Annotated in this window: 30 protein-coding genes and 4 pseudogenes; 7 read left to right on the forward strand and 27 right to left on the reverse strand. The window is 42.4% G+C overall.

Annotated elements, in window-relative coordinates; translation table 11 throughout:
• The first annotated feature begins 622 nt into the window (after positions 1 to 622).
• Positions 623 to 1,420 (forward strand): dihydrodipicolinate synthase family protein, encoded by a 798-nt coding sequence (locus tag C0638_RS20525; RefSeq protein ID WP_102163732.1) that lies wholly within the window; start codon positions 623 to 625, stop codon positions 1,418 to 1,420.
• A gap of 200 nt (positions 1,421 to 1,620) precedes the next feature.
• On the forward strand, positions 1,621 to 2,841 hold the full coding sequence (locus tag C0638_RS20530; RefSeq protein ID WP_058712577.1) for a CynX/NimT family MFS transporter: 1,221 nt from the start codon (positions 1,621 to 1,623) through the stop codon (positions 2,839 to 2,841).
• Between the two features lie 1,071 nt (positions 2,842 to 3,912).
• Here C0638_RS20530 and C0638_RS20540 read toward each other — a convergent pair.
• The 5 genes and pseudogenes from C0638_RS20540 to C0638_RS20555 all read right to left on the reverse strand — a co-directional run.
• Positions 3,913 to 4,656 (reverse strand): hypothetical protein, encoded by a 744-nt coding sequence (locus tag C0638_RS20540; protein WP_233902238.1) that lies wholly within the window; start codon positions 4,654 to 4,656, stop codon positions 3,913 to 3,915.
• A 930-nt stretch (positions 4,657 to 5,586) separates the two neighbouring features.
• On the reverse strand, positions 5,587 to 6,393 hold the full coding sequence (locus C0638_RS20545; RefSeq protein ID WP_058710634.1) for a Cof-type HAD-IIB family hydrolase: 807 nt from the start codon (positions 6,391 to 6,393) through the stop codon (positions 5,587 to 5,589).
• Between the two features lie 26 nt (positions 6,394 to 6,419).
• The gene (locus tag C0638_RS20550) at positions 6,420 to 7,226 is read right to left on the reverse strand and encodes a DeoR/GlpR family DNA-binding transcription regulator (protein ID WP_324912065.1); all 807 of its coding nucleotides are present in this window, start codon (positions 7,224 to 7,226) and stop codon (positions 6,420 to 6,422) included.
• 288 nt (positions 7,227 to 7,514) lie between these two features.
• On the reverse strand, positions 7,515 to 7,661 hold the full coding sequence (locus C0638_RS25225; RefSeq protein ID WP_158657705.1) for a hypothetical protein: 147 nt from the start codon (positions 7,659 to 7,661) through the stop codon (positions 7,515 to 7,517).
• A 167-nt stretch (positions 7,662 to 7,828) separates the two neighbouring features.
• A pseudogene (locus tag C0638_RS20555) lies at positions 7,829 to 8,488 on the reverse strand (MBL fold metallo-hydrolase); the annotation flags it as partial.
• 276 nt (positions 8,489 to 8,764) lie between these two features.
• On the opposite strand from C0638_RS20555, the gene C0638_RS20560 reads away from it, so the two are divergent.
• Positions 8,765 to 9,316, forward strand: coding sequence for a GNAT family acetyltransferase (locus C0638_RS20560; protein WP_058710630.1), 552 nt, complete (start codon positions 8,765 to 8,767; stop codon positions 9,314 to 9,316).
• Between the two features lie 157 nt (positions 9,317 to 9,473).
• On the opposite strand, the pseudogene C0638_RS20565 reads toward C0638_RS20560, so the two are convergent.
• Positions 9,474 to 9,800, reverse strand: a pseudogene (locus C0638_RS20565) (tautomerase family protein); the annotation flags it as partial.
• Positions 9,801 to 9,816: 16 nt separating this feature from the next.
• Here C0638_RS20565 and C0638_RS20570 point away from each other — a divergent pair.
• Positions 9,817 to 10,007: pseudogene (locus C0638_RS20570) on the forward strand (TetR/AcrR family transcriptional regulator); the annotation flags it as partial.
• 182 nt (positions 10,008 to 10,189) lie between these two features.
• Here C0638_RS20570 and C0638_RS20575 read toward each other — a convergent pair.
• From C0638_RS20575 to C0638_RS20630, 11 genes and pseudogenes are all read right to left on the reverse strand, one after another.
• On the reverse strand, positions 10,190 to 11,356 hold the full coding sequence (locus C0638_RS20575; RefSeq protein WP_025677727.1) for an alpha/beta hydrolase family protein: 1,167 nt from the start codon (positions 11,354 to 11,356) through the stop codon (positions 10,190 to 10,192).
• 325 nt (positions 11,357 to 11,681) lie between these two features.
• Complete coding sequence (locus C0638_RS20585) at positions 11,682 to 12,734, reverse strand: HAMP domain-containing sensor histidine kinase (protein WP_058710629.1); 1,053 nt, start codon at positions 12,732 to 12,734, stop codon at positions 11,682 to 11,684.
• A 4-nt stretch (positions 12,735 to 12,738) separates the two neighbouring features.
• Complete coding sequence (locus C0638_RS20590) at positions 12,739 to 13,431, reverse strand: response regulator transcription factor (protein WP_058710628.1); 693 nt, start codon at positions 13,429 to 13,431, stop codon at positions 12,739 to 12,741.
• A 39-nt stretch (positions 13,432 to 13,470) separates the two neighbouring features.
• Positions 13,471 to 13,821: an MFS transporter gene (locus C0638_RS20595; RefSeq protein ID WP_058710627.1), complete on the reverse strand. Its 351-nt coding sequence runs from the start codon at positions 13,819 to 13,821 to the stop codon at positions 13,471 to 13,473.
• A gap of 12 nt (positions 13,822 to 13,833) precedes the next feature.
• Positions 13,834 to 23,193: a non-ribosomal peptide synthetase gene (locus C0638_RS20600; RefSeq protein ID WP_102163736.1), complete on the reverse strand. Its 9,360-nt coding sequence runs from the start codon at positions 23,191 to 23,193 to the stop codon at positions 13,834 to 13,836.
• Positions 23,194 to 23,216: 23 nt separating this feature from the next.
• Positions 23,217 to 35,870 (reverse strand): non-ribosomal peptide synthetase/type I polyketide synthase, encoded by a 12,654-nt coding sequence (locus C0638_RS20605; RefSeq protein WP_058710625.1) that lies wholly within the window; start codon positions 35,868 to 35,870, stop codon positions 23,217 to 23,219.
• Positions 35,845 to 37,068, reverse strand: coding sequence for an ACP S-malonyltransferase (gene fabD, locus C0638_RS20610; protein ID WP_058710632.1), 1,224 nt, complete (start codon positions 37,066 to 37,068; stop codon positions 35,845 to 35,847). The genes C0638_RS20605 and fabD overlap by 26 nt, the downstream gene beginning before the upstream one ends.
• 628 nt (positions 37,069 to 37,696) lie before the next feature.
• Positions 37,697 to 37,888 carry a GNAT family acetyltransferase gene (locus C0638_RS20615; protein WP_225683762.1) on the reverse strand — a complete coding sequence of 64 codons (192 nt, stop codon included), beginning with the start codon at positions 37,886 to 37,888 and terminating at the stop codon, positions 37,697 to 37,699.
• A 1,316-nt stretch (positions 37,889 to 39,204) separates the two neighbouring features.
• Positions 39,205 to 40,140, reverse strand: a pseudogene (locus tag C0638_RS20620) (glycosyl hydrolase); the annotation flags it as partial.
• Entirely contained in the window at positions 40,116 to 40,358 is a 243-nt protein-coding gene (locus C0638_RS25855; RefSeq protein ID WP_058711891.1) for a hypothetical protein, read from the reverse strand. The pseudogene C0638_RS20620 and the gene C0638_RS25855, both read right to left, overlap by 25 nt.
• Before the next feature lie 845 nt (positions 40,359 to 41,203).
• Positions 41,204 to 41,446 carry a BlaI/MecI/CopY family transcriptional regulator gene (locus tag C0638_RS20630; protein WP_052452911.1) on the reverse strand — a complete coding sequence of 81 codons (243 nt, stop codon included), beginning with the start codon at positions 41,444 to 41,446 and terminating at the stop codon, positions 41,204 to 41,206.
• A gap of 129 nt (positions 41,447 to 41,575) precedes the next feature.
• Between C0638_RS20630 and C0638_RS20635 the strand changes: the two genes are divergently transcribed.
• Entirely contained in the window at positions 41,576 to 42,031 is a 456-nt protein-coding gene (locus C0638_RS20635; RefSeq protein WP_040103717.1) for a hypothetical protein, read from the forward strand.
• 115 nt (positions 42,032 to 42,146) lie between these two features.
• On the opposite strand, the gene C0638_RS20640 is transcribed toward C0638_RS20635, so the two are convergent.
• A protein-coding gene (locus C0638_RS20640) for an IS3 family transposase (RefSeq protein ID WP_442792738.1) occupies positions 42,147 to 43,309 on the reverse strand; the annotation gives its coding sequence in 2 pieces (ribosomal slippage) (positions 42,147 to 43,045 and positions 43,045 to 43,309; 1,164 coding nt in all).
• A gap of 219 nt (positions 43,310 to 43,528) precedes the next feature.
• Entirely contained in the window at positions 43,529 to 44,917 is a 1,389-nt protein-coding gene (locus C0638_RS20645; RefSeq protein ID WP_013371222.1) for an MFS transporter, read from the reverse strand.
• Between the two features lie 347 nt (positions 44,918 to 45,264).
• On the opposite strand from C0638_RS20645, the gene C0638_RS20650 reads away from it, so the two are divergent.
• Positions 45,265 to 46,248, forward strand: a complete 984-nt coding sequence (locus C0638_RS20650; RefSeq protein WP_040103720.1) for a LacI family DNA-binding transcriptional regulator — start codon at positions 45,265 to 45,267, stop codon at positions 46,246 to 46,248.
• A gap of 249 nt (positions 46,249 to 46,497) precedes the next feature.
• Here C0638_RS20650 and C0638_RS20655 read toward each other — a convergent pair whose 3' ends face one another.
• The 6 genes from C0638_RS20655 to C0638_RS20680 all read right to left on the reverse strand — a co-directional run bounded on the left by C0638_RS20655 (position 46,498) and on the right by C0638_RS20680 (position 54,927).
• Complete coding sequence (locus C0638_RS20655) at positions 46,498 to 47,967, reverse strand: glycoside hydrolase family 32 protein (protein ID WP_058712388.1); 1,470 nt, start codon at positions 47,965 to 47,967, stop codon at positions 46,498 to 46,500.
• 26 nt (positions 47,968 to 47,993) lie between these two features.
• Positions 47,994 to 49,229 (reverse strand): MFS transporter, encoded by a 1,236-nt coding sequence (locus C0638_RS20660; RefSeq protein ID WP_058712386.1) that lies wholly within the window; start codon positions 49,227 to 49,229, stop codon positions 47,994 to 47,996.
• A gap of 199 nt (positions 49,230 to 49,428) precedes the next feature.
• Complete coding sequence (locus tag C0638_RS20665) at positions 49,429 to 50,412, reverse strand: LacI family DNA-binding transcriptional regulator (RefSeq protein ID WP_058712387.1); 984 nt, start codon at positions 50,410 to 50,412, stop codon at positions 49,429 to 49,431.
• A 305-nt stretch (positions 50,413 to 50,717) separates the two neighbouring features.
• Entirely contained in the window at positions 50,718 to 52,760 is a 2,043-nt protein-coding gene (locus C0638_RS20670) for a serine hydrolase domain-containing protein (RefSeq protein ID WP_102163738.1), read from the reverse strand.
• Between the two features lie 123 nt (positions 52,761 to 52,883).
• The gene (locus C0638_RS20675) at positions 52,884 to 54,185 is read right to left on the reverse strand and encodes an ATP-binding protein (RefSeq protein WP_058712422.1); all 1,302 of its coding nucleotides are present in this window, start codon (positions 54,183 to 54,185) and stop codon (positions 52,884 to 52,886) included.
• Position 54,186: 1 nt separating this feature from the next.
• Positions 54,187 to 54,927: a LytR/AlgR family response regulator transcription factor gene (locus C0638_RS20680; protein WP_058712423.1), complete on the reverse strand. Its 741-nt coding sequence runs from the start codon at positions 54,925 to 54,927 to the stop codon at positions 54,187 to 54,189.
• 222 nt (positions 54,928 to 55,149) lie between these two features.
• Here C0638_RS20680 and C0638_RS26090 point away from each other — a divergent pair, with 222 nt between their 5' ends.
• Positions 55,150 to 55,449 (forward strand): MerR family DNA-binding transcriptional regulator, encoded by a 300-nt coding sequence (locus C0638_RS26090; protein ID WP_324911114.1) that lies wholly within the window; start codon positions 55,150 to 55,152, stop codon positions 55,447 to 55,449.
• Positions 55,450 to 55,601: 152 nt separating this feature from the next.
• Here C0638_RS26090 and C0638_RS20690 read toward each other — a convergent pair whose 3' ends face one another.
• Positions 55,602 to 56,099 (reverse strand): GNAT family N-acetyltransferase, encoded by a 498-nt coding sequence (locus tag C0638_RS20690; RefSeq protein ID WP_102163740.1) that lies wholly within the window; start codon positions 56,097 to 56,099, stop codon positions 55,602 to 55,604.
• Between the two features lie 726 nt (positions 56,100 to 56,825).
• A complete protein-coding gene (gene bglS, locus C0638_RS20700; RefSeq protein WP_058712554.1) occupies positions 56,826 to 57,539 on the reverse strand; it encodes a beta-glucanase in 714 nt (237 codons plus the stop codon).
• Positions 57,540 to 57,671 lie beyond the last annotated feature (132 nt).

The following is a 57,671-nucleotide window of genomic DNA, read 5'->3' on the forward strand; positions in this document are numbered from 1 at the left end:
ATGGAAAGACATTTATCCATTACTCAATTAATCTGTATCGGAAGGCTTTCTTTAAAGTGGCCGTGGAACATTGTCACTCATTCATAATCATACAGGGGATACGCATGGAACTTCATCAACTATGAAAGTAGTCGTCCAAATTTTTAAACCTGGTGGGCATAATAAAGCTCATCGTCATACTAATGTAGCTCTCAATCTAGTATTTCAGGGCGAGGGTTAAAGTATCGTGGATGGAGAAAAGATTGAATTGAAAAAAGGTGACCTATTCTTAGCTCCTCCTTGCTCTGCTCATGAGCATTGCAACACTTAGCAAACAGAGGATGCTATTATTTACACGTTTCAAAATGTACCGGTTCTTACTTCAATGGGCACTTGGTTTTTAGAGAAACCGGTGGGTAGTACACCTCGTCACATAGTCAAACCAGATACACAAACAAAGAATAACTAGAAAAGATTAGTTAATACTTTTGGCCTGAAGAATGTAACCAAACTTTAAACAACATGAACATAGAACAATTTAGTCATTCAAATATACCTTTTAAAAATTATCTGAAAGGATTTAGTATTTGACCTTATGTACAAATTAGTTCTTGTAATGTATATACACTGGAGGATATAACTGATGAAAAATTTTAATGTTGCTATTCCAACTCCCTTTCGTGATGATGAAAGCTTATATTTAGAAGGATTCAATCCTATTGTTAAACATTTAACAGATAACGGGATAGATTCACTACTTGTGTCTGCTACGACAGGCGAACAAAATTCAATGAGCATTGAAGAGCGTATCCATATTATTGATTATTTTAATCAACAAAAATTTGAAAATGTTGAACTGATGTTTGGCGTATCAGCTACAACAACAAGAAATGCAATAAAACTGGTTAAAAAGCTTGAGGAATCTGTTTTTGATTCTATTCTAATTCAGTTTCCACCTTACATTCAGCCGACACAACAACAAGCTATTTCTTATATCAATGAGCTGCTACAACATACCACCAAAAACGTTGTCCTTTATAATAATCCTTTCCGAACAGGATTTGAGCTAAGTGCTGAATCATTAAAGACTGTTATTAACCAAAAGTACTCTAACCTTGTAGGACTTAAAGAAGAGAGTGATGCCAAACGTCACCATAATACTGACTTACCAGATGATTTCATTATGTTCGCTGGTGGAGATGTAAATCTTACAGAAAAGATAATGAATGGATGTAATGGACTTTCTAGTATGGTAGGAAATGTTTACCCACAAGAAATCAAACAAATTTTTAATGACTTATTAATGAATAAACCAGTAGACCTTTGGAAGATAAAACAATTAATTAATAAAGTTACAAGTGGTCAAGCCATCATAAACATAAAAAATCACTATAATTCTTTAGGTATAAAAGTAGGGGCTTGTCGTTCTCCTATTAACTAACGGGAGAAGTCCAAAAATTCGCTTAATTTAATTAAAATGTTTAAAAGTAACCGTCAAGTAGAAAACAACATTTTATTATGTTCTCTGCTTTACGGTTACTATTGTGGAACAATATAGAAGTGTGGCAATCCAAACAATAAATGAATTGATTACTAATTTAGAAAAGCTTTAGTATTAAATACGGAGGATCTATAGCGATCATGGGTATTTCACAAAAAACCAATCAACTAGGACAACCGAAACCGGATCTAAAGCCTAGAATAGGATTACTTATTATAGGTATCATCCTAATGGGAGCCAATCTCAGAGCCCCACTAACTTCAGTGGGTCCACTAATAAATTCTATACGTGACAGTTTAGGCATATCTAATATACTAGCAGGGACAATAACTACAGTACCTTTACTTACTTTTGCATTCTTATCCCCTTTTGCCCCTAAGTTAGCTCAACGTTTTAGTACGGAGTTTATCCTATTTATTTCTTTAATCTTATTAACCATTGGATTTGGAATACGTTCTTTTGGTGGTGTAATAACCTTATTTATAGGAACAATCTTAATTGGTTCATGTATTGCCATTGGTAATGTATTACTTCCCAGTCTCATTAAACATAACTTTGCACAAAATGTAGGAATGATAACAGGGATTTATATAGTCTCTATGAATTTATGTGGAGCTATTGGATCCGGTATAAGTATCCCCATCTCCTCATTATCAGGGTTAGGATGGTCAGGAGGTCTCGGATGCTGGGGAATCTTATCTCTTCTTACACTTTTCTTTTGGTTACCACTAATACAAAATCAACATAAATCTATTAGATTTGTACAAACTAAAAAGAAAGTTAAATCTATAAACTTATGGCATTCTAAACTAGCATGGAATGTCACGTTATTTATGGGTTTTCAATCCTTAATCTTCTATACCATGATAACGTGGCTTCCTGAAATTCTTGAACAAAAAGGGCTGAACACTCATGAAGCTGGCTGGATGTTGTCTTTAATGCAATTTGCTATGCTTCCTACTACGTTTATTGTCTCTATTTTAGCTGGACGTTTAAAGAAGCAGCATTCATTAGTACTGGTTTCAGTCGTCTTGCTTATTGGAGGGGTATTCGGTATCTTACACGGAAGCACGATCCTTATTCCAATATGGATAATTATGGTTGGAATTGGAGTGGGATTTGCCTTTAGTTTAGCTATGATGTTTTTTAGTTTACGTACTCAAGATACGAATGAGGCAGCAGAATTATCCGGTATGGCTCAATCATTAGGTTATCTTTTGTCTGCTATCGGCCCTGTCTTATTTGGATGGTTGCATGATGTGACACATAATTGGAATACTTCCTTACTGATGTTAGTTTTAACTTCTGTTATTATCTTTATCACGGGTATAGGCGCAGGAAAAAATGAATATGTAGCATAGGATACCAGTCAGTAAACAAGAATACTTGGTTTTTAACCCAGTCTCAAAAACATTTGTTTTTGAGACTTTTTTGTAATTGGTATTAATATATAAAGGGGAATGGATAGTTGAAAACAAGAGAACTTCTTACCGACTGTCGCTATTTTATTGAACTAACGTTTCCCGTGAGTTGGACAAGATTATTAGAACTGAATGCTAATCCGTTGAATTTATGAATCCCAGTTCCAAATTTGGCGAGATCATTTCTTTATTTCCTGGGATCTTTCGAATTGATCCACTTAATCATTAAGCTCCCTGGAAATGATTTAGTTTCCTCACTCAAGCTCATGGAAGCGCTGCATGCTATTGTGCCGAACGGTACGACATATTTCTTGCAAATTACAATTAATATCTATTTTACACAACTAAGATAAGCCGTCCCCGACCCTCAGCCTCCAGTCATTACATCGTATGGTAGTACCAACAGGGTATTCAAAATCACATTCACCAATAAGAAGAAGCCAAGCTTGCGACAAATGACATTAGAAGCAGGATTGCAAAAGCATGAATGAATTCATGTTTCTTTTCAGAATGGATAGAAGCTATGGCTTTCGCTGTTGCTTCTGTGGCTATCCCTCTGCCGATGTGTCTATGGCTTAAACCTATACTTACAATCAAATATATAAAATCCTTATTAAATAAAGACTAAATAATAATTTAATCAAACTAAAAGAAATACGGGTTTTGTGAAGATGTCTTAGGAAACCCTCATAGCAATGTGGATTCTTCATGATATAAATCAGGTAAAATTCATCAATCTCACTGTATTTAGCCCTGAGGCTAGACTTAGGGAAGATTTGTGTCACTACAATTACTTAGTCCATATTCTCCCCATTTTTATCCAATGACAAAAATGTTCCTACATTAATGACGCAAAGTTACCTAAATAGGTTCACCGATTTCACATTGATCCTTGAAGTCCATTTGTTCATTTTAATTGCCTTGTAGCTGGCTGCCAGGATATTGTTAAGTATCTTTTGAAACAAAAAAGAACGACTACCTACTGGAAGCCGTATAAACCGTGCCAAACAGTTATTCTATTATTAACTCACCCTTAATTCTATACTTCACCTTATTATTAGAATGCTCTTCTTCCCTCTTCGCCATATGTATCTCAGGTTCAATCAAAAACTCTTCTGTACATAATTTACTTTCATTATTCGGATCTTTGTACACCAATATGATATTCAAACTGAATAAATCCAAGTTTTCATTAAATGCCTTTATGTTCAATAAGTATATGTACCATCTAGGAAGATGTATTTTTATACCGTGTTTTTCTGCGCCAACAGGACGAATCGTTCCCAATTCCTCAAGATGAAAACTGATTTCATGTTTGATATTTTCTACTTTATTAAATGAAATAACGACTTTTTCTTCTTCCTCAGAAAGATAAAATGAATGATTATCTTCATCATTGAAAGCGGTATGATCTTTCATAAAATCATTTAATTCATCAAAATCAACCGCAATCTCAACCATGACATTTTCTGCTGGGATATTTCCATGATTATAAACTTCTAGATAAACACTAGATTTATCGTCTTGAAACGATGATTCCTCCACACCACTTCCCCAGTCCTGAAAGAGTGATTGATGGAGTTCAACTTCAAATGTTTTAGACGGTATGGCTAAGTTTACTTTTCTGCTATTCTTCTGTTCGTCACTCGCCGTTTGATGACTCTTTTTCAATCGAAGCACAGCAAACACAGAAATGAATGTCGCTAATACTACTCCACCAATAGAAATGATTAGTACCAATAGTTGTATCTTCACCGATTTGTCCTCCGTTCCTATTTTCTTCATTATACACTATCCACTTATTCACTATATCTATGAATGGTGTCTAACTGCTAAAGCCCTATGTTTGATCACACAAAGATAACGTTAATGTTGCATAAAAAAGAACCCACGTTTTCATGGGTTTTAATCAGTCCATTATAAGAAAATCCGTCATAAGGCAAGCAGGCTCTCCTTGTTCACCTAGCACCCAAAAGCTTACATCACTTTTCTCATAACCTCTTATCTACGAATTTCGCAAATTTCTTTCAAATGTAAAGTATTCGTGAAAAATTGACTATCCTGCCCTTTAGTTTAATAAAAGGGCCTCTGTCGCCGTCGATGAAATCCTATCGGGAATGTAACAATGTTCTTGTCACCCGACAAATGATAAATTGTCAATTAGCTGGAGAACATTATTTAAAAACACACCTAATACAAAATGCAACTCACCTCCATCTAGAAGTAAATGAACTTTGCCAAATTATTTTCTGATCTTGCTGTTGAAAAATGGATATTTAGGGACCTTTTCGTATGATTTCCTATGTGAATGTGATATTTAGTATACTTATATATTCATTAAACTTGACTTTTGATGCCCATAATAAGAACGTGCCTTTCTGCTCTTCTGCATTACAGGTAAATAAGCTCTTCACTACAAATCCAGACAACCAAACTCCCAACCTAACTTTCCTCATCTCTTTTGTAATCTGTCGTGCTGATTGAGCACAACAAAAAGAGATCAACGGTCGGAACACGTTGATCTCTTTTTGTCGTCTCACTCTGCTTTTCTTTTTCTACCGTTCTCGTCACTCGCAGACCGAGAAGATACAAACTCAGTATCCTCAGGGTTATGTGTCCCCCTCTGTTCTATTTCTAATGCCTACAGTTTTTTGGTGTTTGGATATCCAATGTCACTGGATCATTTCAAACGGACAAAATGTATTTCTCCAAGCCTATTTTCAAACCGTCTTCATCATTACTCGATGTGACCCAGTCGGCAATTTTCTTAACTTCCTCTGGCGCATTCCCCATTGCAATTCCTAGGCCTGCGTACAAAATCATATCCATGTCATTATAGTTGTCTCCAATGGCCATCGATTCACGATAAGTAATATTAAATATCCCCTCGAGTTCCTGAATGGCATACGATTTGGACACCATCTCATCCATAATTTCCAGATAGGTTCCCTTGGATTTATAGACACTGATACCAGTAACTTCATTTTTGATTTGTTGTACAAGCCGCTCAACGTCTTCGGGAGGTCCCATGCATAAAATTTTGTGAGTTTCATGATCTTCTTCTATATATGAGGAAAGCACCCTCTGTATGGGAGAGCCATTAATAATTCCCGCTTCCTGAATTACCCAAGGATTTTGAGTGTTATCAACGATCCACTGGTCATAGCCATATAAGTTAAAACTAATAGAAGGATAATGATCCGATACAATATCGTATATTTGTTTAATGCTCTTTTTCGATAAACAGATGCTATGGAGGATTTCCCTATTACAGCCCAATATTAGACCACCGCTATAACAAATGACGGGAGCGTTAATATTGAGCTCTTGCTGAAGAGGAAAAATGCTGCTTGGCATTCTCGCTGAAACGAGTACAAAAGGGATATTTCCTCCTCCCACAACCTTTTGGATTGTATTTTTGGTGTCGAATGTAATTTGATGTTTTGAATTTAACAACGTCCCGTCAATATCGCTAAAGATTGCTTGTATCATGGCCCATGCTCCCTTGCGATTTTTTATCACTTTTCTTCCTCAAGCACCTTGATAACTTCTACTCCGCTATCCTGCAACATCAGCAATGAATGCTTCGGGGCATCCTGATTTGTAATTAGAATATCAATTTCGGAAAAATTCAGACCTTTAAACGGGCTTGTTAAATTAAATTTTTTGAAATCGGCAAGTAAAAATACTTCTCTGGCACGCCTCGATACCAGCTTTTTAACTAAAGCATCATCACGGTTCGCAAAATACACTCCGTCTTCCATAATGGCGGCAGCTCCTAAAAAAGCTTTGTCAAAAAAAACTTCGTTCAACTGCATAGCCGTGTCGTAGTCATAAAAAAAACGGTTTTCATGATTAAATTTGCCCCCGAGCAAATTTATGTTAATTTCACTTTTTGCTGATAAAGCTTCTGCATTATCCAACGAGTGTGTGTAAACCGTCAGATTCTTGTCCAATTGCCCACAGAGCAGTTGAATGGTAGTCGATACATCCATGAAGCATACATCTCCGTCAGCGATATACTCAGAAGCTGCTTTTGCAATAAGCATCTTTTGCTTTGTTGCTGAGGTTACACGTTCCTTGTAGGCTCTTATTTCTTCTTTTAATAAGGGTAAGGCAATACCTCCATGGGTTCTGATAACCCCCCCTTCATGAACAAGCTTAATAATATCCCTTCTTGCCGTATCTCTCGAGATGTTCAATAAATCGCAGATTTCCGAATTTGATAATTGGTTACGGCTTTGGAGATACTCCAAAATTTTTAAAAGTCGTTCCTCTTGGTGAATATAATCCCTCCCCCTTTCCCTATATTCATCATAAGCAATTTAACGCTTTTTGTTAAGTGTTTTTAAGTGTTTTTCGAAAATTAAGCAAACCGCTTATATTGAGTATTTCACATGATAAGTCCCCGATCCGCATGCACATCGCATTAAGAGTCCAGGGACTTTATTCATTTTGCCTATTTATTGATAAATTCAATCTTTTGACATCTGCAGTGTCGGTTTTTACTTTTCGCAGTTGCGTGTTTCTCGCACGTTTAGTTTGAAGTGGATTGATTATAAAATGCTTGCACTCCTCGCGTATTAAAATAGGAAACTAATCCACATCTAATCCTACAACCGGCTCCAGAACACACTCCCTAATATTAAAGTTGCGGCCACTCCCACGATGGTTCCCCCATAGCTTCGCTTGTGATACGAGATCCCTGTCTCAACCAGCTCAAACATGGTCATTGAGGGCAGTGAGAGAACTGTTTTCACGACGGGCCCGCCTCAATAAAGTCAACGTTCTCTCGGCTACCGCCATCATATGATGCCTAAGAAAAAAGGCCAACCAGAAATCTCTGATTGACCTAATAACACGAAATAAAGTCCTAGACTGTCGCTATTTTATTGAGCTAACGTTTCCCGTTAGTTTGACAAGATTATTAGAACTGAACACTAAATCCGTTGAATTTATGAATCCCAGTTCCAAATTTGACGAGATCATGTTCCCTCAGAAATTTAACTGCAATTTTTACTTCAACTAAAATTATTGGATTAAGTCCTAATGTATTGTGAGAACCGTATACCATTTTGACGTTGGGTATTCTTGCAATCTTTTCTAATGAATTCACTAAATCAACAGGGTTCGTTGAAGGATAAAAGGCATATATTGGCGCTTCATCATAGAGCAGATCGCCAGTAAATAAATACCCTTTTGTTTCATCGAAAACTGAAATATGACCAGGAGAATGTCCTGGAGTGTGATATATAATTAATCTTCTGTCCCCTAGATCGAATATATCACCATCCTTCAACAAACCTGTCGGCTTTCCTTTAAAGGGTTGGTATGTATCCGGATTAAACCTTTCTGGAGTAGGCAAGGTTATATCTCTTCTAATATTCTTCCTGATTTGCTATATTGTTAAGCCTTGAATCCCGTTAATTAGCCAGTCTTCATCTCCTTTATGGACAAAGATCCGTTCAAATTCGCCATGGTTACCTATGTGGTCAGTGTGGACATGCGTCGTAATAACTTTTAGAGGTAAAGATGTCAACTGCTCTGTTATTCTTTTGATACTATCAATCCCAAGCCCTGTATCAATTCTAACTCCATTTGCTTATTCGTCAGGGGCTACACTAATCTGCAGTGGGTCGATCTGAAAATCCTCTCCCTCTTGGGAAAATTGTTAAAAAACTTTTCCAATGTTCCCTTGTAAGACAGGTAGGATAATAGAAATTCCAGTCGCTCTCCCCCTGTTAACGCTCTCCTGATCATAGTGTAGCCTTCCTCTCGCAAAAACCTATAACTTAAAATGGTTGCAATATGTCGAATGCTGAAGTAAAGTTTTTTTAAGCTCATTTCATATAGGAGGATAACAATGATTTATAGAAACGCTACTGTTGATGATATATCTGCTATAGTGGAATTACAAAAAAAATATCACATTACAACCATTAGTGAAAAAGACAAACCCGATGGCTTCGTAACAACCTTATTTACAGAAGAACAATTTAAGGAATTAATTGAAAAAGAAAATGGAATTACAATTGCATGTCATGGCCAGAAGATTATTGCTTATGTGATGGCTGCCTCATGGAAGTATTGGGCTAAGTGGCCTCTTTTTCAATTTATGATTGACGATTTGAAAGATACAGAATATAAGGGAATTACGCTTTCTACTGAAAACACTTATCAGTATGGGCCAATTTGCATTGATATGGATTACAGGGGGACGGTAGTACTCCGAAAGGTTTTTGATTTTTCCAGAATGCAAATGAGTAAAAAATATCCGATATTGATAACTTTTATAAACCACATCAATCATAGATCTTACGCTGCCCATACCAAAAAGCTTGGTCTTGACGTGATTAAAAGCTTTGATTTCAACAATAATACTTACTATCAATTGGGTTGTTATACATCAGAATGATTGGATGTAATTGTAATTTTGGACCATCCATAAGCCTATTTTACTATCTCAATACCAAACCTCATGGAAATCGCCCTTCAACTAGCCTACCAGGCCAGTTGAAGGGCGATTAGAATTAGAGATATTACCGATTAAGATCGAAATGACTAGCATTGAATCAGCTTAACTTACCGGTCAAAAATTGTGCCTCCCCCAGTCCAAAACTCCAATCATCATCATTATTTTCAACAATAGATACCATTAAATCGGTTGGTGCGATGCCGCATTCAGCTTCTAACCTTTCAGCCAGCAAGGAATAGAGCTTTTGTTTCTTCTCTTTTGGCCGGGCTTTGCTTATTATGGAGAGAATAACTAGACTATCGGTACGGTTAAATCCTAGCCCAGTATCCTCAATAATCATATGGTCCGCCGGGTGTTCGTGAACGATTTGGTAACGATCTCGCTCAGGAACGTCAAAAGCTTCCACAACAACTTGGTGGGCAACAAAACAAAGAAAGCAGCTGATCACATTGGTCGGCTGCTTTCTTGTTGTTATAGAGCTAACGGCTGCAAAAAACTTCGATAACATTGCCATTCAAGACATTGCAGACCAAGCAAACGTAAACCGTGGTACGATTTATCTTCATTATGAGAACAAATATGATTTATTGAATCAAATCATGAGACACACATTAATGAATTAAAAGAAATAATTTGCAGCCAAAAATGCATGTCCGCTAATGCTAAGCGTATAGAACGGTTAAAATGTTGGCGAGACCCCTTATATTAAACTTCATGATCCTTAAATTATAATATCTCGCTACATGCTTTCTAACAAACACATTTCCACCTGTAACTAAAGTATGTTCACCTTCTAATTAACTTAAAAATGTCCTAGCAATCACTTGGTCTAGGTGCAGAAGGGCCAAGACCAATGGAACAAAGCCAATTCAGTACTACCTCATGCAGCACGTTGATGTTGTCTACCTGGCAGTGTTCTAATCCGCCAAGTCTTCTATCCTCTATGGCGAAGAACGTCTTGTTTTTCGAACCAGCCTGCTCGTAATTTTTAAGAGCTTGCGTTAGTGGATTGGGCTGAACTAATATCTCTTCCGCACCGTGCATCACAAGAAGCGGGCATTCTATCTGATGAAGCACGCCCTCGAGATTGTAGGCAAAACGAGGATTTTCCGCAAAGTCATCCAAGCTTTTTGCACCCAGGATTCTCATGCCGTGAGCAGCCAAACTCGGCGGCATCCATTTTAGCATTGCTTCCCAGTCGAATGCGTGGGTGCCTCCGTCAGAGATGACGGCAGCAATCCTGTGGTCGAAGGAAGCAAATCTAAGGGAGTCGTATGCCGCAAAGCTCTCACCATGGACAATAATCTTGCTAGGATCCACTTCCGGTCTAGTCAGAAGAAAGTCGATTGCTCTTGAATGAAAAGCCTCGCTGTCAGCTCGTCTGCCCTTTCCCTTTTCGTACATTGAGAGACCGGTCCCAGGCTGGTCATAGACCATAAAGTTATATCCACACGAAATAAAGGCAGGCCCTAACCAGAAATAGTTCTCAATTGACCACTCATCACCACCATTGAGAGCCAAAATTGTGGGCTTCGGACCTTTTATCCAAGAAGGTGAGAAAAAGTACCCATCCAACTTGACATCCTCATAATCTACTTGGATTTTCTCGGGTTTGACATCGAAGTACTTTCCGGCAGCTTCGAAGAGTTCATTTACCTTCCTAAATATACGGATTTTCTCGGTGTCATTATCCATCACAGCATATTCAGCGATTCGGTGGTAATTGCAAGCACGAATGTAGCAGTTACGTGCTGTATACCAGTTTCCAAAAGCTTCTGCCTCCTTGCCATGTCTTTCCAAGGCCTCTGCTGTTATGAGCCATTCCCTATGCCATGTTTCCTTATCATTGGGATCTATTTTTTTGCATGCTTCATAAATTTCGGTGACATCAGTAGCACCAAGACTTGCCATGCCTAGAGCTTTAGTTACTTGATATGACATCATATAGTTGTTTGGCCAACGACTGAATTCAATTGACATTGCAGTATCCCCCTTTTCTAGTTCTATTGATTACTCCCGTCCTTCTCTGATTAAGCAAGGGTGTATGTTTCGAAATGGTAGCACCTATCTATGTCGGTGCCGCAAACTTGATTTTCTACCATATCATTTCCTCCTATCAATTTACTTGTAGTGTTTAAGCTACAAGTAAATTTTAAGATATAAAAATAAAGCTTCTCTAAAAGGAAAATAAATCTTTATAAAGAGAATATAAAAAATCATAAAGTACTAAAAAGCAAAAAGGCCACTGCCTATATTCTGTACTTTCAACCAGCAGCGGCCTTTAATTTATTGTAAAAAAATAAAATTAGTGTTTTGCAAGTGGAAGGCTGAACTTTATGCCCAGACCGCCATACTCAGAAGAATATGCATAGATTTCTCCACCATGATGTTCAATAATTGATTTACAGCTTGCAAGTCCAAGCCCTATCCCGCCATTTTCAATTTGCCGGGATTTATCCACAGTGAAAAATTTAAAAAATAGTGAAGAGATATCCTTATCCGGCACTCCAGTCCCATTATCCTCAATTTCAAAATAGGCATAAGAACCTTGTGAGTATCCAGTCATATACACTTTCAACTCATTTTTTCCTCCATATCTTACGACATTACTAAAGAGATTACCAAAGACCCGACCTATCATAATTTCATTGACCATAAGCATTACATTTCCCGTGAATAAATGTTTGTAAACAAGCTCACAGTCAAGTCCTGATAGCTCATATTCATATTCTAGGGCAATGTTTTCAAATAATTTTGATGCATCAACGGGTTTCACAGTCATGGATTCTAAATCCTGTTTCTCTTTGGTGAAGCTTACAAAGTCATTGATGAGTTCAGCCATATACTTTGACTTTTTTTGTATCAACTCATAATATTCCTGCTTTTCATTTTCTGATAGACCCTTTTGCATAGCTAACAGTTCAGCAAAACCATTAATAGATGTTAATGGTGCTTTTAGATCGTGAGCAATGGCAGCAATGATATCCGTTTGCTCTTTGTGTGCTAGTTGGAGCCTCTTTTCCATCTTATTAAAGTGATTATAAAGGTCTCCAATTTCATCATTACTTCTTAATGCAAGTGGAGGCAATGGATGCACAATATTTATTCTTTCCAATCTGGTATTAAGCAGTCCGATTGGTTTTTCTATAAAAAAATAAATATACATAATCAAAATAATAAAGATGAAACAGGCAATAGCAAATATAGGAAAGAGTAATCCTATATATGAGGGATTCAGTAATGAACTGGATATAGGTGAATATGCTGCAAAGATAAACTTTAAATAGATTCCAATTGAAACCATAAAAACTATAAACATCACTAGGAACAGTAAAGGCAGCTTTATTTTCAGTTTCATACCATTACTCTCTTTCCTTGTACTTATATCCGATGCCCCAAATTGTTTTAATAAAGTCATATTCAGGACCAAGTTTCTTACGGATATTTTTTATATGAACCGTTACGGTATTTAATTCTCCGTATTCGTCTCCCCAGACATATTCATATATCCGCTCACGAGTCAATACATTATTGGGGTTATGCATGAGCATGGACAATATTTGGAATTCCTTTGTTGATAAGTTAAGCATTCTGTTATTTAGAAATACTTCAAAGGTCTTATCATTCAAGATGAGAGGAGAATCAGTCCTTTCTCTATTGGGACTAAGTTCATTCCACTCTTTAAGCAGCCTGTCAACTTTTCTGAAGTTGGCCCTTATCCTGGAAGTAAGCTCCTGAATGCTAAAGGGCTTTGTCATATAATCATCTGCCCCTATTTCGAGCCCAACGATTTTATCAATATCCTTATCCCGAGCGCTTAAAAACAGAATTGGAGCATTATAAGAATTTCTGATGCTTCGGCAGACATCAAGACCATTCATACCAGGCATCATTATATCAAGAATGATGAAATCAATGTGATTTTCTTTCAATGCACATAAGGCTTCTTTCCCAGAATATGCTGGAATCGTTTCAAATCCCTCATAACTTAAACTCTTTGTTATGAGTTTTACTATATCTTTATCATCATCTACAACTAATATCTTTTTTTGCACTTTTGCACCTCCGAGCTGCTTTAATATACTTTTGCGAGTCTACCAGTTGCGGCAGCATGATGCAATGAATACAATAACAAGAATAGCGATCAGATTGGCCATCCCGCCCTGAATGAGAAACGGGACGGCCAAAATTAACACAGCCTGCGTAAACAAAGCGATGCTGGCTAACAAAGGCGGTGAATAACGGTCCACCAAAGGACCCCCGAGAAAGCTGAAAATCGACGCCGCAGATACGGCCGTATACGTGAAGCTGGTCATCGCCACCGACTGTGTCGATTGCTGAACAAAATACAGCAGGACGATAGAATAAATGCTGTCCGCGATATTGGCAGAAGTACGAGATGCGAAGAAACGGCTAAAACGGCTATCCTTAAACAATAGATTCACATCTTCATCTTCTTACTGCAAAATAGTCAGAGCATTCAAAAGCCTGTCACTAGCAGTCTGGAAGATTTGATGGATATACTGCCGGTTTTCTTTATATGGAATGGTAAGTGAAATTTTCAGAATATCCCCTACATGCTCTGACTCGAAGAAAATAACCTTGTTGACATTAGTCTGTGTGCTTTCGGTATATAGATTGTCGAGCAATTCTGCATCATCGCGTCCCTCACCTAAATAGTTGAATACGATGGGCAGCTGCCCAAGTCCCTTTTTCAAAAAGCTACTGGATACCGGGTAAGCTTCCTCCATTTCCGCATTAAAGATCAGGTTGAAAAAGTTCAAATGATAGCGTGAAGCAAAGTCCAGATGGGTATGGATGCTCTTTTCATAGGGTTTCATGTCATCTTCCTGCAGTACAACAGGTATATGATCAATACACTCGCCTACGATTCCAAAATAATTCCGGTCGCCATATTGTCTTCCATAATTAGTAAGCCAAAGCGGAACATCAGAGCCTTCGAAATAGCTGCTGAAAAAACGTACAGCCATTTGAAGAGAAATCTCCCACATCATCGTAGGGCCGTGCTGCTCTGAAATTCCGCTTAAATTCAGCGTACAGCGATATCTAGTAGTGTCAGCATAGTTGCGTTCTTCGGTCAGCGCGTGGATACGTTCATTATTCTCACCAAACCTCTGAAGTTCGAATTGCTCGCTGATTTCCTGATCTCTGATTCCTTGAGGGCCTTGACGGATATGGTTCACATAATCCCGGTACTGCACCTCTTCTGTCGTATATTCCTGTTGCGGGTGATGATATTCATCAAAAAGCTGTCTGCGTAAGATGTCGCTGCTCGTAGCATCAAAGATGATGTGCGAGCAAGGAAATAACAACAGATGTTCACGCAAATTTAAGCGAACCAGGACAATCCGGTACTGCAACGATTGTGTAAGTTCATAAGGTTCTAAAAACAGGCTGGAAGCGATAGATAAAAGTAGCCTGCGTTGTGCTTGTATCGGCTGATCCGAGAGATCAACAATCGGTAAAGAAAGATGCTCTGGAGCTGGATGCAGTTCCCATTCCCATGCTCCGGACGATTGAACAAGCACACTTCTTAGCAATTCATGGCGGTGAAGAAGCCGCTGAACTGTTGCGGTCAAACGCTCGGTGTCCAAGTAGCTATCTAACTGTATTGCCATGCCCGAGCCTGTAAAATGCTGCAAATGATACTGCTGAGCTGGTGCAAGCGGATAGCACCCAATAGCATTTAGACTTAATATATTGGTATTCCAGCTTATATTTGACTCGGCAATGCTAGCAAGCCATTCATCGGCTTGTAGTTTAAGTAAGGTTTCTTGTTCTTCGTTAGTTGGTAGAGTCCCAAAAATTCTATCTGGTTCGTCGGTTCCCCAGCGAACGATATAATGGGGATGAAGGTCTGGATGGATACGAGATTGGATAAACGCTGTGATTGCCTGAACTTGTTCTGTGTGAAAAGGCTTAACTTGCAGGAACAAATAGTCTTGCTTATCGGCGGATACGAAATGAAGCCATGCCTGTACACCAAACGCATCGGCAATTGCCTGCTCAACCTCCTGAGTTTTCGCAATAAGCGTATCCGTGTTCTCTCCGCCCTCTTCACCACGTTGTAACAGCTTGGCCAGGTTTCTGATCGTTTGATATCGCAGCAATTGATGTATATCCAGTGGAATGTTCGATTCCTGCATTTTGGATACCAGTTGAATGGCCTTCAATGAATGACCTCCAAGCTCGAAAAAGCCGTCGTCAATGCCGACCTTTTCAACGCCAAGCACTACTTGCCACAGGTCCGCCAACTGTTGTTCCACTTCATTAGTCGGAGCAACATATTCCATATCGGTACCGCTGGCCATTTCTGGTTCAGGCAATGCTTGGCGGTCGATTTTACCGTTCGTTGTCAGAGGAAAAGCCCGCAGGAACACATACTGGGCAGGAATCATATAATCCGGCAACTGGCCAGTCAAATGGGTCTTCATATCACTCTTAGATAGCGGTACGTCGGTTGAGATATAAGCACAGAGCGTTTTTTGACCATCGTTTGTGCTTTTTACCGTTACGTGCGCCTCCTGAACTGCATCATGCCTCATGAGCTGGGTTTCAATTTCCCCAGGTTCAATACGAAATCCGCGGATTTTAACCTGCTGGTCTATCCGTCCGAGATACTCCAGATTGCCATCGGGTAGCCATCTGCCCAAATCACCTGTCCGATACATTTTTTCGCCCGGAATGAATGGATTAGGGACAAAATTTAGCTGGGTCAGATCATCCCGGTTCAGGTAGCCACGCGCGAGACCATCCCCGCCAACACATATTTCTCCTTGAGCACCAATGGGCAGCAGCCTGCTTGAAGAATCCATAATATAAACGGTTGAATTGCCAATCGGACGGCCAATAGGAATGCGGTTATATTCCTTATCAATCGGGAAATAAGTAGAAAAGGTGGTGTTTTCCGTAGGGCCATAAACGTTGATAACGTTCAGTCCCGGAGAATGTGATCTCACTGTATCAATGATCCCGGATAAAAGCACATCCCCGCCCACTAGCAGGTGATTTAGCGAAGCAAAGAGATTTGGTTTATGCTGGGTGAGCTGATTAAACAAAGGCGATGTCATCCACATCGTTGTAATATGATATCGATCCAGCGCTTCACCAAGCTGAACAGCATCCAAGATTACGGATTCTGGTACAATGTACAAGCGCAATCCGTTCAGCAAAGCTCCCCAAATTTCAAAAGTACAGGCATCGAACACGAGCGCCCCTGTTAGCAAAATGCGTTCGTTCTCGGCAAACGGCATGTAATTGGTGTTCTTCACTAGCCGTATGACATTCCGGTGTTCAATCATGACACCCTTGGGACGCCCGGTTGAACCGGATGTATACATGACATACGCCAGGTCGTCTGCCGTCATCGATTCAGAAAGAATGAAGTCGTCTGAATCGTAGGAGTTGATGTCTGCCAGATCCAGAACCATACCGGAGAAATTGAAAGTGTTCATCTGTTTTCCCTTGCCGGACAGGGTTAGCAAAATTTCGCTGCCGCTATCCTGAAGCATGAACATAATCCGTTCCTGCGGATAAGAAGGCTCCAGCGGCAAGTAGGCTCCACCCGCCTTCAAAATACCAAGAATACCGATAATCATTTCTGGTGAACGTTCAGTCAAAATGCCTACGATGGTATCCGTCACAACGCCCAGTTTCCGCAGCTTCGAGGCCAGTTGATTAGCTTTTATATTTAATTCGCGGTAGGTTAGCTCACAATCTTCAAATACAACCGCTACTGCTTCCGGTGTTTTCTCTGCTTGTTCTTTAAAGGCGCGATGTATAGTGTGATCCGATGGGTACGGTCTTCGTGTATCGTTAAATTCAAACAAAATCTGTTGTTTTTCCTCTGCCGTCAAAAGATCAATCTCCGAAACCCGGATATTTGGGTTCTGAATCACTTGCTCCATAATTTGGATGAGGTGGGCAGCCAATTGTTTGATCGCATTTTTGTTATACGTCAATGCATTATAACTAAATTTGATTTCCAGCTCGCGCCCAGGCATGACGATTACATTTAAATCATAGTTGGTCTGTTCAATATCCTCAACTTTACCAACACGGAGAGATTTGGATTTTACTTCCGTGTCCGCAAGTTCTTCCGAAACGGGGAAATTCTCAAAGGCAACAATATGCTGGATCAGGTTTTGTTTTAGTACACTATAGGCTTGAATATCAGCCAAGGAAAAATAGGAATACCGATTGGACTCCATCAAGGAATCCTGTATAGACGTAAGCAAGTCGGAAAATCGAAGTTCTGCGGAGCTTTTAATACGTACAGGTATGGTATTAATGAATAATCCGACCATATTTTCAATCCCAGGGACCTCATCAGGTCTGCCCGACACAACGGACCCGAAAATGACATCATTACTATTGTTGTACGCTTGTAGTAACAAGCCCCATACGGTTTGAAATAAAGTGCTGACGGTAACACAGTTTTGCTTGGCCATTTGCTCCATGCCTTGGGTCAGCTGCTCTCCCCATGTGCATATGAGCTGCTCTGCCTGAAACGAAGAATCAACGGAGCGGGTATAGCCGGGCACGACGGTTTCATTTTCAAAATCATCCACATAATGGTTCCAGTATGCTGCTGCTTCCTCTTTATTTTGTCTTTCCAACCACTGAATAAAGCTACTGAATGGATAGACGGGCTCTAATGTTAAAGGCGTATCGTCCCGAAGTGATGTGTAAATTTCAAAAAAATCTTTGGCTACCGTTCGCATGCACCAGCCGTCCATAATTATATGATGAGAAATCCAGATAAGCTTCGAGATATCCTCATCCCACTGCACAAGCGCTAACCGGATAAGAACTTCCTTCTCCAGGTCAAAACCTCTCTGCCGCTCTTCCTGTAAAATGGCTTGGAGTCGTCTCTGCTTTTCCGCCTCTGGTAGACCGCGCACATCTTCGGTATGCACAGGAGTAGCTGATCGTTCCTCCAGTACAACCTGAAGCGGACGATCCGTCTCCTTATACACGAATACCGTACGGAAAATATCATAGCGGTCAATCAGCCTTTGTAGGCTTCGGCTGATTAGGTCGGTATCCATAGCTTCATGAATGGTAATAATCGTTTGTTCGAAATAAGCCTCTGACTTTTCATCAGCTATGGCATGAAATAGCATTCCCTCCTGCATCGGGGAAAGCGGATAGAGGTCTTTAATTTTCACTTGGTAGTTTAACAGCTTATCTGTCAAACGATTTGCAATATTTTCAAACTGGTCCAAAGACAATTGCCCATATGTAAAATCCGTCGGGCTTTGTTCTGCTGTTTCCTTAGCACAGCAATGGCGAATAAGTTCGATCAGATGATTCTTAAAGCTGGCTGTAAGTTGCGCCACCGTCGATGCTTCATATTCACGCGCGTTATATTCGAATACAATGCTGAGTCTTTCATTAGCCACCACACCATGAATACCAAAGCAGGGTGCTTTTTCAGTCAGAGGGCTGATTGCAGAACCGGCAAACATGGATAGTGCCGAGGTACGCCATGTTGTACCTTCTCTGGCTTCTTCGTCAAAGTTAAAGCTGATCTCAGGTGGCTTGGCAGAAAAAAGGGTTGTTTTATCCTGCTGCTCCCTGTTGGTCAAATAGCGTAAAATACCATAGCCAGCACCTTGGTTGGGTACACGCCGCAAATTGTCTTTAATCAGCTTGATTTGATAGGCCAGATCTTCGGGCTTGCTCACATGTATCACAAACGGATATACGGACGTAAACCGGCCAACTGTACGGGATACGTCAATGTCTTTAATCCAATCCGTCCTGTTATGACTAGCCACCTGGACTGCAATTTCAGCATGTCCGCTCCATTCATAAAAAGCTAATCCTAGCGCCGTCAGTAAAATATCATTTATTTCTGTATTGTAGGCATGGTGCGCGTGTTTCAACAGGTTTTCAGTTTCTTCCCGGCTGAGTGTCACTTCTGATTGGTGTGCGTCACGGATGAGGCTAACCGAAACCTCATGATCTTTTGGCAGAGGACGTATCTCACGGGCTTCTACCTCATTCCAATAGTTTATTTCCTGACGCACCTGCGCGCTATGCGCGTACTTGGATAAACGTGCTGCCCATTCCTTATAGGAATCAGTTTTGGCAGGCAGTTGTAGCTTTTGACCGTTAGCAGCCTGCTGATAGGCTTTTTCCAGGTCTTCCAACAGAATTTTCCACGATACACCGTCTACGACAAGATGGTGAATGACGATTAATAAATGGTCGGCTTCCTGCAGCCGGAATAAAGCCAAACGCACAAGCGGGCCGTTACGCAAATCAAAGCCGCGTTGTAACGCGTCAGCCAATTGTAAGATTTCTGCCTCAGGTTGATCAGCATATAATAAGTTGTAGCTTTCCAATGTGAAGCATTCACCTTCGGCTGTGCCTCTGTTATAGGCGACAGGTTCTTTTTCTCGCTCATCAAAGGTAATTCGCAAGGCATCATGGTGCGTGGTCAGCTTATCCATGGCGCTTCTCAGCCAGGTTTCATTCCATCTTTCGGTGTTCTGGAGCATGACAACCTGATTGTAATGATGACGTTCGGTTTGATGATACTCAAAAAATTCCCACTGGATTGGCGTCAGCTCCACTGCACCTTGGACTGCCCCTTGCGGGATGATCCGTGTTATTGTCTTAATATAAGGAACGATCAATTCAATCTGCGGATGACGGAACAAATCCTTCATGTCCATTTTGAGGCCCTTTGCATTCAACCGGGCCGCAATTTGCAGTGCTTTGATAGAATCTCCGCCAAGCTCGAAAAAGTTGTTGCGCAGGCCAATCGGTTTAACGCCAAGAACTTCCTCCCAGATGGAAGCGAGTGTCTGCTCCAATTCGCTCCGCGGCGCTTCATATTCGGTATCGGTCAACACAAAATCTTCGGGTTCCGGAAGCGCATGACGATCAATTTTGCCGTTATGGGTCAAAGGCAATTGATCCAGCACGATAATATGTTGGGGCACCATATAGCTCGGCAACTGCTTGGCCAGCTCTGTCCGCAGGAAGGATTTGTTGGCTGCACCTGCTACGTAGGCGCACAAATACTTTTGTCCGCCCTTATCCGTTCTATCCGTGACCACCACTTGGCGTACCTCATCCAATTGGAGTAAGGCCGACTCAATTTCCCCAGGCTCGATCCGGTAGCCACGAATTTTCACCTGAAAGTCAACTCGGCCGATGAAATCAATGTTGCCATCCGGCAGCCAGCGTGCCAGATCTCCGGTGCGGTACAGACGCTCTCCGTTCACAACAGGATTCGGTAGAAATTTCTCCGCCGTCAAGTCAGGACGGTGCAAATATCCGCGGGCTACTGAGGCACCGCCCAAGCACAGCTCCCCGGCTACACCGATCGGGAGCGGACGCAAAGCCTCATCCAGGATATATACTTTATGATTGGGCAGTGCCTTTCCAATCGGGACGATACCGGATGAAGGCAGACGTTCAGCAGTTTCTTCATAAAAGCTGGAATCAATTGCCGCTTCGGTTACACCATAGGTATTCATGATGCGCATCGTATCACCGAAGCGATTCAATAGTGTCCGATAATTATCAACGCCAAAGCTGTCCGCGCCTGTAGTAAGTAGCTTCATGGCACTGACATCTGTACCGTGTTCATATACATAGTCCATAAGCAGCGTCAACAAGGCTGGCGGAGCTTCAAACGTCGTAATTTTATGCTGCTCGAGGACCTGCGCCAAAGCTGGAGGATCGTTGCGCACATCCTGCGGGCAGATGACCATGGTGCCCCCGTTCACAAATGTCTTGGCCAGATCACCTGCAAAGACATCGAACGACATACTGGCAATCTGAAGGAGCTTGACTGGAAATTCTTTTAACTGGTGAGCTTCTCTATAGCCCCACGCCGTATTTACGTAATGGCGATGCTCGATCATCACGCCTTTGGCGTTGCCCGTCGTTCCCGATGTGTAAATGACGTAAGCCAAAGCCTCAGGATCATGGATAGGTGTGTAAGTGGGCCCCTGTTGGTAGGCCTGCTCCGCTTGCGAAGCTTGTTGAAGTAATACTGGCAAATCCAGCACTTCACCTGCAAAATCCACATCTGCCAGTAGTTCAGTCAGGGAAGATTGCGTGAGCATAATCGTAGCCCTGCTATCCTGCAGCATGTAAGTAATTCTCTCCTTCGGGTAGGTCGGATCGACAGGTACGTAGGCAGCTCCCGCTTTCATAATGCCTAGCACAGCGATAATCATATTTGCTGAACGCTCAAGCATCACGGCGACGAGATGCTCGTGTTCGACCCCGCGACTTTGTAGCGCTTGAGCAAGCAGATTGGCCTTCTCATTCAGCTCATGATAGGTCAGTGCGGTATCTTCGTAGATGACAGCAGTCCGTTTCGGGACACGTTCTGCCTGCGCCTCAAATATTCCATGGAACGTCCCAGCAGGATAGGCGGCAACCGGTCCGCTCCATACATTGGTGAGCTCAGCCTTCTCGCTAGCAGTCAGCAGGCGAATGTCCTCCAGCGGGAGTTCAGGTGCATGTGCAATCTGAACGAGTACGTGCTCCAAATGTCCGGCTAACCGTTTCATGGCTTCATCGCTGTAGACATAGCTGTTGTAGGACAGCATAAAACCCAGTGCTTTTCCGTCTTCTACTTCGATATTGAAGTGGTAAGGCGTTTCTTCAGACAACTGGGCGTCCTCTACGACAAATCCAAGCCGTTCCTGCAAATCAGGCCGACCAACTATATCCTCCAGTGGGTAGTTTTCAAATACAACAAAATGATCCATAAGTTGCTGCTTGAGCACTGACTGGGCCTGTATTTCAGCGAGTGAACAATAGTCATATGCTCGCGAGTGAACCATGTTGCGCTGCACTTCACGAAGCAGACTTGAAAACGGCTGGTCTGCATCCCATTTGATTCGTATCGGTATGGTGTTTATGAAAAGTCCCAACATCTGTTCTACACCTGCAAGCTCCGGCGGCCGACCGGAAACAACGGTGCCGAAAACGACGTCTTCACTTTGGTTGTATCCTCCAAGCACCACTCCCCATGCGGCCAGAAACAGACTGCTAAGGGTTGTGCCGTTGTGTTCTGCCACCGTTCGCAAATGACGGGTTGTTTCATCCGTGAGTGTTATTTTATGCTCATGCAGCAGGTACCCGGTATCTGCCAGGAGTGAATGTGCTACAGGCAGGGTTGGCAGCACGGCTGGCTGATCATAGCTGTTCAGAATGGACTGCCAGTACTCCTTCGCCGCCTTCTTATCCTGCTTATCCAGCCAGCGGGCATAGCCCGTATAAGGCTGCGGTGTCGGCAGTTGTACAGTCTTACCCGCTTTCAGTGCTTCATAAGCCGCGAACAGCTCTTCCATAACGATGCCGAGGCACCAACCGTCCATAATTATATGATGAAAGCTTAAAATCAGCGTATATACGTGCGTTTTGGTTTGAAGCACCGTCAGACGAATGAGTAAATCCTTGCTCAGATCGTAACGCTGGTTCCGATCTGTGTCTGCATAGCTGCGAATGGCTGCAGCTTGCTCTGCCTCGGGAATATTTATCAAATTCTCGTAACGAAGCACCGCATTTCGCTCCTTAAACACGATGAGCCGCGAACGGGAGGCGCTTTGATGATAAATATTCGAACGAAGCGCCTCATGACGCTGCACCAGAGTCTGGAAGCTCTTTTGCAGAGCCTCCAGGTTCAGTTCACCCCGGATGGTCATTCGTACTTGCTCATAGTAAGCCTGTGATTCTGGCTCCATCACTGTATGAAAGAGCATCCCCTCCTGCAAAGGCGTTAAATTAGCCACTTTTTCGATTTCAAGTTTTTTACTCATCGGATTTCCCCCTCGGCCGAATATTATAGGCTTTCATAGAAGTGCTTCATCTCTTCAAACTCTTCCAGGTCCAGATCATCCGCGCCTACGTCTGTTGGTGTCAGTTCCTGACCGGAGTGATCCAGGCAATGACGGATGGCATTTAACAGGTGAGTTTTAAAGCGAGAGAGAAGCTGCTTGATCGTGCACTCTTCGTATGCATTTCGGTCATAGGTTAGTCGGATGTTTAATTTTCCATCTTCCATTCGGCTGCTTATATAGAGAGCATAAAGTGAAGGGCTATTTGCAGCCTGGGAACCTGATGCCACCTCAGCTTCCAGCGGCGATGTTGAAAAATATACCGTTTCCGGGTCCACGGAGTCTATATAACGGAACCCGATTTCCGGATAACGAGAAATGCTGGAATTCGTTTGATTACTGACCTTGGTCAGATATTTTAATACACCGTAGCCCAGCCCCTGGTTGGGAACCTGTCGAATGGTCTCCTTCACACGTTTGAGCAGCATCGAAATATCATCTGCAGATTTGATGTCCAGTACAACTGGGTACACGGACGTAAACTGACCCACCGTTCTAGAGAAATCCAGCGAACTCTGTTCTCCCGGCTCTCGGACCGGCTTTTCCACGTAGAGCGCAATCCGTTCTAGTCCTGACCATTCGGATACTGTCTGACCTAGTACGGACAGCAGCACTTCATCTGGCACGGTGTTGTAGGCATGATTAACTTGTGTCATCAGTTGCCGGGTTTCGTCTGGTGATAATTGCAGGTGGAGCTGGTGTGTCGGTCTCTCCGATCCAGAATCCGTAATGACTCCATGGTCTTTGGGAAGCGTCCCCCACTCAGAGACCTCTATCCTGTTCCAATAATCCTGCTCCTTGAGCAGCTCTTTGCTATTCGCATAATGCTCTAGATGCTCTGCCCACGTTTGGTAAGCGTTCGTTTTGTACGGTAAGACAATCGTTTCCTTGTCCAGCGCTTGCCTGTAGCCTGTTGCCAGATCTTCCAGCAAAATATTCCATGAAATGGCGTCAGCCACTAGCGGGTCTATAGCAAGGAAAAGATGATCACCGCTACCCATTCGGAAAAGCCCTGCTCGAACTCGCGGTCCTTCAAACAGCCGCAGGCTGCTTTGAAGACGTTGACATTCAGCTGACAATTGGCTGCGTGCTTCGCTTTCCGTTCCCGTTAGCGACAGCACCTCCAAAGTGATTAGCTCCTCATTCAACTCTTTGTGAGTTTGCACAACTGATCCGTCAGCCTCTTGTAATAAGCCAAGGCGCAGAGCATCGTGGTGCTCTACAATTTTCTTCAATGCGGCACGCAAGGGCGGCTCTTCAAAGCCCGACTTTGCTAACAGTAGTACTGACGCTGCAGCAGGAAGTGCCTCGGATGCTGAACACCGTTCGAACCAATGGATTAAATGTCGTTGTATCGGTGTCAGTAGCGCCTCCCCATCTACTGGGCTTTGCTCAATCGGAAGGGCCAGTGCTTCTGCATAGCCGCTCAGGATTTCAATGGACGGATGCTCCAATACGTGCCGGATATCCAGCGAATACCCGTGAAGACGCATACGCGCGATGACTTGAACGGCTTTAACAGAGTCGCCTCCGAGCAGGAAGAAGTTATCCTGAATGCCTACCTGATCGCGTCCCAAAACATCTTGCCATACGGCGGCCAAAGCCTCTTCCACATCATTTCGTGGCGCTGCATAGGCCACACCCGGTCGGGATAGCTCTTCAGGCTCTGGCAATGCTTTTCGATCAGTTTTGCCGTTCGGTGTCAACGGTATCTGATCCAGAAAAACGAAGTGAGACGGAACCGAGTAATAGGGAAGCAGTTTGGCAGCATGTTCATGAATGGCCGTCAAGCTAGGTGCTTTTTCTGTATTCAGTACAATGTAGGCACATAGTACGGATTCATGATTTTGGCTTTCATTGACAGTGACAACAGCCTCCTGAATTGCAGAATGGCTCATCAAGGCATGTTCGACCTCGCCCAGCTCAATCCGGAATCCGCGTACTTTTACCTGATGATCGATCCGGCCGATAAACTCCAGGTTCCCATCTGCTTTCCAGCGAGCCAGGTCACCCGTTCTGTACATTCGTGTGCTTATGGAGAATGGATTAACCACAAATTTTTCCGCCGTCAACTCCTCGCGGTTCCAATAGCCGCGGGCCAGCCCTTCCCCTGCAATGCATAGCTCGCCCGGTATGCCGATGGGTTGTAATCTATCCTGCGCATCTATGACATACATTTGCGTATTCGCGATAGGGCGCCCAATGTCGATCTGTTTGGCATGGGTAAGTTCCTGCACTGCCGACCAAACTGTTGTTTCCGTAGGTCCATACATGTTATAAATGCGGGGACCGTTCAATTTCTGCAATGCTTCCAGCAGCCTAGACGGAAGCGCTTCTCCCCCGACCATAATTTCCTGCACACCTTGCAGCGCACGGAAAGCTTCCTCATGGCCCAGCAGCAATTGCAGCCGGGATGGTGTCATTTGCAGCATGTCAACGTGGAGTGTAGTAATCAATTCGCCAAGTGTCTGAGGATCGACCTGATGATGGCGGTCGCCCAGCACGACGCTCATGCCGCCCAACAGGGGCAGAATCGTTTCCAAAACGAAAATGTCGAACGATATGGTAGTTAGCGATAAAATCGTTTTATTTGCTGCAAAGTCAATCACTTCACGCATCCCAGTGATAAAATTCAGCACCGAGCGATGCTGGAGCATCACTCCTTTCGGATTTCCGGTTGAGCCAGAGGTGTAGATAACGTAGGCTAAATGCTCCGGCTGAGTCGTAACTCCCAGATTCGTCTTTTCTCCTTGATATAATTCCTCATCTTCAATAAACAGGATGTTGGCGTTATAATGATGTTCTCCTGCCAGATCGTGGCTGGTCAGGAGTACGGCAGCCTCACTGTCACTCAGCATATATTCGATACGGGCTGACGGATATTCAGGGTCGATAGGCACATAAGCACCACCTGCTTTTAGCACGGCAAGCAAGCCGATCATCATTTCCGCTGAACGCGGCGCCATCAAACCGACTAGCTTATCGGGTCCTACACCATTCGCTTGAAGCACCCGTGCCAGTGAGTTAGCACGTTCATTCAACTCCCGGTAGGTCAGACGCTGGTCTCCGAACACCAATGCTGTATGACTCGGCGTCTGTTCAACCTGCTTTTCAAACTGCCCGTGTACTGTCTCATTAAACGGGAAAGGTACGACGGTACGATTAAATAAGGTTAGCTGTAATTGCTTCTCCTCATCTGAAATAATCGTAATATCGGCCAACCGCATCCCTGCATCCTGCGTTACTTTTTCCAAAATTCGTACAAAATGCTCTGCCAGCCGCCGGACGGTCTCCGGTTTAAACAGCTTTGTGCCATATTCTAAAGTGAAGGACAATCGTTCTTTTTCTTCGGTCACATGCAATGAAAAATCCACCTTGGATATGCCCGCGTTGAATTCCTCCGGTTTAAAACGAATACCTCCTGCTTCCACAACATCTGTGCCGACATTTTGCAAACTGAACATCGTATCGAATATCGGATTTCGACTTACATCGCGTACCAGCTCCAGCTTGTCTACAAGCTTATCAAACGGGTATTCCTGATGCTCCAGTGCCAGCAGCAAGTTTTGCTTAACCTCCTGCAAAAAGGATTGGAACGTTAAAGAAGATTGCGGCTGGTTACGAAGCACCAGCGTATTGACGAACATGCCAATCATCGCTTGCGTGTCTACATGCCGTCTTCCGGCAACAGGTGTACCTACGATGATGTCCTCTTGACCCGCATATTTGCCCAGCAGGACATTATAAGCCGCCAAAAGCACCATAAAGATCGTGGACTTTGTATCCTGGGCCAATTTATAGAGTCTGCTCGCTAGTTTGGATTCCAATGTGACGGTAAAGCTGTCACCTTCAAAGCTTTGTACTTGCGGACGTGGAAAGTCTGTTGGCATATTTAGAATAGGAAGCTCCCCATTCAAGTTCTGAAGCCAATATGATTCATGCGCTTTCCATGCCTCATCAGTTATTTGCTGCTTCTGCCAAGCAACAAAGTCTTTATAATGAAGCTGAATGTTCGCAAGTTGTCTACCCTGGTACCGTTGAATGATTTCATTAAGCAGTACAGCCATGGAAAAGCCATCAGACACGATATGATGCATATCCACGAGCAGATTGAAGCCACCTTCGATAAATTCGAGCAGTTCAGCGCGGAATAAAGGAGCTGTTCCCAGCTGAAAAGGCTGAACAAACAAGGTCCGGGCCTGTTTTGCTTCTTCCTTGGAAATACGGGTATGCGGGATATCGAATGGAATGGTGTCCCGAACTTTTTGCACCACTTCCCCGTCTTCCAGATCGAAGTATGTCCGAAAAGATTCATGACGAGAAATAACTTCCTTAACGGCTTCAATGAAGCGGGGAACCTCCAGTGCTCCCTCTATGAAAAGCTGGCCAGGGACATGATAGGCCATTCCGGCTCCTAGCTGTTCAAGCACGTACATTCTCTTTTGGGCAAAAGATACCGGATAAAAGGCTTGTGTGTTCACAGCTACAATCGGTTCATAGGCCCTCTTGCTCCCACCCGCAATATATGCAGTCAGATCAGCAATCGTTTGCAGCTCAAAAATGCGGCTAAGCGGAATGTGTACCCCCAATTCCTTACCGACTCTCGACAGAATCACCGTCGCTTTTAGCGAATCACCGCCTAGTTGAAAAAAGTTATCGTCATGGCTGATATCCGTTACATTCAGAACGTTCTTCCAAATGTCCACAAGTTGATCTTCCATACCTCGGTTCTCTGAAGCGATGCCTGTTTTAGCGAATACGCCTGCTTGTCCCGGTGCTGGCAAAGCCTGTAGATCAGGCTGGCCATTCGGCAGAAGAGGAATATGATCCATCAGAATCCAAAAACGGGGCTGCGTATAATCTGGAAGCATTTCAATTACAGCCTTTTTTAATGTGTCTGCTTCCCAAGGCTTCGATGCGTTTGCGACCACATAGGCACTTATATACGAGACGTTTCCAGTTTCGTCCGTTTGCGGTGTAATGACGCAGGACTCCAATTGGAAAACCTGCAGCAGATGCTTCTCCAACTGCTCCAGATTAACCTGATGCCCGCGAATATGGATGACCCGATTCAAATTTCCGATATGCCGCAGCTTGCCATCGTTCTCCACATAAACCCATTCCTGGGTCGTTCCCAGCAGACCTGCTGCTGAGGCTTGATACGCCTCCCCTGCTGTTCCGACAGGTGCCAGATGCTTAGAGGTGCCGAGGGCGCAAAGATAGTTTCCATTGGCATCGGTATTCGCTGCCCATGCGGCTCGAAGTTGTTCGGTCTCCGACGCACGGAATAACGTCAGCGCGGAAACGCGAGCCCCTTCTTCCTCTACAAGGGAATGCAGCAGATTCAGGAAATATCCTGACCAGGCCAAGATTATGTTTGGCTGAAAAAGATCTGCATTATAGTCAAAATCAAGACGTAATTGCTTCTGCGTCTCTGTCACGTTCAAAAACAACTCATATTTGCTGAATGATACCTCATGTTCAACGAGCTCCGTCTCCAGTTTATGGAATTGAAAACGCGGAATCGGTCGATCCATATTGAATACAGCCTTTATGATAGGTAAATGTTTTAGCCCCAGCTGAGCGAGTCCGGCAAAGCTGTACTTTTGATAGCTTTCCAGTTCATTCATGCGCTTTTTGACCGTGTGAGCATGCTCCATAAAAGTAGAATCAGGACGCACTTCGCTGATGACCGGAAGCAGGTTGACACAGTTGCCGATCAAAGAGAATGCGTCCATGTGGGATTGTCCTGCGGTGGGAACCCCCACCGTTATTTCCCGCTGCCCTGTCAGGCGATGCAGAAAAATCTGAAAGGCTGATAACAGCGTTATAAAAAGACTGCTGCCAAGCTTTATGCTAGCAGACCTCAATTGTTTAACAAGCGGCGTCTCAAGAATTAGGGTATGTCTGCTTCCTCTAGAGGACAGAATCTGCACTCCCCTCACTGGAGATGGCAGCTGGAGGACAGGCTGCTGTTTTTCCAGCATCGCCGACCAAAAAGCCAGGGCCTCTTCCTTTCCTGCTTTCAACTGGTCCTGCTGCCAAACCACATAATTCCGAAAAGGTATCGGTTCAGGAAGGTTGTAGTCAGCATGCCGGACAAGCGCAGAATAGATGTGTTCCAGTTCCTCAATAAATACACCGATTGACCAACCATCCGCAATAAAGTGATGGAACGTAAAGACACTCAGATGCTCCTCATCTGATATTTTTAGTAGGTGAATCCGGAATAGCGGCTCACCTGGTATCATGTTAAACGGGGTTTCGCTGTTCTTGATCATCCATGCCCGGAGATGCTGCTCCTGTTCATCGGGATGGTGAGTGGTAAAATCATAGAGCGGGACTTCCACTTTCATCTCAGGAGCGATCACCTGAGTTTCTCCATCTCCGCTCATATAAATATGTAAGGCTTCATGACGGTTTACAATGGTCTGGACAGCCTCGTTGAACGCCTGCTGCTGAAGCGGACCACGAAACCGCAACAAGGCGGTTTCGTGTAAAGATAGAGAATCACTGCGTTCTGAAACAGAGGCGAACCAAAGCTGTTTTTGGTCTGGCGTTAACGCAATAACAGTGTCTGCTGCTGAAGCTTCTGCAGGTACCGTTACAGGCTGTCTGCCCGGCCCCGGGCTGTTCCCATTCGGGGGCGGGTCCGGTAAAAAGCCCCCTTTGCGCAGCTCGTCCACGCTATCCTTGACAGCTTGTACGATTCTCGCTATATCTTCCTCGGTATGGGCCGTGGACAAGAAGCAGTTGCGTCCTTCCCAAATATAGATGCCTTTGTCCAGCATGTGATAAAAGAACAACTCCAGATCGCCCTTGAGCACAAAGCGAAATAGGGAGCCAAAGTGAACGACCTTCATAGGTACGTGTTCGTCAGTGAAATAGCTGTTTAGCTCCGCCGCTAACGCCGAGGTACGGCTGTTCAAGCGATTTTGCAGCTCCTCGCCATTTTTCTCCAAATGGTCCAGCACCGCTAAAGATGCAGCCATGGCCAGCGGATGATGGCAGAAGGTTCCTGCGACAAAGGTTCGCTGCTGCTCATGCTGTGGATAGGAATCGTCCCCGAATCTCCATGTGCCTCCGTCAATCCCGTTCATAAAGGCGGCTTTTCCGGCTACGATCCCAATGGGTAGCCCACCGCCAATGATTTTACCGTAGGTCACGAGATCCGCATGTACTCCAAACCACGCTTGAGCCCCTCCAGGCTGAATTCGGAAGCCTGTGATGACTTCATCAAAAATGAAGGCAGTGCCCGACTGTTCCGTAATCTGGCGAATTTCCTGTAAAAAAGTTTTGGGCTGAAAATCAGGTCGGCGGCTTTGCACCGGCTCCACCATGACCGCGGCCAGTTCATGCGCATGAGTGCGAATATAATTCAGGGAATCGTCCGTCCCATAAGGAAGCACGACGACATCGTCTACCATATGCTGCAAGATGCCTGGAGCTAGAGGTGTCGAATGTTCCTTGTTGTCACCTGCACTCCCCAGCGCCAGCACCCCGTCGAATGTACCGTGATACGAGCCAGCAAAAATGACGACTTTAGCTCGTCCTGTGGCAGCACGCGCCAAACGGAGCGCGACCATAACGGCCTCGGTGCCGGAATTATACATGGCAACTCGTTTCACCCCGGTCATCTTGCATATTCGTTCGGCCACCTGTCCGGCTATGTTGGACATGGGGCCGATACACATGCCGTGCTTCAGCTCTTCCTCAATTTTTTCACGAATAAAGGCCGGATTGTGCCCGAACAGATTTACGCCAAAGCCCATCGTCAAATCGACATATTCATTGCCATCCAAATCCCAGATTTTAGCCCCGTCTGCACGTTGGGTTACAATTTGGTACACCATTTCCTTCAAAACAGGCCGAAAGCCAGCCACATTCCGGTTATTTGCGTATACGGAACGGTACTGCTGAGTGTATTTTTTGGTGCTGCACGTACGGGCCGTGTAGCGCTCTATCAGCTCTTGCAGGTGTTGTTCCTGACGGAGTGAAAGCAATTCACGTGCTTTAACATCCAGCTTTTTATAGGGCGTATACGGCTTGGCTTCATGACCTGCCTGCTTGGAAGCAGCCTTTACGGATGGAGCTGGAGCTGGTGCTAATCCAGCCGCAACTTTCTGCTTCGGTTCAGTATGGATGATCTGCGTGCTTTCACTAATTTCCGATGAAAAAACGCTCGTTTCCGGGCTTAATGGCTGGGAAGCTATTGCGGATGCAACTGGCTGATGCCGGAGAATATCAAGCTGCTGTGACATCAGATGCAGCTGTTGCTGCACAATTCGCTCTACAGCCGCAGGAGCTGTAGCAATCGGAAAACTTGGAGCCTGTGTGGGCCCAGCCGGAACGGCGGACTCAAGAGTCGGTTGGGTTAACGGAAAAGCTGCATGATGAAACTGTTTCAGCGTTGCTTCTGGACGATTTTCCATAGACTGACCCGGGAGTTCAACAGAAGTAGAAATGCTCGCCCGTTCGGCTACGTAGCTGGCCAACCGTTCCAGCGTGGTCAACGATTCGAAAAATTCGTTCATTGGAATGTCTAGTCCGAAGGTATCCTTGATACTGTGGCGAACCTGGGACAAATTAATGGAATCCAACCCAAGCTCGAGAAAATGTGTCTGCGGCTCCAGTTCCTCCAGGCTGAGCTGGGACACGTTACCGATCATTTTCGCTAGCTTTAGAAGTATAGATGATTTATGCTGATCATCGGCAGCAGATGCTGGCGCTGAATACTCGTTCCCCATCATTCCAGACTCCTTTACTGTTGAGTTTTCATGAACTGACGTTTTCTGTTCCGCTCGAACCTGTTCAGGCACGTTAATCCAGCATCTTTTCCGTTCGAATGGATACGTAGGCAGAGAAACCTTTTTATAACGCTTACCTGCATAGAGGGCATTCCAATTGATCTGCGCTCCTTGCACATACTTGGCAGACAGCTGCTCCAGGGATTGGAGCGTGTCCAAGCTTCCAGTGACCATCTCTGCGCTGCCTATGCTATCCGCTATTCCAGTGTATACACCTTCGACGACTCTGCCTTGTTCATGCAACTGAAGCACCTTCGCTTTTAACGCATCCGCTCCTGCAGCAGTCACAGCAATCCGGTGATTCAGATGGCTTCTGCCTGTGTTAGCCGTATAGCATACATCCTCCATCACGATCTCTTCCACGCGCCCGAACCGTTCTGCGTACCGTCCGACCAACTGGCGCAAAGCGGATTCACTCCGCGCCGACAGGGTCAACAGCAGCGGTGATGATTTATTGTTGCTGCCCGTTGGACTTGGATCTGGTTTTGTCTTCTCTATATACTCCTCCAGCACCACATGGCAGTTCGTCCCACTGAATCCAAAGGAACTCACCCCGCTTCTTCTCGGGAATCCGTCCGTCTTCCATTCCCTCAGCTTCGTATTGGCATATACCGGGGATTCCTCAAAATGAATCTTCTGGTTTGGTGTGCGAAAATGAACAAGCGGCGCAATTTGCTGGTGCCTCATGGACAGCACGGATTTGATCAAGCCCGCAATCCCGGCGGCTTCGTATAAATGACCGATATTCGTTTTGACCGTGCTGATCGCCGCAAACTGCTTACGCTGTGTATGCTTGCGGAAAGCCTTGGCAATGCCGTCAATTTCAACCGGATCGCCCAGTTTGGTTCCGGTTCCATGAGCTTCGATATAGCTGATCGTTTCAGGATCAGTCCGTGCATCGCGCCACGCCTGCAAAATGACTTCTGCCTGAGCCAGCGCATTAGGCGCGGAAATACCAATCGTGCTGCCGTCCTGATTGATGGCGCTACCCTTGATCACGGCTAAAATGTGGTCGCCGTCTTGTTCCGCTTTGCGCAGCGGTTTCAGGAAAACAGCACCAACTCCTTCACCCCAGCCTGTTCCGTCCGACTGGTCGTCGAAGGCGCGTGCCCGATCATCGGAGGATTCCATGCCAATACCGGCTTTCAGCGGTAACAAAATCGTTTTCACTCCACCTGCCAAGGCCATGTCGCAGTCTCCATTAAGGATGGACTTGCAGGCCAAATGCACTGCCACGAGTGAAGAAGAGCATGCTGTATCAATTGTTACTGCCGGACCTTTCAGATCGAGCAAATATGCAATCCGGCTGGAAATAATGGACGGTAAATTACCAATGGCAAAGTTCGGCAGCGCGCCTGGTTCTACCTCGGACAACAAACGCTCATATTCAAAGCTGGTCTTGGAGAAGCCGACATATACGCCGACCTTTTGGCCTGCCAGTTGCTTTCCCCCATACCCTGCATCCTCAATCGTGCTCCAGGCTGTTTCTAGAAATAACCGTTGGTTCGGGTCCATGAGCGAAGCCTCTCTTGGAGTCAGTTTAAAGAAGGAGTAATCGAACTTGTCTACTTCATCCAGATAACCGCCTTCTGCAATTTGCATATTCCGTCCTTCCGTATTCAGACGCGAAAGAAAAGCTTCGGCATCTTTTCTTCTTTCGTCGCTGTACGGGCCGATATTATCAGCGCCTGATGCTACATTCGCCCAAAACTGCTCCAATGTTTCCGCTTGAGGAAACCTGCCTGACATGCCGATGATGGCGATATCCCGGACATTTGCTTCTTCCTTGGCTTTGGACTCTGCTGTTGCAGCTGCATCTCCGTTTAGATTTTGACTGGAGATATACGCAGCCAGCTTGGCGATGGTCGGATAGGAAAAGAAGTCCGTCACCTCAATATGAATCCCTAATTGATCCTCCAATTGGTCCACAATTTGAACAAGATGCAAGGAAGTTACTCCGATATCAAAGTAGCTGTCGTCTGTCCCGATCGACTTTATATTTAAAATATCCTGGCATATTCCAATCAGCTTCTTCTCTACTTCTCCTTGAGGCAAGACCGCACGCTCAGCTGATTGTGTGACCCGAACAGCCTCGGCCAGTGCTGTCAATATTTCATCAAATTCGCCCTGCTCATAACTCTGGGCTAATTTGAAGCGCTGAACCTTTCCACTGGTTGTTTTAGGTATACGCCGGATCGGAACCACCTTGTGAATATGCCAGCCTCCCCGGTAATTCAGATGGCTTTTCAGCTTTTGGGCAAGCGGTACAAAATGCTCTATTTTTTTTGCGTGCATTACAAAGGCTATAATACGATCCTGCCTCGTTTGCGTATCATGTACACCGCACACAGCTACTTTTCCGAGTTCCACACCATCCAGTTCCTCGGCGATTCTCTCAATATCATGTGGGTAGACATTCTGTCCGTTCACAAAAATGATATCCTTGGCTCTACCGGTAATAGTCAGGCGTCCGTTTCGCATAAACCCTAAATCTCCAGTGATAAGCCAGCCATCCTCCGTTATAACCTTTGCGGTAGCTTCTGGATTGTTATAATATCCGGATGTAACATTTTTGCCGCGGATTTGCGTGTATCCAATCACCCCATCATCAAGCACCTGATTTTGTTCATCACAAATACGGACAGAGGTATTAGCCAATGGATAACCCAAATCCAAAAAAGTAAGACACCGCTTGTCAGACTTGTCCACTTCTTCTACAGGCTCACCAACGTGTAACTGGTGCCGGTTCAAATGAATGGGAATAAAAGTGTTTTTGTCCAGAGGCGGAGAGGAAACACCTACACTCGCTTCTGCCAGCCCGTAGACGGGTAACATGGCATTTTTATTCAAACCATGAACACTCATTGCATCCATAAACACATGACAAAGCTCTACAGATATTGGCTCAGCTCCATTTAAAATCATACGAACACTCGTCAAATCCCAGTTAGCTGCTGTTTCAGGTTTATACTGATCGAGAAAAAATTTATATCCAAAATTGGGAGAGCATATTTGAGTAACCTTATGCTCCGATACTTTTTTCAGCCACAAAGACGGACGCCTGATAAAAAGTGCCGTCGGCATAATCAGCTGTTTGGCATTAGCAATCACACAGGTTAAATGAAATGCGATCAATCCCAGGTCATGCGTAAGCGGCATCCAGCCCAAATAAGCATCCTTGGAGCTCATGTCTGTTTGATTTACAATATCCCGGATATTGTAAACTAGATTTTCATGCGTCAGCATGACTCCTTTGGGATCGCCTGTAGAACCCGAGGAGAATTGGATAAAAGCTAGCTCCTCCGGTTTGGATACATGAACTACACCTTTATTCTGAGTGGAATAATCGAATCTATGGCTTGAAAAAGTCGCTTTTTTAACCGGCTCAAAGGAATCCAGCTGCTCGTGCTCTTGCGCGTATTTTTCAAGCTGCTCTAATACCTTGTCATCTGCAACCATATATGGGCGGGAGAGTGTGTTCCAGATTTTAAACAATTTCATTTTATGCTCATCATTATTCCCTATGCTTACAGGTACAGGAACGATTCCACCAATCAGGCAACCCCAAAATACATTCAAAAAGTTATGGTTGTCGTCGATCTGTATGATCAGCTCATCGCCGGGTTTTACTCCTTGTTCCTGTAATTCATAAAGCACCTGTAATGCTTGCTCCAGAAGTTTCCTGTAGGATACGTATTCCTCTTGTTTATCACCGGAAATAAAAATGATTCCGTTCTCATCCCGGCTTGCACGGTCCTGAATGATTTCAACTAAGGTTTGAAACTGCTCCATCCTGATCCCTCCTCAATTGCTCTAGCATTGCTTTCCGCTCTCCTTCGGAGACCTGTTTGGTTTGCAACACAAGGCAAATACACTCCAGTATTTCCTGTCTTTGCTCAGAAGCAGGAGGCGAACTACTGCCTGATTGCAAGTTTCGCAGTAATTTTTCCAGTCTGCGCACAGGTAAAATAACACCCTTTCGATACTCATCTTCATTCCAATTGGCGTTGGGAGTAGACACTGCTAGTGACAGGGAACAGGCAATCCAATCACGGATCGAGAAACGGCGGCCCAGTTCAAAGCGATCCAAGTCTCTGTCCAAGGACAGCACTTCGATATTAGGGCTTATTTCCCTCACTAAATTTTTCAGCACTGTTCGTGGACCTAACTCGATGCCTTGTTTTACGCCATGATTCATCATATATTGCACGGTTTGAATCCATCGAACCGGGTGAGTCATTTGCAAAATCAATCCTTGACGTATGCTGTCAAGATCGCGGTATGGCTGAGCGGTCACATTGGAGATCACGGGCCACTTCGCTTCATTTAAAGTGTACTTTTGCAGCTCTTCGGCCAGTCTGTCCGCAGCAGGCTGCATAAGCGGACTATGAAAAGGGCCGCTGACCTGCAACCGCGTAATTTGGGCTCCTCGCTGTTCTAACTCGCCAGCTGCCAAAGCGACAGAGGTATGATGACCTGAAACGACGTTTTGGCTAGGTGAATTGTAACATGCAATGGCTGCAGGCTGATCGACTGTGGAGTACAAACGACAGCATTCTTCCACTTCGCCCAGCTCAGCTCCGCGAATGGCAATCATGCTGCCCAGCTTTGTCATTGCGGCTTCTTCCATAAAGCGTCCCCGCTCTTGGACTAATCGTAAAGCGTCTCCAAAGGACAGAACACCGCTGCTTACCAGCGCTGAATATTCACCTAGGCTATGACCAGCTGAAAATTCAGGGATAATTCCGATTTCATGCATATAACGCCGAAATGCAATGACACTGATCGTGAGAAGTGCGGGCTGCGTATAGAATGTTCTGGATAGCTTGGTCATCGGACCTGCCATGCATAAAGCTTTCAGATCATATCCCAAAATATCAGCAGCCTCTTCGAACAAGCAATCCGCTTCTGCAAAGCCGCTATGCCATGTAGCCCCCATTCCTACATACTGAGATCCTTGTCCAGGAAAAACCAAAGCTATACGATTCATATCAAACCCCTTTCCACAAAAATTATGGAAGAACAAAGGTATCTTTACATTTCATGTATGTATACATATGTATGGTGACATTAAGATGTAGAGAAAACTGCAGTAAAAAGCAACGAAGTAGATTGCCAAAAAACAGTAATCGACATATGGAAGTGAATTGGTAATAGGGTTCCGTTCGTGGTGTGATTGTGAACAAAAGTCAGGTGTGTGAGTAGACTTGGAAGTGTAAAAACCTTGGAGTATACTGAAATTTCAGGCTTGAAAGCTAAAATTCAGCATCATAGATGAATGGTGTGAAATTACTGGAGTCATACAGGGTGTTTTTCTATAAGTAAGCGTTAAATATGGAATATTTTATTTATATATTAAATATGGACTCGAAAAATGTCAATATCCATCCAATTCCTTTAATAAGAGAAAATGATGAGACATGAATGTTTTTGTTACATTAAGCCTAAAAGTAAATTAAAGTATGGCAATATAATGTTAAGTATATTATACACACAAACCATGTCCTTTTTTGTCTAAAAAATCAGGCATGGTTTGTAATAACAGATCATGGCACGGATCATTAAGCCCCTTCCGTTACATGAATTAGCTTCGTCCGTTCCCTGTAATCGGAACTACTTCAGTCAGCCGGGTCTACAGCGAACCATATCACAAACGGCAAATCGGTTATAAAATCAAGGGTCTTATATCTCAGATGGGTGACAGTAGCCTGAATGACCCCGTCAATTTCCAGCACATAGCAATCATTGTGTTTAATGTTCTGACGAATGAGAGCAACATCTGCCTGAGCGGTAGGCCACTGGATTCCCAACTGCCGGATCGTTTCGTACGCTTCGTAGGTCAGATACTGTTTGTCTGCACTAAGTTATCTGAATGTTCAGGTAAAATATTTATGTCATAAATTTTAACAACAGTCATTCCTTGATAAGGGGTTTTACGCTCCAAAAAAGTAACAGGAACGTAAAAGCCCGAATTATTTTCTTTCTTTATACCCAAATGAATGTGTCTGCCACTAAAAATGTTATACAACATAAACTCAGCATCAATCATGCTTTCGGCTAACTGAGGATTAAAAATAATAAAGCTAGGTTGATGTAGTAATTTATGAAGAAATGAAAATGTAATATACGATAAATGGTTCTCTCATATCCGCCTAAGTTGGCTGTTATCAGGACTTCTAAAGTCAGTGTTTCTTGACTTAATTCTGGAAACCCTTTTTTTCCACGATATAAAGACCCAGTTTTCATTTTATGTATGCCAAGTAAATGAGGAAGATCAAAGTTCTAGCATGCAACCTGATGTCACACTTTTTATGACGAATTTTATAATGAAAAATTAAGTTACAAAGGTCCTCATAAAATTATGCAATAGTCTGCACAATTCTCATCTGAAGGAAGCTATTCTAAATCTATGAGTTCATGAATAGATAAGGACATAACATTTCCTCTAAACTAAAGAATCGGCCTTGAATAATCAAGGCCGATTCACGTTATTAACATATATATTGGCAACGGCAGAGATCATCTACCTGCATGGATAGGAATGGAATTACTTTTCACCCGTAAGTGCCCCCAAGCGGGTACGCGCGAGTGCCTGGATTTTTTATCCTTATAAAACCGCACTGAATCCTTAATACAGCGGGTTATTTTACACTATATACGGCATTTCATTTTTTCACATATCTTCAGGAACAAGCATAATAATCCAGTAGGACGATTTATATAAAATTTAATATTATCAATTACAGACCAGTAGACATAATCATAAGCTTGGCGCACATCTTCCCAATATGAACTCTGGGTGTGAAATTAACATATATATAAATTTTTTCTAGAAGATTATAAGACCTACTGATATCCTTACGCCGTTGGCAGCGTAAAACGAACGACAGGAACGAAGAGCGGTGTGTATTGACTCTTAGGCGGACGCTCTTGCCGCCATTTAAATCAGTTGCATGAGCCTATTTCCCTGCTCTGCCTCTCTTGTTCACCAAATCGGAAGCCAGCCTCCTTGCTACAGATGCCCAAGCTGGTTCGATCAGTAATCCGTATCCGCAACGGAGACTTTGGCTGTTCATTGTGCACTTACGACACACCGTTAATTGTTTTGGCCGTAATGATCTACATCCGGTAGCTCATCAAGTGTGATTACATTTGGATGGTTGAACACTTTGTTCAAATGCTCCCGGCTGTTGTTTACGCCATCGGTCAGGAACTCTCCTGTCCAGGTAGTGAACCAGCTCCAGTTTGTTCCGTCACTGGAGAGTAAATCCGGATCCGGGATCGCGCCGTTCTCGGTTAATGCGACCAGCTTCTGATCGTTCACAAGCGAGACGAGTGCCTCATATTTGTCAGTGACTGGTCTATAATCGCCCGCAGACGGATAATGGTCCGTACTCACGATGTCTACAACATCGTGTCCCGGATACCACTCCGGTGCGCTAGAGTTCCAGATCCAAATCAAATTGTTCAGACCATGCACGTTCGTTAAGCGGTCATACACCAGGTGGTAAAGTTTCTTTGACGGCTCCGGACCTTTCGCGCCCCACCAGAACCATCCTCCTTCCGCTTCATGCAACGGCCGGAAGAGCACGGGGATTTTCGCATCTTTTAGCTTTTGAAGCTGTGACGCAATGGCATCGATATCCCGCAAAATAAGTTTATAATCTTCGGATTCCGGGTGATTCAACGCGTAATCAACGTCGAAAGTGGTGGAATCCCCGAAGAATCCCTTGTACCACTCTTTGCCGGACTGGTCAATTAAACCCTTCGGCGCGTTCCAATGCCATACGACGGTGACAATACCACCTTGGCTGTGCCAATCGATCGCATTCTCGATCTCGGAGGAGGAGGCGCCGTGCTCGACTCGAGACGGTGAATAATCCATCAGGTCGAATCCGACAATTGCTGGCTTTTTACCAATCGCGTCCTGCATCCAACTAATGTTAGAGCTGTTCTGCTGACCGGATAGTATACTCTTGCCGTATTGATCGACAAGATAACTCATCAACGATTTGGCTTCAGGCGAAGCGTTGGGATTTACGAGTGTCTTCCTAACTTGATGTTGCTTAGTGACCGTCGATTTTGAAATTCGGCCACCCCCCCGTTCAGAACGCCTGATCCTGCTTCATACACAGCTTCAGACACGGTAACCGGTTCTTCGGATGCATGAGCAAAATAGTTAATATTGCTCTCTGCGCCTGCCGTTATTGGTAGCGAGAATAATAACGCTGCCCCGGTCAGGGCGCTGATCAAGCTCTTCTTTTTTTTGAATGAATTCATATTGGTTATCCTCCTAATGTTTATATCTTGCTGTCTGTTATCACAAGATAAAGTCTGTTATGTAAGAAACAAGAAGTTATCAAAAAACCTAATCCCACGATCTCAAGTATTTTATTCTGTTTTAGCCTCCTTTTTTTGTGCATAACATAATCCATTTTTCTAATACACTCCCTCCCTAAGAATCGGCTGGTTGACTGATACCATCAATCGCAAAGTACATTATTTTTTTGTTTAGCGAGTTGATCCCATCTTCCTATATGAAAAGGTTTTTGGCGAATCCTCAATTATATCGACTTCAAGGAAAAAAATTGAAATAGTTCTATTGGAGTGAAAATTATTTCGTATAACAACAAACTTTCAATTTCTGCAAAGAGTGGTAGAGACTAAGTGTGTGATAAAGAGAATATTGCCGTTTCATTTTTATGAATCTTTAATTCACCCTTATGAATTTTGATTTAAATTATTGTTATTCTTGTACTATATAGAGGATTCATACTCACACACTTAAGTGGTGAAAACGAATCAGTTTACTTCTTCCACGTAGCTCGAGGACGAACAGATCAAAATGAAGATAGCGGATGTTGTAAAGAGGTAAGAGGAATCTACGACTATCGACGGGTCAAAGTGTAGGTCGAGAAGAAGCTTGATGAACGAGATGAGGAGTTAAAACCTATCTGCCATCAAAGACCTATATAACAATGAGATTATCGCCTATTAGATCAGCTGCAGGAAATGACTTGAAATTCCTTTAGTCATTTTCAAATTTATGGATCCCCACAGTTCGAACCGCAGCGATTATAAGAATCAGTAATGATGCCGAAAGGATTATACTCTGAATGTCCACTTCACTCACCTCTTTCCAGATCTTCGACAAGACGTTTCAACTTAGCAATCTCTTCGGACGACAAGTTTCGGTGACCTAAAATGGAAACAATCAGTTTATCGGCACCACCGTCATACATTTTATTGATAAGCTCTGGAGTTTCCAGTTCCTGAGCCTGTTGCTGTGTGATTAACGGCCTGCAATAGAATTGCGGGTCTACCCGTTGTATGGTTCCTTGATAAATCGGGGATGTATAGTTAACCATTTTAACAACTGTACCCGCATTACTTATGAAGCACAATTTGGCAAGGTACGAACAACGATATGGAAAGGGATGTGATATACTTAGGGGATAATTTTAGAAAGTTTATTTTATCTCAGAGGAGTAGTCGAGATGCTATCGGAAAAAGTGGTCAATTATTGCAAAAGCAAAAACTGGTGGTTTGAAGACATTACAGAAGAGTATGAACACGCATTAGCAAAGTTAGGCATCGATTTGGGTTCAGATTTTGCTGCGTTTTATTTGCATGCAGAGGATGGACCGACTTTCTTTAATAGACGACGTGAAATCTACCAAATTTGTTGGTTTATGATTAATTCTTCGGATTATATGTTAGGCATGGGGAGAACTCATGTCGTTTTAAACATGCCTGAAGAATATATTCCGTTGGATAACTTTGAAGGGGAGTTCGGCTTTTTTTATAATAAGAACACAGATGAAGTGGTAGGCTTAGGATTGGGCCAGCAGATGGAGGATTTTTTTGCTGGCAAATTGAATTCGCAATGGAAAAGCTTTAACTCCTTCTTAGAGTGGTATTTTGAACTGACAGATTCTTCTGTGACTATATAGAAAAAGGTCGTCAGCTACTGCCGCACTGGAGCTAATCTGATCGTGGAATGCTCCAAAAAGGACAGGCGCGCTGTGGTCATACCCCTGTCAAGTAGACAGAACTAAAAAGACATCTTTAAGCAGCAACCGTTTCTCGGTATTCAATCGGGGAACGGTTGTTTAATTTTTTCTGAAATCTATTTTCATTATAAAAAGAAATGTACTCCCGTACGTGTTGTTCTACCTCCGCTAGGGTTCCGGGTTTCGTTAAATAAATCTTCTCTGTTTTAAGATGGGAGAAGAAGGATTCTATACAGGCATTGTCTAGGCAATTTCCACGCCTTGAATGGCTCCCAAGCATGCCAAGCCGCTTAAGTTTGCGGTTAAACGGCTTGGAGGTATACTGAAAACCCTGGTCTGAATGGAGAATGACACCCTCCATGTTCACGTTCTTACTTAGAACGTCTAGCGTCTCGCTAACTAGAGCAAGGTCATTTCGTTCCGAAAGACGCCAAGCCACGATTTCATTGTTAAACAGATCTTGAATGACAGAGAGATATACAAACCGCTCTCCAGCTCGTATGTATGTAATATCGGTAACCAGCTTGGATAAAGGAGCATCTGACTGAAATTGTCGATCTAATCGGTTGGCATTTACCACAGATGCCTGTTTGCCAAAAAAGCGCCGCTTCTTTCGAATGACGGAACGGATTCCTAATTTCTTCATTAGGCGGTACACCTTTTTGTGATTGACCAAGATACCTTCTCTACGTAAAGCAACGGTCATCCGCAGATAACCAAAATAGGGATGGATCCGGTGGATCGACAACATATGCGATTCCAGAAGCTCTTCTTCTTGCTTACGCTGCTGGGTTGTTTGCTGATTCTTTCTCCATTTATAATATCCTGCCCGAGAAACATGGGCTAATTCAAGTAACCATTTCAACGAATATCGTGTTCGCATTCCCTCAATAATTTCAAACCTCGCTTCTTTCCTCGTCACTCCTTGTGTAGATTTGGATACTGCTTTTTTAAATATTCAATCTCCGCCCGTAGATACGCCATCTCCTCTTCCATACTGGAAAATTTCGTTTTGGGTCGTCCCTGCCTTGTGGTCGTTGGCTGGAGGTTCTCCCCCGCTCGATGTTTCATCACCCAGCTTTGCACTTGGGATTTATGGCGAATGTCCAATTGTTTCGTCACTTCACGAATACTCATATGTTCTTCGTTCACCAACCGGACTGCCTCCATCTTTACATCTAAGGAGTATTGCCGGAATGATTGTCCCTTTTTAGCCATGAAAAATCCCCTCCGTTCAACAAGATTAAGTCCATCTTAACAGATGTCTTTTCTCTCTTGTCTACTAGAAGGGGATAATACCAGCTGCCCTGTCCTTTTATAAATGAATAAAATCCGAATACCCCTCTATGAAAAAAGCAGCCCCTCTTGAACTGCCTTACTGCTAGTCACTTCAACAATAGGATGAATTCATTCATGGGCTACCTCATTTACAAGTAGCTATTCAGCGTTTTTTAAGAATTCAAGCTCTTTGACAATACCGGGAAATAATTTATCTAGATTGTAAAATGCCAGCAATAAAATTTGCAGGATAGCCAAGATAATTGGAACGTAGATAAACATGAAATGAATAGACGCTAGCGCAGTAGTACTGATTGTAGCTTGTCCACCAGCATATCCTCCCAATGCCAGTCCCCAACCGATAAGTGCCGCTCCCAAACCGCCTCCCGCTTTTGTGCCGAAACTGCCTGCACTGTACACCAGTCCTTCGGTGCGCATCCCTGTCTTCCATTCGCCATATTCAATGGTATCTGCCAACATAGCAAAGAAGGTTCCGAGAATAGCGGCATGCCCAAGCGCTTTAATAACGAGTCCCAGACAGACCGCCATCAGACTTGTGGGGCTGACGGCAATGACAAGCGATCCGACAATCAGGAGGATACTTCCGATAATGGAGGAATTTCGTTTACCGATCCGCTTGACGACGGGGGGCAATAGCATATAACCAAACAGGGAAGGAAGCAGTAAGGATATGCCGAGGACTCCAATCAGATTGGCGTCTTTTAACACATAACGTGCGTAGTAAATATTCATACCTGTGCCCAGTGCGTTATTTATAAAATAGACCACAGCAAACCCAAGGATCAATTTCCAATACTTATTACGCATCAGCGCTCCAAAAGCGCGTCCAAACGGAATTGGCTTTTGTACAACAGATGGAGTAACCCTTTCCTTGGTACTGAAGAAGGTAACGAGAAATAAAAAGGTTCCGAGCAAGCCAAATATAATAAAGGTGTAAATCCACCCTTTTTGACCGCCGCCGAATGACTTCACTAACGGGAGGGTGAAATAATTAATTAGCAAGGCACCAATATTCGCTAGACTCATACGAAAAATATTAAGCAGAGAACGCTGGTAAGAATCCTGCGTTATCATGGAATTAAGCACACCATAAGGGACGTTAATGCTGGAATAGATAAAGTTCATTAGCAGATAGGTAACGTAAATGTATAGAATAGTGATCGTCATATTTCCACTTGGAACCGTGAACAAAAGAATTCCAGACAATGCAAATGGCCCGGACATCCACAGTAACCAAGGACGGGCCTTTCCGTGTCTGCTCTTCGTTTTATCAATCAAAGCCCCAATCGCGACATCAATAAACGCATCCAGTACGCGTGCAACTAGCATTAAAGTACCAATGACACCAGCGCTGATCCCGATTACATCTGTGTAAAAATAGGACAGAAAAGTCATTGCGGCGGCAAACAGCAACTGGCTGGCAAAATCACCGAATCCATAACCAATTTTTTCTTTCAGCGTAATATTTGAACCGGTTTGCACTGAAGTCTCATTTCCCATTACAACAATATCGCTCGAACTTCTCATGCTCATGCTCCTTTTCCCTTGTTATTCTCTACAATTCAATGCCATCAAGAAAACGTTTTCTTAATCATCAAAAAAACAAGCTGAAATACCTTGAATCCAGCTGATTATTGGTAAAAACAATTGTTTTTGTCCAGAAAATACTAGAAAACGTTTTCCGGGGTTGATTATACTCTCCTTATAAACCAAGGTCAAGCGCTTTCTTTGCTCTGGAATCTTTGTTAAACTCAATAAACAATTCAATAAACTGATATAATTAATTCAATCCACTTTGAGAAACTTTTTCTAAATAAATACTTGCTTGAAAGTCGGTGTGTACAATGAAAATGACTATAAAAGATGTGGCTCGAATGGCCAACGTCTCCATTTCAACGGTTTCCAGAGTAATCAATAACAGCCAGACGGTGAACAGTGAAATACGCAAACGAGTTCAGGATGTCCTTGAAGCCACTCAATTCCGTCCAAATGCCATAGCACGGACACTGGTAAAGAATGATACATCTCTGATTGGGGTACTTCTGCCCGCGATTAAAAACAACGTCTTTGATGACATGGTTGAAGGCATCAATCAAGTAGCGCACCTATACGGCTTCGATGTCATAATCGCCTTGTCAGGGGGGGACGAGGATTCTGAAATACACTATTACAATATGTTCCGTGAAATGCAGGCGAGCGGAATTATTATATCGGTAAGCGAAATCCGGGATGCGCTATTTGCGCTCATTGAAGCGGCGGGAATTCCCTGCATCCTTGTCGGACGGGATTTTCGAGACCAATCCATTCCTTCCGTGCATGTTGACAACATAACGGCTGCTTTTGAGGCGGTAACTTATCTAATTCAGCAGGGGCATCAAGATATAGCGATGCTGCAGGGACCAGCGGGGGATATTTCAGTGGGCAATCAGCGTTTTTTGGGCTATGAACAGGCATTGAAGACCGCTCACCTGCCAGTGCGTGCCGAACGTGTGTTGGAAAGCGGCTTTTCAGTTGAAGACGGCATAACCTCTATGAGAAAACTTTATCATTCAGGCCCATTGCCTAGTGCGGTGTTCTGCGCAACGGACCGAATTGCCATAGGTGCTATGAACTTTCTGGCCGAAAATGGTGTGAAAATACCTGAACAGGTCTCCTTCTTGGGATTTGACGACATTGATATGGCTACAATAATCCGGCCTAAATTATCAACTGTCCGATATTCAGCATCCGAACTGGGCATGGTTGCCGCCCGCAATCTCATTAAGCTTATTAGAGGAGAAGAATTAGCAGCTGTCCACTGGTCCATATCGCATCAGTTAGAAATTCGGGACAGCATTACAAAACATGGAGTATCCTAACCTTTGATGCTCCTACGCGGTTACTGGAAGTGCTTAACCGGCTGGGATGGCCTTTTCAGCGAATCCGACGCCGAATAATGGAAACGTTCTCTTGTGTTTTTCCAAAAGGGTATGATTGAGGATACGCAGAAACCAGGCTCGGTTTAGTTGGCTATCATGTAGGTGAGCATTTCCGGGGAAAGTCGCCATTGCCGAAAAGGTTGCTTTCTAAGTCATTACAAGGACTCAGAAAGCAACCTTTTCATCGAGTTATTCAGCTTGCCAGATATCTTTCAATTTCCAGTATGTCAACTCATTTACTAGAGCCTCTCCGCGCTCCGCTACGAGTTCTATGCCTAGCAGTTTTTCACTCGGATAGATGCGACTTGTCATCGTAGCTTGCCCTTCATTCGCAAATATTTCAATGGATGAGCGATCCAGATATACATGTAACGTCAGCTGCCCCTCTGCACTTAAGGCTGTTTGACGTACTCCATCCGTCTTTTTGCCCGAATTAGAACAATCAAGCATAAGTTTCTGACCCGCGATAGAATAAGTGATAACCGTTTCCTCCTCACCTGTTCCGCGAAGCTTCAAGCCTACCAGGTCTGCACTTGACTTCGTCAGGTCGAACACGACCTTCACTTCAAGCAGATCCGCTTCAACTTCCGTCAAGTAACTTCCAGAAATAGCGCGATATTGGTACAAAACATGTTCGCTTTGACGAAGCAACTTCATTTCCTCTACTGGATTCATCAGCAATTTATTATTGGCACCCAACGTAATTACACGTGGGATCGTCAGTGCTCCGGACCAGCCGTCTGCTTTCGTCGGCATACCCGATTCCCACATATCCATCCAACCAATCGCAATGCGGCGACCTTGATCATCTAGAAAAGTTTGAACCGCATAGAAGTCATGACCATTATCCAACTCGATGAACTCTCCATGTTTATATTCATTACTATCATAATTATATTCGCCAACATAATATCCCGTCTGGAACAAGTTATTGTACTTATCTCCTTGTGCATCAATACCTTGTGGGGAGAACATAAATATATGCTTACCGTTCAGTTCAAAGAAATCAGGGCACTCCCACATGAAGCCCATATTTTTATCTCCCTGCAGAAGCACACCATGATAGGTCCAAGTTCTAAGATCAGGAGATGTATATAGAATAACACGCGGCAGATCTTCTTTCGTGCTGTTACCTAGGATCATGTACCATGTATCCTCATGCTTCCATACCTTCGGATCACGGAAATGCTGGGAGCTATCTGTCGGAGGTTCAGCGATTACGGGATTCTGCCCTAGTTTTGTAAAATGAATACCGTCTGTACTAACTGCCACATTTTGATTTTGGAAAAAGATATTGTTTGGCTGATCAATATAGTGATGGCCAGTATAGATCAATGTCAGTTCGCCGTTATTATCTACTGCGCTGCCTGAGAAGCAGCCATCAAGGTCACACGCATCTCCAGGTGCTAATGCAATCGGACAATGCTCCCAGTGTACAAGGTCTTTACTCTTCACATGACCCCAATGCATTGGACCCCAGTTCTCATCATAAGGATGATGCTGATAGAAGGCGTGATATTCACCTTTAAATTGAATTAATCCATTGGGGTCGTTAATCCAGTTGGCCGGTGCCATAATATGATAACCTAATCGGTACCGCTTGTTCATTTTCGCTTCTGCTTGTTTTAATGCTTCCTCAGCTTGCTTCGTGTTGTTAATATATGTGCTGTTCATTTGTCTTCCTCCTATGCTGTTTTAATATGCTTGTTAGGCTTGGGTTCTAGCTTTTTCGGTTCTTTCTTTAAGGTAAAGATTGAGATGGTTGTAAAGGCGAATACGAAAACACCCATAATTACGTACGTATTTGCAAAGCCTCTAATGTCATAAGACATACCGGCGATTGGCGAGAAGATCGAAGCTCCTACCTGACTCGTAAACTGGTATCCCACCAGATATAGGATCGAAGACAGACGCGTATCGAAATTAGCAGCCAAGTACTTAAATACGGCGATCAGCATGATTGGCAGTTCCAATGCGTGGATCAATTTCATAGCTGAGATACCATAAGGTCCAATAACTAAGCCTGAACCCATGATCCGGAACGCCATCAAGAATCCTGCCAATATCAGACCCTTTTTTGCCCCAATTTTGTTGATAATGAAAGGCGCTAAGAACATCATGCCTGCTTCCAGGAATACTTGTAGAGAATTTAAATAACCGTAAACTTGATTGCCTAAAGCAACCGTTGAGAACGTCGATGAAAAGTAATTCGGGAACTGCTGGTCATACACATTGTAAATACAAGTAACGCCAAGAACATATAAAATGAAGAACCACAAATGCTTATTTGCAAACAAATAGCCGATTTGCTTAAAGTTAACAGATTCTGCTCGCTCCATCTCGGAATCTGTCATCTCAACTTTAATTGTCATCATAATGATAAACAGAATGACAGCAGATACTGATGCAATCCAGAAGTTAATGTTAGGGTTGATATTGAAGAGTTGACCAGCGAAAAATGTTGCTGCTGCCCAACCTAGCGAGCCCCACATACGAGATTTTCCGTATTCAAAGTCATATTTTCGGCTGACTTTCTCGACATAAGATTCGATGGCTCCAATCCCTGCCAAAAAAGCAATACCCAAGTATAATCCACCTACAATGGCGCCGAGAAATACATTGTATTGAAGTAACGGTCCATAGATAAAGATATAGAAAGGACCCACAAATAAGAGTAAAGAACTGATTAGAAATAAAATATGCTTCTTCAATCCGATTTTGTCAGATATATAGCCATAAAGCGGTTGCATACATAGCGCAAAGATAGCGTTTACAGTAAAGATAACACCTGTTTCAGCGCCATTCAGACTGATTTCTTGCCCTAGCCAGATGGAGAACAATGAATAACTTGCTGACCAAGTAAAGAAGAAAAAGAAGAAATAAGCACTTAGTTTCCAGTACATGCTCTTTGACTTTCTCATATCGAACGCTCCTCTAAGTTGGACATTTAATGTAAATGAAAGCACTTTCGTATTTACAGATCGATTATATGTCAACCGCTTTCATATGTCAACCGCTTGACATAAATTCAAAAGAAAAAGAGCTCTCCTCTTTGATTTCAATTACTCTAATAAGGATAGCCCATCTTATATCACAATGCTGAAAACTATGAAAATTCTGTTAAGCTGTACTAGCTTCAATAAGTTTCACTGGTAGATAGGTTTCTCGCGGGACATCACTGAATCCACCTTCAATTTCTTTAATAAGTAACTCTATGGAAGATCTCGCGATTTCCTGTATTGGTTGCTGAATTGTCGTTAATTCAGGGAGAAGATTGCGGGTTGTTTCAGTTCCGTCATATCCAATTACGCGGATATCTTCAGGAACCCGTTTTCCTCTTCTTCTTGCTTCAGCAATAAAAGACGCAGCCACCATGTCATTACTCGCGAACAATCCATCTACTTCAGGATGTTCATCGAGCAAGCGTTTAATCGGTTCATCGTGATTCTGTTGGTGAAAGGGATCATGTACTTCATAGGTAATTGCCTTTCGACCATACTGCTCCATCACATCTTCATATGCTTTTCTTCTTAAGCTTGCTGGTGTTTCCAATTCAACAGGGCCATTTATGTGAAAAATATGCTTGCACCCCTTTTTAATAAGCAGTTCTGACGCCAGTTTGCCACCCAAATAATTATCTGATCCTACAACTGGGATTGAATCGGATAGGAAGCGATCGATCGCAATGACGGCAATATTCTTCTGTTCATAATTTACGATACCTCGGTTGTGTGTACCGACGATAATACCGTCAACTTGATTTCGCATAAGCATATCGACATAAGATTCTTCTTTATCCAGTTGATTTAAACTGTTACAAAGCAACAGCTTATAGCCTAATGACGCACAAATATTCTCTATATGGAAAGTCAGCTCTCCGAAAAATGGGTTGCTTGTTGTTGGAATGATTAATCCAATCAGATTTGTTCGTTTACTAAATAATGACCGAGCTACATCATTAGGAAAATAATTTAGCTCCTGCATCGCTTTATGAACTTGATCCTTTGTTTCTTGACTGATATAGCCACGATTGTTAAGTACGCGAGAAACCGTGGTCGGTGAAACTCCAGCTAATTGTGCAACATCGTTAAGTTTTGGTTTCATTGTTTCAACCTGCCTTCTCTCCATGCCAAGTCTCCAATTATCCTATTATTTTAACATGGTTAAACGTGAAAAACATGTCTTCAGCATTCCGTGCTGTATACGCATCAAGAATATTGTATACACATTAGCTCTTCCATTCTTCTCATATAAGCTTTTAATAAAGGTTTACATTTAAAGTCATCCCATCAATGAATTGGCTGAAGATGCTTCCAAGTACTAAGTTGCCCTGCTTTCCCTCGTGCTCATAGCGTCAAGGCGTTTTGAGATTAAAAGCCGCTCCTGAATTTTCAGGAGCGGCTACACGCTTAATTTATATTGATTTTAAATCCATCCCCTGCTTTGCCACCCAAAACGATCAATCCCCCTTGGGGCAGAACAACCGAATTGTTATGGCTGGCAGTTGAAAAATCTACAACCGCTCCGTTTTCATCATAGACAGCGAACCCTCCACTTGTTGGAACATCAACGGTCATCGTTTTATGGGCTGCGTTTTTATCTATTTTAAACCATGTGGCTTGGCCATTGGATGGTATAGTGTACTGTGATTTCCCACCTAGGATAGGTTTAATAGCATCCTCACTGATGTAGAACTGTCCATCTATGGTTAAATACTCTGAACCATCCTTGGTAGTAAAATTCAAATCAAATGCATCTCTTCCACTCATAACTGGAATTTCAACGGCATTAACAGCTTTATTCTTATCCACAATTTTAGTACCACTTGCGTACCCCTCATGATCAACAGATATTTTTTTCGTAATAAATGATGGAGCCAAATAAAAAATAGAAGATATCTTTTCATCCAGGGCATAATAATTTTTCCCGTTTCTATGTTCCCATGCCTTTTTAACTGTAGTATTTAGAGGATTGGCATCAAGCTTTTGATATTCATAATTTACCATAACCATTTGACCTAATCCCGGAAAGTTTAAATAGAAGTTAGCCTTAATATACGTATTTCCGTTTTTTTGTTTGTCAAAGCTTATGGCTACACTGCCATCACTGCTTTTGAATGCTCCATTGCCTGCATACACATATTTTTGCGCCGGGACGAGTCCATCCAGAAAAGCTGGTAACTCAAACTCTCCATTTTTAATCTCTACATTGATGGTTGTACCCACAGTGCCATATAATCCAGAATAAGAAAGCAAGTCAGATGGCATTTCCACTTTTACAGGAGGTTCAAATGTTTTATCCGGTAGAATGTCTTTAATGATGCCCTTGTCTTTTAAATGCTCCAATAAAACATTAGAAGCAAAAATACTATCTAGGATGGAAGACCCTCCAGATGAAAGCACAGCCATAGAGATATGATGCTCTGGTAGGGTGATCAAGACAGAGTGATACAAAACAGTGTCTCCCCCCTTGGACAACGCAGTTATTCCGTAATCACTAAATGGTGCCAAACGAACCGCGTCCCAGCCAAGGCCATAATTAAAGCTGTTTGTCTCTTCAGATACCCAGATTCCTTTTCGATATTCATGGCTTTGCATGGACTTTGCTGATTGTTCAGATAAAATATCAGTTCTATTCCCTGTTAATACTTCTGCAAACTGGGTCAATTCTTCTGCGGTAGAGTATAAGCCCCCTGTCCCGATGACATTGGCATTTTCAACGGGTAAGGCTCCCTCAATCGCAGGAAAATAAGTTTTGGACAGCTTTTGTCTATCAAACTGATCGAGTGGTGTTTTCGTAGAGTTCAAACCCAAAGGGGCACTAACATGCTTTGCCAGAAATTCGGTATAACTTAGACCACTCACCCGTTCAACCAATATTTCAAGCAATTGAAAACTATCATTACTATATACAGAATATTCGCCGGGGTTGGATTTTAAAGTTTCTGATTGTAATCTCAGTAAGAGCTTATCATGATTTTCTGTATCATTGTCATTAAATAACATACTATTTTTATAGTGAGCACCGTAAAGGCCTGACGAATGATTTAACAGCATACGCGGTGTGATTTTTTTGTATCTTTCATCAGCCATTGTAAAATCCTTAATGTATGTTGTTAGTGGCTGATCAATATCTACCTTATGGGCATCTACCAGCATCATCGTTGCAGCAGATACAAACATTTTGCTTGTAGAGCCTATACCGAACATCGTATCGTTAGTGATTGGCTCGTTGGTTGCTTTATTCTTTACACCCACGCTATCCGATAATACGATGTTTCCATGGTCCATAATGGCATACTGCACACCGCTAACACCGTATTTGGATACCAGCTCCGAGGCCAGATTACGCGCCTTTTCCTTAATGGGTTTAGGATTGTCTTGAGCAAAAGCATTCGTCATCGGCAGTACAAAAAGCATGGCCGAAATGAACACAGCTATTATTTTCTTCATACCATATTTCCTCCTCTTATAGGTTCCCAGATTTTATTTCTGGACTGATCATACAATGAACGAGGATTCCATATAGCAAAGTCATCCTAAAACGAAAAAAACAATCCCTAAACAGCATTATGTTTAAGGACTGTCCTTATAAAATGGCAATAAAACCATATTATTGAATATTTTATTTTTCGTTTCAATGGTCATGTTTCCACCGTATCTGTCACATATTCTGGATATATTCGTTAAGCCAATACCATGAATATCCGGGTTTGATTTTTGACTATGCAAATGGGCAACTTCATTCTCCATATGATTCAGAATGTGAATGAAAAGCGCAGATTCATTGGAATGTATTTTAATAAGAATGTACCTATCATCCGCAATTTTGATCTTTTTAGATGCTTCTATGGCATTATCCAGCATATTACCCAGAGCGACACACAAGTCATAACGTTCAATACTTACTTTTTGTGAGTATAAGTTGAGCTGGGTATCCACCTTGATGCCATTGGCCTGAGCAATATTAAGACTATTTGTGACAAGAGCATCTATAACCAGATTACCGGTGTTAACCCTCTGATAGGCTCCTTCGATTTTATTTAATGTGACCTTAATATGTTCACTTGCCTCAGCTAATTCATTTCTCTTGATACATTCGTCAATATACAAAAACTGTTGGTGTGTGTCGTGAATGATTCTTTTCATATTTTTAAAGCTGTGAACCGTTTTTTCATAGTTAGCATCTTGGTAGTCCATCTGATGTTGTAGTTGAGCATTTTCATGCATTAACTGGAATTTTTCAATGACATTATCGAAGATGTATATGATAAAAACATTTAAGGAAATAAAGCCAATAATAGATACAAAATAATACATATTCTTCTCACTATAAACCGATAAAACATTGACCTGGTATATACTTATAATAGGAACGATTAGAAATAAAATGTAATAACGGGCATGCAAAGGGAAGGTTCTGCGTTTGGCAAATAATCGTATAATCTGAATGACAGCAAACATGATAATACAGCTGAGTAACATAACCTTAGAAAATATCAAGTGATCTTGACTGCTCAAATGGCTAAGGTTGCTAACTTTAACAGAGTCTACAGTATATAAAATATAAAGAGATATAAAATTAACGATGGTGATCAACACAGCATAAAGGATGGAAAAAATGATCTTTGTCTTTATTTCCACAGTATAAGACTGGGCCAAGCTAAATATGACAAATAACGCCAAAATGGAGGAAAACGTAGGAGACAGATAAACACTTAAATATAAAAAATTCATCAACCCGAAAATAATGAAATACATCATTCTGTTCGGCTTTCGACTGGACTTATCAAAAACCGAGTTGAAGTAAAAATTCACCTGAAAGCACATCACCAGTACAACACATAGGTTAAGAAACAGGGAGTTATATTCCATCATATTAATGCATCTTCATGATCATAAATTTGGTATATAGGTCTTTAACTTCTTTTATTTTAGAACGTCCAATAGGCAACTTCACATCATTTGACATCAGAACATCACCGCCAGCAAATTTTTTGACATGAATTAAGTTTATAATAATCGAACGATGAATTTGCAGAAAATTATATTCCTTTAATGCTAAAGCATAATCTGAAAGAATCCCTTTGCTATCATAGGTTTGTGTAGAGGTTACAAAATGCAGTTTGTTTTTTATGGTCAAGCTTTTGGCCACTTCAATACTAATGATATCATCATATTTTAAAAGCACTTCTTCATAAGCTGACTTGATGATAACGAATTTTTTATCAAGTGATTGAAAATACTGACACAGTTTTATCATTTTTTCTTCAAAGATATGGGAAGCAATCGGTTTTATTAAGTACTGAAAGGTAACTACGTCAAAGCTTTCTAGCATATATTCGGGATAGCTCGTTAAAAAAATGATCTGTTCATCAAGGTGACGTAAACTCCTTATTTTTTGAGCTGTTTGAATTCCGTTCATGCCGTTCATTTCAATATCCAATATTAAGATATGGAATGGCGATTCATGGTTTAAATAATGAGCTACCAGCTGTTCTCCAGAGTTGAATAACTCAATTTTAAATTCTATATTTGTTTTGATGGATAAAGCAATCAGCATATTTTTAACAAGCTCTCTTTGCTTGTACTCATCATCGCAAATAGCTACTCTATACATAAATGCCATACACCTCTTCCCCATTGCATGTTGCGTGGAATTATAGTCTGAACAGTATACAATATTTTAATATTCTATACATAGCTTTTGGATAAAACGCAAATTCAAATCCCTTAAATGCGAGTTATTGTGTAAGAGCACAACTTGTGATTTATTAGGAGAGTAGGAATTGATGTATTAGCAGAACGACGACTTTCACACATAACCTTATTGGAGGAATTTATGGAGAACAAAAAGTATTTTTCAATTGGGGAAGTTTCTAGATTGAAAAATGTTACGATAAAAGCCTTGCGTTATTATCATAATATTGGCTTGTTAATACCTGCATACATTAATCCCGATAACGGTTATCGCTATTATACAATTAATCAATTCATCTATCTGGATATTATAAAAATTAGTAAGCAAAGTAATGTAAGTGTTAAAGAAATTAAAGCCTTATTTGCTAAAGCCTATACTAATTACCTTAAACTTTACTTAGAGCAGAAAAATGAAGAAATTTATAAAGAAATAAAGAAATAAAGAAATTAGAGGAATTTAATAAACAAATAGAAATATTAAGGACAGCTATTCATTCATCTGAAGATGAACTTATGAATAATGGATTTAATATTCAGACATTTGAAAACAGATACTTTTTAAGTTTACCTACTCAAGGTGGACTGACTTTTAGCTTAAAGTTTGTATTCATAAATAAAATTTGTATTTTCGAGTTTGCCGATAGGTAGATTAAATACAGTTACTGCTTCATCAAGACGGACAAATCCATTATGGTCATAGAATCCATAGTTACTCATTGTGTCTGTATACACATAAATTTTAGTTGCTTTTGTATCTCTTAAGTAAGAGATGAGTTCAACAAATACTTTTCGTTCTATGTCATTTAGATTTAAGAGTTGTAGTAATTCACTTGTATAATCTTCCTGAAGCATTCTATAAGATGTTGTTTCACCAACTCTTGAACCAAAAATAACACCAATGACTTCTCCATCTAATGTAGCTACTCTTCCAAAAGTACTTTTATTTAATATTGGACTTATGAACATCATTGTAACTGCTGCATTTATCACGCCCTCATCCTCTATAAAATCCTTTGCGTTCCAAGTATCCGCAATAATTGCTTTAATAGGTTCTATATCTTTTTTTCTAATGTCTCTAATATCTAAGTTCATTTTGATTCCTCCTTTTAATTGATTAGCTTACAAATTGAGTTTAATGTATCCCCTAATGGGGAGAGTCAAGTATTTAATGCAATGCTTTTTCTCAACTAACCGTTTAAATAGTTATGTTAGACTGGTGAGAACCAAAAAATGCCGGACTCTATTACAAGGAGTCCAGCATTTTCAGGTGAAACTCATATAAATCTTTATGTTCAAATGAAATAATTGATTGCTTTATGGTGCTTATATTTTCTGAGCTATTGAGGGTATTTCAGTACGACTCTAGCCAATCTAACTCAAAATCACTCAACAATACACCTGTTATAGAAATACTTAATTACTTAGAGAAAAATTATATGACTTGTACTTTAATTTCCACAGCTAAGCATTTCAATTTTCATCCAAACTATCTAAGTAATTTAATTAAAAGAACTACCAAAAGATCTTTTTCAGAAATTATATTACTTCAAAAGTTAACTAGAGCATCTATCTTACTTGAAAATACTGATATTCCTATTTATGGGATTGAAAACGAAATAGGTTATAACACCAAAAGAATTTCGAGACAATTCTATTTCTAAATCTATTCAAAAATTTAAGTAAAATCACTTATTTTTTTGCAGTTTTTCAATACCATCATTATGTTAACTAAAAAATCCCCTAGCGGGTCTATTCAGCTATCTCCCCCTGAACACGCAAAAGCAGCCCTACAGGGCTGCCTCTTCTGCTGTAATCATACTAATTGCTCGTATATTTTACCCAGTCATATTCGGCGTACAATGGATTGACTCCGTTATATGGACCTAACCAGCTATCTACTCCGGTGCCATTCCATAAATTCATCATAATTTGGCCTGGTGTTTTCGGTATGTTTGCAGTTGCTGTATGTTTTAGAACCCCGTCAACATACCACTTAATGTATCCTGGCTGCCAATCGAATGCATAGGTGTGGAAGCCACTTGATGCATCAAAACCCAGATCGACAACCTTCTCATGACCACCGACCCCGTTTGTATAATAGTTAAATTGCACTTTTGTTGTGTCTTTTCCTAAAAATTCAATATCTATTTCATCCCATTGCGTGCCATTAGCAGGTCCCGTATATGTGAAAAAGGAAGATACGATTCCTGTATTTTTAGCAGGCTTCATGTTGACCTCGTATAAGCCGTATCTGTAAGTATTCTTCGAACGATACTCTCCGCCGTCAAATTTATTATACGCAGAACTCGTTAAGCTAAGCTTCATTTTGCCATCGTTAGTAAAATTGACATTATTGGCACGCCAAGTGCAATTAAACATGTCCCCATTGGAATATCCATCTGCCTTTTGCCATGTACTCGGATTATAATAACTTAATGGTTCCCAGAACACATTCGCCGCAAAAGCGCTTACCGAAAAAAACAGAGAAACTATACCCGTGATCACCAGTGTAAACCAATACTTCTTCTTCATAAATACACCTCCAAGAATAATTTCAAATATGAATAAAGTTGTGGAATGCGGTTTCCAGCAACGTGATACAGTCTGCCAAAAACCAATTAATAGAGCTTGCCTGGACATTTCACCCGCCGATTGCGCTCGCTT

It is taken from the genome of Paenibacillus sp. lzh-N1 (genome assembly GCF_002872435.1).
Classification (GTDB): Bacteria; Bacillota; Bacilli; order Paenibacillales; family Paenibacillaceae; genus Paenibacillus; species Paenibacillus polymyxa_C.

Coding starts and splice junctions, on each gene's coding strand:
- C0638_RS20525 (WP_102163732.1), top strand. CDS start 623: ATGAAAAATTTTAATGTTGCTATTCCAACTCCCTTTCGTGATGATGAA.
- C0638_RS20530 (WP_058712577.1), top strand. CDS start 1,621: ATGGGTATTTCACAAAAAACCAATCAACTAGGACAACCGAAACCGGAT.
- C0638_RS20545 (WP_058710634.1), bottom strand. CDS start 6,393: ATGATACAAGCAATCTTTAGCGATATTGACGGGACGTTGTTAAATTCA.
- C0638_RS20560 (WP_058710630.1), top strand. CDS start 8,765: ATGATTTATAGAAACGCTACTGTTGATGATATATCTGCTATAGTGGAA.
- C0638_RS20575 (WP_025677727.1), bottom strand. CDS start 11,356: ATGTCAATTGAATTCAGTCGTTGGCCAAACAACTATATGATGTCATAT.
- C0638_RS20585 (WP_058710629.1), bottom strand. CDS start 12,734: ATGAAACTGAAAATAAAGCTGCCTTTACTGTTCCTAGTGATGTTTATA.
- C0638_RS20600 (WP_102163736.1), bottom strand. CDS start 23,193: ATGAGTAAAAAACTTGAAATCGAAAAAGTGGCTAATTTAACGCCTTTG.
- C0638_RS20605 (WP_058710625.1), bottom strand. CDS start 35,870: ATGGAGCAGTTTCAAACCTTAGTTGAAATCATTCAGGACCGTGCAAGC.
- fabD (WP_058710632.1), bottom strand. CDS start 37,068: ATGAATCGTATAGCTTTGGTTTTTCCTGGACAAGGATCTCAGTATGTA.
- C0638_RS25855 (WP_058711891.1), bottom strand. CDS start 40,358: ATGAATTCATTCAAAAAAAAGAAGAGCTTGATCAGCGCCCTGACCGGG.
- C0638_RS20630 (WP_052452911.1), bottom strand. CDS start 41,446: ATGGTTAACTATACATCCCCGATTTATCAAGGAACCATACAACGGGTA.
- C0638_RS20635 (WP_040103717.1), top strand. CDS start 41,576: ATGCTATCGGAAAAAGTGGTCAATTATTGCAAAAGCAAAAACTGGTGG.
- C0638_RS20645 (WP_013371222.1), bottom strand. CDS start 44,917: ATGAGAAGTTCGAGCGATATTGTTGTAATGGGAAATGAGACTTCAGTG.
- C0638_RS20650 (WP_040103720.1), top strand. CDS start 45,265: ATGGCCAACGTCTCCATTTCAACGGTTTCCAGAGTAATCAATAACAGC.
- C0638_RS20660 (WP_058712386.1), bottom strand. CDS start 49,229: ATGAGAAAGTCAAAGAGCATGTACTGGAAACTAAGTGCTTATTTCTTC.
- C0638_RS20665 (WP_058712387.1), bottom strand. CDS start 50,412: ATGAAACCAAAACTTAACGATGTTGCACAATTAGCTGGAGTTTCACCG.
- C0638_RS20670 (WP_102163738.1), bottom strand. CDS start 52,760: ATGAAGAAAATAATAGCTGTGTTCATTTCGGCCATGCTTTTTGTACTG.
- C0638_RS20675 (WP_058712422.1), bottom strand. CDS start 54,185: ATGATGGAATATAACTCCCTGTTTCTTAACCTATGTGTTGTACTGGTG.
- C0638_RS20680 (WP_058712423.1), bottom strand. CDS start 54,927: ATGTATAGAGTAGCTATTTGCGATGATGAGTACAAGCAAAGAGAGCTT.
- C0638_RS26090 (WP_324911114.1), top strand. CDS start 55,150: ATGGAGAACAAAAAGTATTTTTCAATTGGGGAAGTTTCTAGATTGAAA.
- C0638_RS20690 (WP_102163740.1), bottom strand. CDS start 56,099: ATGAACTTAGATATTAGAGACATTAGAAAAAAAGATATAGAACCTATT.
- bglS (WP_058712554.1), bottom strand. CDS start 57,539: ATGAAGAAGAAGTATTGGTTTACACTGGTGATCACGGGTATAGTTTCT.